Here is a 57,047-nt window from a genome sequence, read left to right as displayed (position 1 = left end):
CGCCGGCGCCGTCACGTTCGAACAGGCCGAGCGCATGTCGACCTACGAGGTGCTGGAGAGCCTGCTCGGCTGGCGCATCACGGATGCCGACATGTCGGTGACGGCCATGGCCGCGCCGGACGATATCGCGGCCCGGCTCAAGGCCGACAGACACGCGCCGCTGCTCGTGCTGCGGCGCACGTCGCGCCTCGCGGACGGCCGCACGTGTGAATCCACGGTGTTTCATATCCGTCCGGAACGGTTCGACCTCGTCGTGCGCAGTGGCGTGGAGGCGAAATTCGTCGGCTGAGCCCGCAATGGCGACGGCAGCGCACACGATCTGAAATGCCTGGCATAGCGTCGATCGGTATATCGCGCGATCAGATATCCATCGAAAAAATAACCATTTGGTACACGCTTGCGCGCGCTTTACAGTCTGGCCTCCTGCCGGCTGCGACGCCGGTCGTTTCGACGTTATTTCAGAAATGCGCCACATGAATCGTTTGATGCGTTCCAGGGTCCGCCGTGCCGCGGCCGCGCTGTTCGTGCTCGGCCTCGTGCCGGCTTCCCATGCAGCCCAGCCGACGTTGCGCGTCGGCATCGACGCCGAGTCGTATCCGCCGTTCTTCTCGAAGGACGCGGCCGGCAAGTGGAAGGGCTGGGAAATCGACCTGCTCGATGCCGCGTGCGGCAAACTGAACGTGCGCTGCGAGCTCACCGACATTGCGTGGGACGGCCTGATTCCGGCATTGCAGAACCGCAAGATCGACGTGATCTGGTCGTCGATGACGATTACCGGCGAACGGCAGAAGGCGATCGATTTCAGCCGTGCCTATTACGAGTCGCCGACGGTGTTCGTCGGCGCGAAAAGCGACCGGCGCCGCGTCGATTGCGCGGTGCCCGCGAGCTTCAAGGGCCGCGTGATCGGCGTCGAGGCGGGCACGAACTTCTCGGCGTTCCTCGACTCCCGCTTCAAGCCGGACGCGCAGATCAAGGCCTTCGACAAGTTCGACAACGCGCTCGCGGATCTGGTGTCCGGCCGGGTCGACTACGTGCAGGAAGGCAAGGGGCTGTTTACGGCATTCCTCGCGTCGCGCGACGGCAAGGACTTCGAGGTCAAGGCGACCTGCGCGGACAATCCGGTGCTGGGCCTCGGCATCGGCGCGGGCGTGCGCCAGGGCGATGCGCTGCGCGGCAAGCTGTCGACCGCGATCGCGCAACTGCAGCAGGACGGCACGTGGGATGCGATCACCGCCCGCTATCCGAACCTGAAGGGCACGATCGAGAAGGGCCGCTGACGCGATGGCCGCGGACGATTCGCTGCTCGCGTTGCTCGCATTCGGCGACGGCGGCTATGGCCGCGTGTTCGCGGGCGCGTTCGCGCTGACGTTCGGCGTCGCGGCAGCGTCGTTCGGCACCGGCGTGCTGCTCGGCATCGCCGGCGCGCTCGGCAAGCTGTCGCGCCACGCGCCGCTCGCGTGGCTCGCGCGGCTCTACACGACGCTGGTGCGCGCGCTGCCCGAGCTGTTGTGCCTGCTGCTCGCGTTCTATGCGCTCGCGCCCGCCGTCGAGGCCGCGCTGCACCGCGGCGGCCTCGCGCCCGACGGCTTCGCGTTCCCGCCGTTCCTCGTCGCGGCGCTGTCGCTCGGGTTCATCCAGGGTGCGTATCTGACCGACATCTTCCGCGCGGCGCTCGTCAACGTGCCGGCCGGGCAGATCGAAGCCGCGCATGCGTACGGGATGACGCCGTGGCAGACGTTCGCGCGCATCCGGCTTCCGGCCGCCGCGCGGCTCGCGTTGCCGGGCACGGGTAACGTGTGGCTCAACGCGACCAAGGATGCGTCGTTCATCAGCGTGCTCGGCTCGTTCACGGATCTGCTGAAGGCGAGCCAGCTCGCGGCCGGCGCGACGCGCCACTACGTATTCTTCTATCTCGTCACGGCCGCGCTGTTCCTGTTGCTGAGCATCGCGTCGACGGGACTCTTCGCGGCGCTCGAGCGCCACGCGAACCGTGGCACGAGGCGCGCAACCGCATGATCTTCTCGCTGCCATTCCTGCTCGACACGGTGATGCCGAAGCTGCTCGCCGCGGTGCCGACGACGCTCGCGCTGACGCTCGTGTCGGGCGCGGCCAGCGTGCTGCTGGGCGTGCCGCTCGCGCTCGCCGCCGGCGCGCGCCATGCGCCGCTGCGCTGGTCCGCGCGCGGCTGGCTCATGCTGATTCGCGGCACGCCGCTGCTCGTCCAGCTCTATTTGCTTTACTACGGATTCGGGCAGATCGTGCCGCGCGAATGGATGCGCGACAGCTGGGCGTCGCCGCTGCTGCGCGACGCGTTCTGGTACGCGATCGTCGCGTTGAGCGTGAACGAGAGCGCGTATGTCGCGACGATCCTGCGCGGCGCGATCGCCGGCGTGCCGGCCGGCGAGATCGAAGCCGGGCACGCGTACGGCATGACGCGCGTGCAGGTGCTGCGCCGCATCGTCGGCCCGCGCGCGTGGCGGCTCGCGCTGCCCGCGCTCACCGGCGAGGCGATCCTGCTGCTGAAATCGACCGTCCTCGCGTCGACCGTGACGGTGTTCGACGTGATGGGAACGGCCAATACGCTGCGCTTCGAGACGTTGCGCGTGTACGAGCCGCTGGTCGGCGCGGCTGTCGTCTATGTCGTGCTGGTCGCGCTGCTCACCATTCCGGCCGCTCGTCTCGAGAGGCATGTCAATCGCCACCTGACGCGCACCCCCGACGCTCGCGTCCCCGTACGCCGCCGCCGCGCGTCGCCGGACGCGTGGGCGGCCCCCAACTGATTCCTGGTAACGAACCTGACGATGTCCGATCCTCGCCCCTTGCTGTTTTCCCTGTATGAACAAGCCAGCGTCGGCTGCGGCGGCGCGCCGAGCCTGTGGACCCATCCCGCCGACGAACGGCTGCGCGCGAATACGCTCCCGTTCTGGTCGAACCTCGCGCGCACGGCCGAGCAGGCCGATCTCGACATGCTGTTCTTCGCGGACGTGCTCGGCCTGTACGACGTCTATGGCGGATCGGCCGACGCAGCGGTCCAGTGGGCGGTCGAGGCGCCCGCGAACGATCCGATGATGCTGATTCCGGCGCTCGTCGCGCAGACCGAGCGGCTCGCGTTCGGCGTGACGGCGAGCACGACCTACGAGCACCCGTTCGCGCTCGCGCGCCGCTTCAGCACGCTCGATCACCTGAGCAACGGCCGGATCGGCTGGAACATCGTGACGTCCTACCTGACGAGCGCGGCGCGCAACTTCGGGCTCGACCGGATGATCGGCCACGACGAACGCTACGCGCGCGCGGAGGAGTTCCTCGACGTCGTGTACAAGCTGTGGGAAGGGAGCTGGGCGGACGATGCGGTGGTCGCCGACAAGCACGCGCCGCGCTATGCGCGCGGCGACCGCGTGCGGCCGATCGCGCACGAAGGCACGCACTACCGCGTGCAGGGGCCGCACGTCTGCGCGCCGTCGCCGCAGCGCTCGCCCGTGCTGATCCAGGCCGGCTGGTCCGGGCGCGGGCGCGAGTTCGCGGCGAAGCACGCGGAGGTGGTGTTCGTCGCGAAGTCGAATCCGCACGAGATTCGTGCGGGCCTCGACGAGATTCGCCGGCTCGCGACGGAGCGCGGCCGCGCGGCGGACGACGTGAAGTCGCTGACCGTGCTGCGGATCGTGACCGCGCTCGTCGAGCGACGCGAAGGAGAAATACCACACGCTGCAGCAGCACTATCACCAGCACGCGCAACTCGTCAGCTATGCGGGCGACACCGGCATCGACATCGACCGCTATGCGGACGACGAACCGCTGACGACGCACACGGAAGGGCTCACGTCCTACGTGGTGCGGCCCGACGGCAGCGGCAAGCCGCTCACCGCCGGCGACGTGCGGCGCAAGTTCGCGAGCGTCACGCGCGGCACCGACCTGATCCTCGTCGGCTCGCCCGACGAGGTCGCCGATCAGCTCGCCGAGCATGCGCGCCAGTCGACGACGAGCGGCTACATGCTCAATCCGCTGATCAGCCCGGGCACGCTCGACGATTTCGCCGAGCTGATCGTGCCGGAACTGAAAAAGCGCGGCCTGTACCGCACGACGGCGCCGGCCGGCACCTTCCGCTCGCGGCTGAGCGGCCGCGACCGCCTGCCGGACACCGCGCACGGCGCGTCGTTCCGGCAATCCGCCATCCGCATCTGACGGACGGTGACGCGCCGGTCGATACGGACGACTATCAGGGGAGGGGCGTGACGTGAACCACGACGTGCTGTTCCGGTTGCAACCGCGCCGTGCCCGACAGGGGAGGCCGGCATGACTACGACGGCGAACGAGGTTGCCGGCGCGATGCACGCAGGTCGATCGGCGTCGCCGCCCGTCCTGAGCGTCGCCGGCATCGCGAAGCGTTTCGACGCGACCGTCGCGCTGTCGGCGTTGAACCTGACGATCGACGCAGGCGAAGTGGTCGCGCTGATGGGCGCGAACGGCGCGGGCAAGTCGACCTTCGTCAAGATCCTGAGCGGCGTGCTGCGGCCGGACGGCGGCACGCTGACACTGCGCGGCCAACCGTATCGGCCGGCGTCGCCGCACGCAGCCAAGCGGCTCGGTGTCGCGACCGTGCACCAGTCGGTCGCCGACGCGGTCGTGCCGACGCTGTCGATCGCCGACAACCTGCTGCTCGACCGGCTGTGCGATCGGGCGTCGCCGTGGCGCGCGACGCCGGCCGCGCGGCGTGTCGCGGCGCGACCGCTCGCCGCGCGGGTCGGGCTCGACGTCGACCTGGCCGCGCCGCTCGCGTCGCTGTCGCTGGCGGACCAGCAACGCGTGACGTTGGCGCGCGCGCTCGGCGCTCAGCCGTCGCTGCTGATACTCGACGAGCCGACCGCCAGCCTGTCCGCCCCGGAGGCCGAGCGGCTCTTCGCGCTGCTGGACGCGCTGCGCCGCGATGGCGTGGCAATCCTGCTGGTGTCGCATCGGCTCGGCGATTTGCGGCGCATGGCCGATCGCGTGGCGATCGTCCGCGACGGCCGCATCGTCGCGGACCTGCCCGCGCCCGTCGATCTGGATGCGGCGGTGCAGACGATGATCGGGCGGCCGTTGCCGAACACGCGTGAGCCGGTGCCGGCCCGCGCCGCGCCGCGCGAACCGGACGCGGCGTTCAGCATGCGGCGCATCCGGCTGACGCCGGCCAGTACGCCGTTCGACCTCGACGTGAGGCACGGCGAGATCGTCGCGATCGCGGGGCCGGTCGGCGGCGGCAAGTCGCGCCTCGCCAATACGATCTTCGGCGCCGCGCGCGCGGTGGCCGGCGAGATGAAGCTCGACGGGCGGCCGTGGCGGCCGCGTTCGCCGGCGGATGCGATTCGCGCCGGCGTCTTCCTGGCCGGCGAGGACCGCTGGCGCACGTCGCTGTTTCCCGACAGCGTGCCGTTCGCATCGATCGCGGGCACGATCGGTTTTCCGTTTCTGGCGCGCTGGTTCGCGCGCGGCCCGGTGGGCAGGGCGCGCGAACGCGCGGCCGCCGCGGCGGCGATCGCGCGGTTCGGCATCCGCTGCACCGGCCCGGACGATCGCGTGGCTCACCTGTCCGGCGGCAACCAGCAGAAAGTCGTGCTCGCACGCTGGCATGCCGAACCCGCGCGGCTGTTGCTGCTCGACGAACCGTTTCAGGGCATCGATGCCGGCGCGCGGGCCGATATCGTCGATACGCTGCGGCGTCATGCGCAGGCGCGCGCGACGATCGTGTTCGTCAGCGATCTCGAGGAAGCTGCCGAGATCGCGGATCGTATCGTGCGGTTCGATCGCGCGACGCTCGACGACCCGCCTCCGACGTCCTCCACCTTGCGTGACTGCTCATGAAAACCGTGACTTCTTCCGCCCGGCACGATGCCGCGCCCGCCGAACGGCCGCGCGCCGCGTCGGCCCGCGTCCGCGACACACTCGAGCGCACGGGCATCCTGCTCGTGCTGATCCTGCTGGTGATCGGGTTTGCGCTCAGGGAGCCCGCGTTCCTGAACGTCGACAATCTGTTCAGCATCCTGCAGTCGGTGTCGATCGTCGCGTTGCTCGGCATCGGCGTGACGATCACGCTCGCCGCCGGCGGTTTCGACCTGTCGGTCGGCAGCGTGGCCGCGACCGCGCAGATGGCCGCCAGCTATGTGCTGGTCGTGTGGCACGGCGGCACGCTGGCGGCGGTGATCGCCTGCGTGACGCTCGGCGTGGCCGCCGGGTGGTTCAACGGCGTGCTGATTACGCGCCTGCGCGTGCCCGACCAGCTCGCGACGCTCGGCACCTTGTTCCTGATGGCCGGCCTGCAATTGATTCCGACCGGCGGCCGTTCGCTCGCGACCGGCTCGGTGCTGCCCGACGGCACGGACGCGACCGGCGTGTTCCCCGACGCCTTTCTCGCGCTCGGCCGGCTGCGCGTGTTCGACGTGGTGCCGCTGCCGGTGCTGCTGCTCGCAGCGGTCACGGCCGTGGCCTGTGTCGCGATGGAGGCCACCCGATGGGGCCGCGTGATCTACGCGATCGGCGGCAACGAAACGGCCGCGCGGCTCGCCGGCGCGCCCGCCGCGCGCTACCGGATCGCCGCGTATGTCGTCTCGGGGGCGATCGCGTCGCTGGGCGGCGTATTGATCGCCGCGCGGGTCGGTCGCGGCGACGTGAGCGCCGGCCACTCGCTGCTGCTCGACGCGGTGGCCGCCGCGCTGATCGGTCACGCGGTATGGGGCGCGAAGCGGCCCAACGTGTTCGGTACGGTCGTCGGCGCGGTGTTCGTCGGCGTGCTGCTCAACGGGCTGACGATGCTGAACGCGCCGTACTACATGCAGGATTTCATCAAGGGCGCGCTGCTCGTGCTCGCGCTCGCGTTTACGTTTGGCATCGGGCGCCGCACGGATGCGCGAGCGTGATGCGCATGCCGCGATGCGCCGCAGCGGCTCGCCTTGATCGGCCGGCTCACCGAACCGGAACGGTTTGTCATCCTAAGTCATATCTATTTCCGAATCGCTCGGTTTGAGTTCGCGTGCGGCGCTGATAGATTGGGCCGATATCGTCCTATCTGGAGACAGGCCCGCCATGCGCTCGTTGCTTCGCCGGAAATCGCGCGTCGATCTGAAGATCGGTGCATGCATGCTGTGGTTCGCGACTGCGCTGGGCGTGCCCGCCGCGCAGGCCGGTCCGCTCAAGGGCGCGCCCGCGCCGTTCGACAAAGGCGGCGTGAAGATCGCGCTGGTCAACTATCTGTCGACCGGCGACTTCTTCCAGGCCTACGAGGCCGGTGCGCAGAAGCAGGCGCGTGCGCTCGGCGTCGATCTGCGCATTTACGAGGGCCGGCAGGATGCGGCCGAGCAGCGCGAGCAGATCCAGCAGGCGATCAGCGTCGGCGTGTCCGCGATCATCGTCAATCACGGCCTGCCGGAATCGCTGAAGGACGTCGTGCAGCGTGCGCTCGACAAAGGCATCAAGGTCGTCGCGTTCGACGTCGACCTCGGCAATCCGAAGGTGCCGCAGATCGAGCAGAACGATCGCGACCTCGCGAACCTGCTGCTCGGGCAGGCCGTCAAGGACAACGGCGACGCGTTCTCGGCCGGGTACGTCTACGTCGCCGGTTTCGCGCCGCTCGACCGGCGCGATGCCGCGTGGCGCGACTTCAAGCGCGCGCACCCGAAGGTGCGGGAGAAGGCGCGCTGGGGCACCGTCGACAATCCGATCGCGCAGTCCGTCGCGAATCAGGCGGCCGCGGCGTATCGCGCGAATCCGGATATCCGTGTCGTCTTTGCGCCTTACGATGAGTTCGCGCGCGGCGCGAAGCTCGCCGCGGACGAAGCGAAGCTGGCGTCGAAGATCCGCATCTACAGTGCCGACATCTCGACGGCCGACATCGAGGCGATCCGCGCGCCGAACAGCGCGTGGGTCGCGACGGCCGCGACCAATCCCGCGGTCGTCGGCGCCGTGTCGGTGCGCGCGGCGGCACTGCTGGTGGCCGGCCAGGACCCGGGCGCGCGCATCGCGGTCAAGCCGACGCTGATCACGCGCGACGATCTCGTGAAAAACGACATTCGCACCGTGGCCGAACTCGGCGCGAAGTTTCCTGCGTTCCGCGCAAGCGACGCGGCGACCGCCGCATGGATTCCGGCGGCCGATTGATGGCCTCGGCACGCGGCGAATCGATCCGTCGCGCGCGTGCAACCTACCCCTGACTCGACCATGACGACACTCAACGACTATCTCGCACAAAAACGCGATGCGTGGCACGCGAAGCAGCAGGCAGCCCGCAACGATCCCGATTTCAAGGCGACGCCGCTGAAGGCGACCGTGCGCGCGCTCGGTCGCAGCGGCGTGCGCGAGATCCGGATTCGCGACTTCCAGGTGATCAGCGACAGTCCGCCCGACTTCGCGGGCTACAACCTCGGGCCCGCGTCGCCGGAGCTGCAGCTTGGCGTGCTCGGCAGTTGCCTCACGCATATCACGTTGATCCAGGCGGCCGAGCGCGGCCTGAAGATCGATTCGATCGCGGTCGAGGTGACCGGCGACCAGCATCCGCTCGCACAGCAGCCGGGGTTCGAGCATGTCCCGGTATTCCCGCACAACATCCGCTATACGCTCGACATCGTGTCACCCGAGCCGTCCGAGGCCATCCGCGCGCTGCATCAGGCGGTCGAGGCGGTCTGCCCGATCTTCAACCTGCTGAGGCTGCCGCAGGAGATCGACGGCGAATTGCGGCATACGCAGGGGTGACGCGCTGGAGCGGCGATGCGTTCATGCAGCTTCGCTGCATGCGCCTGCGGTCGACGGGCGCGCGAGAAGCTGCTGCGTGCATTGCTGCTGTAAGTGTTATTCGGTGCGCAGCGAGCGCATGCTGATGGAGCAGAGGCGCTACAACCTGCTGTTCCGTTGGTTCGTCGGGTTGGCGATCGAAGACGCCGTCTGGGATCACTCGGTGTTCTCGAAGAACCGGGATCGCTTGCTCGAGCACGAAGTGGTCGAAGCGTTTTTTACCGAAGTCGTGAGCTTGGCGGACAAGCAACGGCTGCTGTCCAGAGATCACTTCTCGGTAGATGGCACGCTGATCCAGGCGTGGGCCAGCCACAACAGCTTCTGGCCCAAGGACGGCCCGGACGATCCGCCGGCCGGCGGCGGCCGCAATGTCGACACCGACTGGAAGGGCAAGCGGCCCGAGCCGGCTAAGCTTGGCCGTCGCGCGGCGACGCGCCTGCTGGCCCGCTAGCCGGCAGGGCAGCCGTGACGATTTATCTGCAACTCAGCAGCCAATCGCATACGAAACCCTTTTAAATAGTGCTCCAGCCGTCAAAACGAGGCGCTTTTCAACAGCCTGGTAGGGCCACGCCTGGATAGGACGGGGCGGGGTTGACTGCCGCGCCAGGGATTGAAGCCCGTCAGGGGCGAGATGCGGGACGCGGCTCGACGCGCAAACGCGAAAGCCCGGTCACGGCGCGTGAGCGGCGGGAGGCGCTCGGACGACCCGGCCGGCGCAGGGTCTAACTGCCTACGGCGCAGATCGCAGATGGGCCAGCCGATCATCAACGGCGAACCCTGGATGCTGATCGAACTGTCACTACCTCCCACCAAGCGACAGCGGAAGAAGAGTCCGCTGACGCTTTGTTTCCCGAAGCGCGCTTCGCTGACCAGCCTCCTGTTTCAGCAGCCTGCTAGTCTGCAGCGTATTCAACCGACCACTTTGAATCTATATAGCTGAGAATACTGCCGGCTGCCGTTATGCAAAATCTTGGCGTGCCGCTCGTGTCCGGCAACATGCGCCGGCAGCCATGCGGCGCTTCCGTAAGCGTTTTCCACGAACCGCTCTGACGATCGAATTCCCTTAATTCAATATCCGAGCTAAATGCTCCTGTATTCCAACGCACCGCTCTTCCCTCGCTGAGATTATCAAACCGAATATCCGAGAAAACGTACGGCGGAGTATTGTATTTCAACCAAGTTTCACCATTGTCGCTTGACAAGTACAACTTGGAAAAAGCGCCTTGCGCATGATAAGCGGTCAGCACTCCGGATGCGGATGATGCGTGAAAGCCGGTCATTTCGGTGGGCGGGGTAACTGGGGTCCACGCCATCGTGGACAAATTTAGTCTTAATAGTTGAGACGGGGTGCCAACATAGTAGAAATCGCCGATTGACTCAATCTGCCCGGGAAATGCATTAATTGCCTTGAGTCCTTTTCCGCCGCCAATTTGCTTTATCTTGACCAGATCCCGCAAATCATTCTCGCCGGATTGATAGATTTCGATATTATTTATCTCCTTCCAGACAGGACCATTTACCACGCCTCGTGCCACTGCCACGAACCATCGGTTGGCTTTTCGATCGATATCCACGATTCTGGCATCACTTCCCATGGCGGCAAGAATTTTCCAGTCCCCCCGCCCAACTTCGGTGACACGAATAACACCGTTGTCGAATCCGGCCAGAAGTGCTTTGCCGTCTACCTTGACGGCAGTTACTTCGTGCAGCGAGCCTGTATCCAGCGATCTCCAGTTCCCCTGAGGGCCTCTGATCCGAATTTGACCCATATCTGCACCGTAGTACAGGTTGCCAGATGCGTCGTGTTCAAATTTCCGAGTCAATGGCGGAGCTGCAGTTTTCCATAACTGAAAGAAATCATTCGCCGCCCGCGTGTCGACAAGTTGCTTGCTTATGGCTGGCCTGTTGACGTGCCGTTCATAATCCATCAATAAGTCGGCCAGCAAGCCAAGCCCCGTAAGGGGATATATGGTTTCAATGGGCGCGGGCACTTTCTGAACCTCCCATTCGATCGGATATTTCGACATCAAAACCGATTGATATTCATTTACGATGGAATTTAAGTTTTCAACAAATTCCCTATGCCTAACCGGGAGCACCACAAATTTATATCCCCCAATCGGCAATTGAATCAAGCCACCAAGGTCCGTTATCCGGCCTCGCTGAACTTCTATTTTTGGATAATCTATCAGATTGTAATTTTTCCATTTCGCCAGCCGATACTCGCCAGCCGGAATCCAAAGCCCCGCCCCATACGAATCAATGCCTGGGTGCGGCTGCAGCAAAAAAGTGGAATTGTCTTTCAGAGACTCCAGTTGTACACTATCACTCGCACTCCCTTTTGGGATGGAAACGTATACATAGCCGTGAGTTGCTGCAAGCTGGCTGGGCGATTGAATGACAGGCGCATTGACGCAGCCGAATAAAAAAATCAAAAATAATATAAACGGATGAATTTTTTTCATTTAAATACCCTCCAGGTCGGCGGAAATTATAATCTCAATCCCGCCCCGCTTTCACCAATCTTGCAGTTGTTTTCAAATATGCCGATCGGTACGTCGAAGGGTATTCCAGCAGATCAGGCAGCAACCGAGTTTGAGGAACGCGCCGTGAATGTCGGCACGGCGCTCGAAACGAATACGGAGGCGACGGAAGTGATGCAGCCAAGCATGCGTGCGTTCAACGACCCAGCGATATTTTCCAAGGCCGCTGCCGTGTTCGGTACGACGCTTGGCAATCACCGGTTCGATACCACGATTGCGCAACGCTTTTCGATGTCGCTCGGAGTCGTATCCGCGGTCGGCGTAGACCACACGCGGTCTCTGCAGTGGGGGGCCGCGCAATCCGAGAATCGGTGGAATCGCGTCGATCAGCGGCAGCAATTGCGTGACGTCGTTGACGTTCGCGCCGGTCAGGATCGCGGCAAGCGGCGTGCCGTTGGCATCGGTGACGATGTGGTGCTTCGAACCGGGTCGAGCACGATCGGTAGGGTTTGGCCCAGTTTTTGGCCCGCCCCAACGGCGCGAATCGATGACGAATCGACAGCGGCTCGCGAGAAGTCGATCTGGTCTGCTGCTCGCAGCTTCGCGAGTAGCAGCTCGTGCAAGCGGTCCCACACACCGGCCGCCTGCCAGTCGCGCAGCCTCCGCCAACATGTCACGCCCGAGCCGCAACCCATCTCGGCAGGCAGGTCACGCCAGCGTAGTCCGGTCTTGAGAACGAACAAGATGTCGGTCAGCGCGGCGCGATTCGAAACAGGCAGGCGGCCCGGGTTCTTCTCGCGCCGCGGCTTGGATGGCGGCAGTAACGGCTCGATCAGTGTCCACAATTCGTCGTCGATGATCGGCTTGCCCATCTCTTCGGCCTCGGTTGTTCCGATGTCTGAGGTTAACGCTCGCCGCGAAAGTTAACAGGCCCACGGGCTCTTTTTGAAACCGTCTCTGAGGGTCATCGGTGCGATGCGCCTTGGAAGTCATTCTTGCTTTTTGATTTTCCTTACCATAAAGTAAGGAATCAGGAGGTGTCACTATGACAGCAGCAACTATTACTTCAAAGGGCCAGGTCACGATCCCTGTGGACGTGCGCAATCAGCTTGGCCTGGAGGCCGGGGACCGGATCGAATTCAGCTTCAACGAGGCGACAGGCCGGTACGAGGTCTATCCAGCGACGCGCTCGCTCGTGGCGCTCAAGGGCATTGTGAAGAAGCCTGCGAAACCGGTGTCGATTGACGACATGAATCAGGCCATCGCCGAGCAGGGGGCGTCAGCGCGATGATCGGACTGGATACAAACGTGCTAGTCCGCTACTTCGCGCAAGACGATGAAGTTCAGTCGAAGAAGGCGACGGCACTGATGGAATCCCTGTCGTCCGAGCGGCCGGGATATGTTTCGCAGGTCGCATTAATCGAGGTCGTCTGGGTACTTGGGCGCTGCTACGGTGTCGAACGAGAGCAGATGAAGGACATCGTCGAATCAATGATTGGGACCAAAGAACTGGTCGTCGAAAGTGCTGACACGGTACGTAAGGCACTTCGCGTTTTCGCATCTTCAAAGGCGGATTTCGCGGACTGCCTGATCGAGCGTTCCGGGCATGTAGCCGAGTGCGAGTACACGGCTACTTTCGACGTGTCTGCCTCGAAGGTCGCGGGGATGCAGTTGATCAAGTAATCGTACCGATCACTCATACACGACGAGTAGTTCGGATGCTGCCGAGAACGCTGCCGACTTCCCGCGCTCGCCGGATCTGGGGCTTCGTCGCGGCTGCTTTTTAGTGTTTTTTTAGTGTTCGACTGGGGTAAGGGAGGTTCGATTTTTGGGGGCGGAGCGCAAAGCCTTGCTGGAATTGCCTCGGGACACAGCCACGATCCAAACTTAAACGATTTGTGACCCCTTTCCGCCGCAAAATTTTGCACAATGGCGGCAGCGCGGCATTGCGCCGCGATTCGCCCCGGGCAGGCCGGCTTGCCGGACCTGGCCGGCCGGAACCGCCGTTCGAGACCGAAGACCGCCGCCGCCGTGCCGCCGCCGACCGCCATGGACCACCCCAAACGCATCCTGATCGTCGAAGACGACGCCGACATCGCCGACGTGCTGAGCCTGCACCTGCGCGACGAGCGCTACGAAGTCGTGCACAGCGCGGACGGCACGGAAGGGCTGCGCCTGCTCGAACAGGGCAACTGGGACGCGCTGATCCTCGACCTGATGCTGCCGGGCGTCGACGGCCTGGAAATCTGCCGGCGCGCGCGCGCGATGGCGCGCTACACGCCGATCATCATCACCAGCGCGCGTTCGAGCGAGGTGCACCGGATCCTCGGCCTCGAACTCGGCGCCGACGATTACCTGGCGAAGCCGTTCTCGGTGCTCGAACTCGTCGCGCGGGTCAAGGCGCTGCTGCGGCGCGTCGACGCGCTCGCGCGCGATTCGCGGATCGACGCCGGCACGCTCGACGTGGCCGGGCTGTCGATCGACCCGATCGCGCGCGAAGCCGCCGTCGACGGCACACGCATCGACCTCACGCCGCGCGAGTTCGACCTGCTGTATTTCTTCGCGCGGCATCCGGGCAAGGTGTTCTCGCGGATGGACCTGCTCAATGCCGTGTGGGGCTATCAGCACGAAGGCTACGAACACACGGTGAACACCCACATCAACCGGCTGCGCGCGAAGATCGAGGCCGATCCGGCCGAGCCCGTGCGGATCCTCACCGTGTGGGGGCGCGGCTACAAGCTCGCCGCGCCGGACCAGCGGGACACGTGATGAAGCTGACCCTCACCCAGCGGCTGTCGCTCGTGTTCTCGATCCTGCTGCTCGCGTGCTCGGGCGCGTCGGCGTGGCTGCAGATCCGCGCGAACGACATGCGCGAGAAGGAAGTCGTGCAGGGCCTGTCGCGCGATCTCGCCGCGCACATCGCCGGCAGCACGCCGCTGATGGACGCGAACGGGCTGCGCCCGGACGCCGTGCGCACGCTGTTCGGCCAGTTGATGGGCGTGAACCCGAGCGTCGAGGTGTACCTGCTCGACAACGCGGGGCGCATCAAGGGCGACGACGCGCCGCCCGGCCACGTGAAGCGCGAGCGCGTCGATCTCGCGCCGGTGCAGCGCTTCATCGCGGGCGAGCCGCTGCCGATCCTCGGCGACGATCCGCGCAGCCCCGACACGCGCAAGGTGTTCAGCGCCGCGCCGCTGCAGCGCGCAGGGCAGCCGCCGTCCGGCTATATCTACGTGGTGCTGCTCGGCGAAGCGCACGACCGGCTGGCGGCGCGCGTCGACGCCGGCAACGTGCTGCGCACGACGCTGTGGTCGATGGCGGTCGTCGCGTTGCTCGGCCTGCTCGCGGGCCTGATCGCGTTCAGCTTCATCACGCGCCCGCTGCGCCGGCTGACCGACGCGATGCGCCGCTTCGACGCGAACGCCGCGCCCGATGCGCAGCCGCCGGTGCCGCGCTCGCCGCCGGGGCGACGCGGCGACGAGATCGCGGTGCTCGAATCCGCGTTCGCGCAGATGGCCGACCGGATCGGCGACCAGTGGCGCGCGCTGACGCGCCAGGACCAGCAGCGACGCGAACTGATCACGAACATCTCGCACGACCTGCGCACGCCGCTGATGTCGCTGCACGGCTATCTGGAGACGCTGTCGCTGAAGTCCGACACGCTCGCCGAACCCGAGCGCCGCCGCTACCTGTCGATCGCGCTCGCGCAGAGTTCGAAGGTCGGCCGGCTCGCGCAGGCGCTGTTCGAGCTCGCGCGGCTCGAGTCGGGCGGCGTGCAGGCCGAGCGCGAGCCGTTCTCGCTCGTCGATCTCGTGCAGGACGTATTCCAGAAGTTCGAACTCGCCGCGCAGTCGCGCGGCATCGCGCTGCATGCGCGGATCCCGCCGCGCGTGCCGGTCGTGTCGGCCGATCTCGGGATGATCGAGCGCGTGCTGACCAACCTGCTCGACAACGCATTGCGGCACACGCCCCAGCACGGCGAGGTCGAGGTCGCACTGACGCCGCTCGACGATCGCGTGGTGGTGACCGTGTCGGATACCGGCGAAGGGATTCCGCCGGCGCGGCGCGAAGGGCTGTTCCGGCGGCCGCAGCGGCCGATCAGCGGCGGCGCGGCGACGAGCGGCGGGCTCGGGCTGCTGATCGTGCACCGGATGCTGGCGCTCAACGGCAGCGGCATCCGGCTCGTCGATCGGGACGGGCGCGGCGCGGTGTTCGAGTTTGCACTGGCGGTGGCGAATCCGGCGGCGGGTGAGGCGCGCTGAAGCTGACGGAAGCCAACTGAAGCCGACCCGCGCCGTTGGCGCGATTTCCGCCCGAATGCATGCGCGGAAATCGCGGCGGGCTGCCCCCGGCTCGTCGGTCGTCCGTGGCTTCGGACGATGGGGCGATCAATGCGTTTCGGTCGGACGATGTCGCGATTTCCGCATCAGGATGTCACGCTGAAAGCGCTCGGTGCCGAGCGCTGCCGTGCGAGTCGCCAACGTCAAGGCATCCTGAGCAATCGCTCGAATTCCGCCGGTATGGCCTCGAACTTGTTCACGCCGTCTGGCGGCCACGAATCGGGGCTGCAATCGCCGAGATCCACTTGGGATGGCGTCGCGGCGGGCCGGTAGCCGCGCAGGGTCAACGGCAAGTCGGTGCCGTCGCAGCGCAGGCGTGCAAGCAAGACGCCGGTACGCTTGTTCACCACCGCAGCCTCCCAGCATTCATCGGCACAGCCGCGCGACTGGTAGACGAGCTTCTCGCCTGGATGGGTCCACTTCAGTTCGAACGGCCCGGAAGTCTGCGCATGCGCGGATGCGCAGACGAGCAGCCAGGCAACAGACTTGACGCCACCGAGAAGTGCCAGGCAACGGCTATGCAACGGTTTCATGATTCGCCCTGTTCAACGCGCAAGATCGGCACGGCGGCTGGCGAAAGCGCGCCTTCTTTCGGCTGAAAAAAGGAACACGGTCGGTTTGCGCTGCCTCGGTGACGACTTCACCGATCCTGGTCCACGCCACCGGCGGTGCTCGCCGTCACCCGCCACGCTTGCGCCGCACCTCGCTCGGCGTCGTGCCGGTCCAGCGCTTGAACGCGTGGCGGAACCCCACCGCGTCGCTGAAGCCGAGCGTCAGCGCGATGTCCTCGGTGCTGAGCGTGGTGGTGCTCAGGTAATCGATCGCGAGCGCCTTGCGCACGCTCGTCAGCAGTTCGCTGTACGACGAGCCTTCGGCGTCGAGCTTGCGGCGCAGCGTACGCGACGTCATGCACAGCGTATCGGCGATCGCGTCGATGTCCGGAAACTGCCCGGGCGTGCGCGTGAGTTCCTGGTAGACGCGCCGCGTGACGCCGGCCTGGCTGCGCAACTCGTCGAGCAGGCGCGCGCAGTGCGACGACACCTGCGCGGCGGTGATCGGGTTCGCGAGCTGCGGCGCGCGCGCGAGCCACGCGGCCGGGTAGCTCAACGCATGGTGCGGCTGGTCGAACGCGATCGGGCATTCGAGCGCATCGGCGAGCTGCGCCGCGTGCGCCGGCTCCGGCTGCGCGAACTGCGCGCGGGCCGGCACGCACCACGCGCCCATCACGTCCTTGATGATCGTCACGTGCAGCGCGAACTGCATGTCGATCAGGAAGCGGTACAGCGGCAGGTCCGGCCCGGGCAGCGCGGCTTCGTGCGGATCCGGGAACAGCCACGACGCGGTGTCGCCCTGTTCGACCCAGCGGATCGCGAGCATCCCGTTGGCCAGCTGGTGATATTTGACGGCGGAATCGAACACATGCGCGAGCGATTCCGAGCACAGCATCGCGTAGCCGTACATCCCGTAGCTCGACGCATGCAGCCGGCGGCCGACGCGCACGCCGAGATCGGTGCCGTCGTAGCGGCCGATCGCGTTGCGCGCGGCGGTCAGGAACTGCAGCGACGACGTGAGCGTGAACGGGTCGGCGACGGCGTCCGGCGCCAGGCCGGTGCCGTCGAGCACCGCGGCCGGGTCGAGGCCGAGTTCCTGCGCGACGCCGACGAGCACGGCCAGCTTGGCCGGCGAGAAGCGTTTCTCGCGCGACGCGGGGGCAAGCGGCGCGTCCGGCAGCGGGGCGGCGCCGGCGGCCGTCGGGGTCAAGAGCGCACTGCGCGGCATGGCTGGTTCTGCGTCCGATTTGATACCGTTCCGGGTTCGCGATTCTGCGCCGGAACGCGCGGGCGCGCCATAGGGTTCACCCTGATGCGCACGGGCTTGCACGGTCCGGCAAGGGCAAACCGCCGCGCGAGCGCACGCCGCGGCTGACCGCTCGTCGCGCGTCCGCGTGTCCGTTTCGATCATCTTTTCGACCGCCCGGATCATTTCCAAAGAACGGTTGGCGGGCGATAGTTCCCGCTCAGGCGACGGCCCATGCGCATCCGGTGCGCGGGCCGCCGTGCGAACGGCGCTGCCCGGTGCCGTCCCCCGAGGAGCAGGACAATGACGAAGAGACACTGGATCGGCTCGTACGGCTCGATCCCCGCCGAGATCGACCCCGATCGCTTTCCTTCCGTAACCGCGCTGCTGGACGACGCGATGCGCCGCTTCGCCGAGCGTCCCGCGTTCCGCGCGCTCGGCCGCACGCTGACCTACGCCGACGTCGACCGCCTGTCGGCCGCGCTCGCCGCGTACCTGCAGCAGGTCGTCGGCGTGCGCAAGGGCGACCGCGTGGCCGTGATGTTGCCGAACGTGCTCGCGTTTCCGGTGGCGACCGTCGCGCTCGCGCGGCTCGGCGCGATCCAGGTCAACGTGAACCCGTTCTATACCGCGCACGAACTCGAGCACCAGCTCAACGACGCGGGCGTCGAAGTGGCCGTGGTGTGCGGCGGCTCGATGGGGACGTTCGCCGACGTGGTCGGCAAGACGCGCATCCGGACCGTGCTGGGCGTGGGCCGCGGCGATCTCGGCGTCGTCGATGCGCCGGCCGGCGCGTGCGACGCGTTGCCGCCGGGCTCGATCCCGCTCGCGGATGCACTCGCCGCCGGCGAAGCGCTCGCATTCGAGCCGGTCGCGCTCGGCGGCGCCGATCTGCTGCTGCTGCAATACACGGGCGGCACGACCGGGCTGTCGAAGGGCGCCGCGCTGTCGCACCGCAACCTGGTCGCGAACATCGAGCAGTTCGCGGCGATCGTGTCGGGCGCACGGCAGCCGGGCGAGGAGGTCGTCGTCACGGCGATCCCGCTGTATCACATCTTCGCGCTGACGGTGAACTTCCTGTCCTACTTCGCGATCGGCGCGGAGAACTGGCTCGTCGCGAATCCGCGCGACATGGACGGCTTCATCGACGTGCTGAAGGCCGCGCGGCCGACGGTGTTCGTCGGCGTCAACACGCTGTACGCGGGGCTCGCCGGCCATCCGCGGCTGAAGGAGGTCGACTGGTCGCGGCTGAAGCTATCGGCCGGCGGCGGCGCGGCGGTGATCGACGTGATCTCCGCGCGCTGGAAGGCCGTGACGGGCAACTTCATCCGCGAAGGGTACGGGCTGTCGGAAACGTCGCCGGTGGTCACCTTCAACCCGCAGTCGATCGACGCGTTCACCGGCACGACCGGCCTGCCGCTGCCGTCGACCGACGTGAAGCTGCTCGACGACCAGGATCGCGAGGTCGCGATCGGCGAAGCGGGCGAGATCTGCGTGCAGGGGCCGCAGGTGATGGGCGGCTACTGGCAGAAGCCGGAAGCGAATGCGGCGGCGTTCACCGCGGATGGCTACTTCCGCACCGGCGACATCGGCGTGTTCGACGCGGCCGGCTTCCTGAAGATCGTCGACCGCAAGAAGGACATGATCATCGTGTCGGGCTTCAACGTGTACCCGAACGAGGTGGAAGCGGTTGCCACCGCGCTGCCGGGCGTGGCCGAATGCGCGTGCATCGGCGTGCCGGACGCGCGCACCGGCGAGGCCGTGAAGCTGTTCGTGGTGCTCGCGCCGGACGCGGCCGTGACCGAAGCGGAGCTCGTCGCGCATTGCCGCGCGAACCTCGCGGCCTACAAGGTGCCGAAGCTGATCCGCCTGGTCGAGCGGCTGCCGAAGTCGACGGTCGGCAAGATCCTGCGCCGGGAACTCAGCCGCGCCGACTGATGGCGCCGACGCGTCGCGCGCCCGGCGGCGCGCGGGCCGGCGCGCCGAAAGCCGAGAAAGCCGAGAAAGCCGAGAAAGCCGAGAAAGCCGAGAAAGCCGAGAAAGCCGAGAAAGCCCCGAAAGCCCGGCCCGGGCCGCTCAAGTACAATGCGAGCGGTTCGACCGACGGGGACGCGATGACCGGTTCAGACTCACCTTCCGCCCGGCCCGGGCAGGCGCTGCCGTCGCCGAGCGCGACGGTGCCGATTTCGCTCGTCAACGGCTTTCTGGCGAGCGCGGGCGCGCAGCGCGATGTGGTCGAGCGTTACCTGCGCGGGGCCGGCATCCCGCTCGAGCTGCTCGGCGAGCCGCACGCGCGCGTGACGGAAGAGCAGTTCTCGACGCTGTACCGCACGCTCGCGATCGACCTCGACGACGAGATGCCCGGCATCTTCTCGCGCCCGCTGCGCGGTGGCACGCTGAAGTACCTGTGCCTGAGCCTGCTCGATGCGCGCAACCTCGAAACGGCGCTGCACCGTTTCGGCCAGTTCTTCCATATCCTGCTCGACGACTTCTTCGTCGAATCGAAGCGCGACGGCCTCGTCGCGCAGGTGCTGCTGCGGCCAAACCCGGCCGTCGGCCCGATCGGCGCGCTCGGCCAGGAGCTGATGCTCAAGCTCGTGCACGGCGTGTGTTCCTGGCTGATCGGGCAGAAGATCCCGCTGCTGCAGATCGAGTTCGCGTGCCCGCGGCCGCGCCATGCGGTCGAGCACCTGTACTTCTTCACCGGCTCCGTGCAGTTCGACTGCGAACGCACGCTGATGCGCTTCAGCGCCGACTACCTCGACGCGCCGATCCGGCAGAGCAAGCGCAACCTGCGCAAGTTCCTCGCGCGCGCGCCCGGCGACTGGATCTTCGAATCGTTCAGCGAACAGCTCGTGTGCCATCGCGTGCGGCAATACCTGTCGGCGGCGCTGCCCGACCTGCCGGTGATCGAGCAGGCAGCCGAGCATCTGCATTGCTCGGTGCGCACGCTGAGCCGCCACCTGGCCTCGGAGGGCACGACGTTCCAGGCGCTCAAGGACGAACTGCGGCGCGACATCGCGATCCAGCGGCTCACCGACACGCTCGACACGATCGCGGCGATCGGCGCCGATATCGGCTTCGACGATCCGAGCGCGTTCCATCGCGCATTCCGGCACTGGACAGGGAGTACGCCGGGGACTTACCGGCGGCGCGCGTAGCGCGGGTTGCTCAAACCCGGTTTCGATCCCGCTCCCATAACCGGCATCCTTCGCGCGCTCCCATGGACGGCTCCCCGTCGTCAGGCGTCGGCGTGCGTGCGGCTTGCCGTTTTGCTTTTCGTATCGGCAATAGCGCGTCGCGAAGATCGTCCGCCTCGCGTCGTTCGCCGTCACGAGCGGGCGGCGTCACGTCGTGCGCGACGCGTTCGACGGACAGGGCGAGCGCATCGGCCGCGCGCTTCACACGCAAGCACGGCGGCCCGGTCAGCTGCTCGAACTCGCCGATACGCCGGACTGCCTGCCGACCGACGCTGTGTGGATGATTGTCGGCAGCCACGCAAACGCGATCGTGACCAGCGTCACGCCGACGACGAGCATCGGCACCACCATCGGCCACGCGCCCAGTTGATAGCGCGGATCGGTGAAGACCGCTGCCGTCTGCCCCACGCCGAAAGCGAAGAACATCATGATGAAGCCGGACCACGATACCGCGCGGCCGGCCAGATGGGGCAGGCTGCTGACCGCCCCTGCCTGCCCGCAGGGCTGATGGATGCCGTGGCCGAGGCAATACACGCCATGCCCGAGGAGCAGCGGCCAGATGCTTCCAGGCAGCAGCGCACACCCCAATGCCTGAATCACCGCGCCGGTGAGGCTCAACGTTGCGCCTTGTCGCACCGTTCGCAGCATGCTCTGACGGCGCAGCAACAGGCGGCAGCCATACGTACTCAGCACATAGACGAACGTACCGCTCGCCGGTATCCAGCCATATCGCTGGGGCGACAGGCCGAGATGCCGGATGTAGATTGCGGGCGAGAGCAAGAGAAAGCAGAACATGCCGGTGTACGTCGAGGCGGCCAGCAGCGCCCATACCCTGAACGTGGCATTGCCGAATATCTCGCGCACGTCGCGGATCGAGCCGCCTATCGAGCCGCGGATCGAGCCCCGGCTCGAAGCCACTCTGGTGAAGCTTTCCTCGAAGCCGTACCAGCACATCACGAGCAGCCCGAACGCATACAGGCTCATCCCCGCGAGCACCCATCGCCATCCGGCCTGCTGCGTGACATACGCACCGAGAATCGGCGCGAGGAACGCCATCATCCCCATTCCCATGAAACCGCGCGCCATCACGTACGGGCCTTCGGCTGCCGAATACCGGTCGCGCACCGTCGCGCGCGCGCATACCAGGATCGCGGCCATCGCAAAGCCCTGCATCGCGCGAGCGGCGACCAGCATCGCCGCGCTCGACGCGAGCGCAGCCGCGAGCGCTGCCAGCGTATAGAGCGCAAGGCCGCTCAGCAGCACGGGGCGGCGGCCGTACCGGTCGGCAAGACTGCCCATCGGCAATTGCCCGATCCCGAATATCAATGCGAAAACCGTCAGGCTGACGCTCGCGGACCCCAGCGTTGCGGCGATTTCAGGCAGCGCCGGCAGGTAACTGTCGGTCGCCACCGGCTGGGCCGCCAGCAGAAGCGGCAACATGAGCGCGAAGTTCAGGCGGGCAGGGCGCGTGGTGTCCGGCATGACGGTTTTCGGCACGGTATCAGGCATCGGGTGAAGACAGCGGCAACGCAAGTGCGCTCTGCCGGCGAGGGTGCAGCAGCAAGCCGGAACTGCCCGTCGAGCGCCAGCTAGCTGCCCAGCGATCCCGGCACGTGTTCGTGCACGACGCGATGGCGCGCCATCGCAGCGACGCGCAGCCGGTCGTATTCTGCCTTGTCGACCGGTCGAGCGTTCGCTTGCCCCAGGTCGTTCATATGGACACGGTGGGTCTCGCGTGCGCTCGCGGCTGCGAGCGACGCAATCACGGTGATGCCGAACGCAATCCCGCCGACGATCAGCCACACGTGGTGTGCGCCGGGCGGCGCGACTGCGGTGAACAGCGCGGGCAGCATCGCCGTGGCCGCGGTGCCGAGGTTCTGCGCGATCGCCATCGCGGAGACGCGCGTGCGGGTCGGGAAGAGTTCCGGGTAAAAGCACGGAAATACCGCGTTGTAGCCCTGGTACACGACCCCCCACATGAGCATCGACATCGCGAACGCGAGCGGCACGTTGCGGATGCTGATCGCATACAGGTAGGCGAACGCGAGCAGGCCGGCCGCCAGCGCGCCGACGATGATCGGCGGCCGGCGTCCGACCTTGTCGGACAGGTTGCCGACGAACGGAATCACGATCATCGCAACGATATTGCCCATCACCGTGATCCAGAGATAGATGTCTTTCTGGAAGCCGATGCCATACGCCGGCTGGACCGCATAGGCTGCGCCGAAGATCGTGGCGACGACCGGAATCACGTTCATCATCGACATGCAGGCCACGCGCACCATGTCGGGAAAGTGATGCCGGAAAGCGTCGGCGACGGGCGAGCCGGCTTGCGCCTGGTTGCGTACCGCTTCATCGAAGGCCGGCGATTCGTCGACCTTACGGCGAATGATCAAACCCGCGACGATGACCAGCGCACTCAGCAGGAACGGAATGCGCCAGCCCCAGCTGTCGAATTGCGCGGACGGCATGTAGTAGGCGAGCGGCAGGAACACGGCGGCGGCCAGCACCTGGCCCGCCTGCACGCCTTGCAGCGTGAAGCTGACGAAGTATCCGCGCCGGCCGAACGGCGCGTGTTCCAGGATCATCGAGCTCGCGCCGGTGATCTCGCCGGCCACGGCGAAACCTTGCAGCAGGCGAAGCGTCACCAGCAAGGCCGGCGCGATCAGCCCGGCTTGCTGATAGGTCGGCAGCAGGCCGACGCCGACGGTCGAGATGCCCATCAGGAACATGCAGAACAGCAGGACGGTTTTGCGTCCGCGCGTGTCGCCGAGATGGCCCAGCACGAATGCGCCGATCGGGCGCGACACGTAGCCGACACCGTAAGTGGCCAGCGACGCGATGATGGCGGTCGTGGGGCTGCCGTGCGGAAAGAAGATCTGCGGGAAGATCAGCGCCGATGCCGTGGCGTAGATGAAGAAATCGTAGTATTCGAGCACCGAGCCGATCCAGCCGCTGATGGCGGCTTTTCTCGATTGGTGCCTGCCGCGAGGCTCGTCTCGCAAGGTCGTGGTCATCGTCGTCTCCAGATATTGATATGTGTGCCGGGCAACGCGGGTGATGCGGGGAGTCGTCACTGCCCGATGTGGCGACTCCGTTGTGTGACCTGACCGGGGCCCGTCGATCCGGCGCACGGCGAACCAGCGCGGTGCGCCACGCCGCGCACCCGGGAACGGTTGCGCATGGGCGTCGGTCCCGCATCGGCGGCCGATGCGGGAATCGGCCTATGCGTCGCCGAGCGCCGAGACCGCGGCCCTCAGCGCCAGCAGATAGCTCTGGACTCCGAAACCGCAAATCTGCCCGCTGACGATCTCGGCCAGCACGGAGTGATGCCGGAACGGCTCGCGCGCATGAATGTTGGACATGTGCAGTTCGACGATCGGGCACGTGAGGATGGCGAGGGCATCGCGAATGCCGTAGCTGTAATGCGTCCATGCCCCGGCGTTGATCAGCACCGCATCCTGGCGTTCCTCGAAAGCGCGATGAATGCGCTCGCACATCGCGCCTTCGCTGTTCGTCTGGAACGATTCCACCTGTACACCCAGTTCGCTCGCCAGCCCTTGCAGCCGCGCATCGATCTGCGCGAGCGTGATCGTCCCGTACTGTGCCGGGTCGCGCTTGCCGAACATGTTGTGATTGATGCCATGCAGCATCAGGATCTTCTTCATGCGAATCTCCATCGCGTGTTCAATCAAAGGGCACGGCCAGCCGATCGATCACCGAGCTGGTCTCGGGGCGTACGCCGCGCCACCATGCAAATGCTTCGGCTGCCTGCTCGACCAGCATGCCGACGCCGTCCGCAATGCCGTGTACGCCGGCGTTTTTCGCGAGCCGGAGAAACGGTGTCAGACGCTTGCCGTAGGCGAGTTCGTAGGCTGTGCCGGCCGGACTGAACACGCTCGGCGGAACCGGCGGCAGATCGCCGGTCAGGCTCGCCGACGTCGCGTTGACGACCAGGTCGAAACGCCCCATGCGTGCGAGGTCCGCGTAGCCGCCGGCAACGAGCGGACCGCGTCCGGCGACCTGCGCGACCAATGCGCGCGCCTTGTCGACGTCGCGATTCGCGATGACCAGTTCAGCCGGTCCGGCTTCGAGGAACGGCAATAGCGCGCCGCGTGCCGCGCCGCCCGCACCGAGCACCAGGACACGCTTGCCGGCCATCGGCAGCCTGAGGTTCGCCTCGATATCGCGAACCAGGCCGATGCCGTCGAAGTTGTCGGCCAGGATGCGGCCGCCGTCGAACTTGAGCGCGTTGGCCGCGCCCGCGAGCTGCGCCCGCTCGCTGCGTTCGTCCGACATCGCGAACGCGTCGAGCTTGAACGGCGCAGTGACGTTGATGCCCTTGCCGCCGCCGTCGAAAAACGCACGGACCGTGGCAGCGAAAGCGCCTGCCGGCTCGACGGGCCCCTCGATCGCCGTGTAGCTGAGATCCTGGCGCGTCTGCTGCGCGAAGAGGCCGTGAATCAACGGAGATTTCGTGTGGCCGATCGGATTGCCAATCACCGCGTATTGGTCGGTCATCATTGGCTCGCTTTTGAATAGAGGACGCCGTCGGCCTGCATCGCGTCGATTTCGGCCGGATCGAACCCGAGGGCGCGCGCGACTTCCGCGTTGTGCTGCCCGAGATCGGGCGCGACGTCGCGTATCGTCGTATCGCAATCGGAAAACCGGAACGGCAGGTTGGGCAGGCGCAGCGTCCCGTAGCGCGGATGCTGTTGCTCGACGACCATGCCTCGCGCCTGGATCTGCGGATCGTTCAATACCTCGTCGATGCGCTGCACCTTCGCGCACGGAACGTCGATGCCGTCGAGCAGCTCCAGTACCGACGCGACGGAACGCGCGGCCACCCACGGCTCGACCACCGACAGAATCTCCGCGCGGTGCGCGTTGCGCCCGGTGCTGTCGTGAAACCGCGTGTCGGCGCCGAAATTCGCCGGGCCGCCGTGCGTCGCGATCAGCTCGGCGAAGCGTTTCCACGCGTCGTCGACTTGCGCGGCGATCACGAGATCGCCGTCCGCGGCGCGGAATACGCCGTAGAGCGTCGAGGTCGGCATGTCGTGCCCGGTCTGCTCGGGCAGCACGCCCTGCAGCGTGTAGCACTGCACCGCGTATTCGTGCATCGATACCAGCGTGTCGTACAGCGCCATGTCGATGTGTTGCCCGCGGCCGGTCTTCACGCGCCCCAGCAGCGCGGCGTTGATGGCCGCAACCGCATGAATGCCGGTATACATGTCGCCGAGCGAGATGCGCAGCAGCGGCGGCCGCTCGCCGGGCGTGCCGACCATCTGCATGATGCCGCTCTTGGCTTCCGCGATCAGCCCGAAGCCCGCGCGATGCGCGTCCGGACCGGTGTGCCCGTACGCCGAAATCGAACAGTAGACGAGGCCCGGATTGCGCGCGGACAGTTCGGCATAGCCGAGCCCGAGCTTGTCCAGCGCGCCCGGCCGATAGTTCTCGATGAACACGTCGGCCGAGTCGCACAGCCGCTGCATGAACGCCTTGCCGCGCGCGTCCTTCATGTTGACGCTCACGCCGCGCTTGCCCATGTTGAGCTGCAGGAAGTAGCCGCTTTGCTGGTCGTCGAGCACGGTCGCGTGCTGGCGTCCCGCGTCGCCCGAGCCGGGGCGCTCGACCTTGATGACTTCGGCGCCGAGCGCCGCGAGACAGCGCCCGACGTACGGCCCGGCAAGGAAGTGGCTGTAGTCGACGACGCGAATGCCTTCGAGTGGGCGAGCCTGCATCACTGTGCCTCCGGGCGGCGCGGCACCATCAGGCGATGCTCGCCGCGTTGAACGACCTGACCGTCCTGATTGATCAGCTCCGACGGCAGCACGACGATGCCCCAGTCCGGGCGACTCTTGCTCGCCCGCATCGAGCCGACGCGGAACGTCACGTGCAGCACGTCGCCGACCTTGATCGGCAGCAGGAAATCCCAGCTCCAGCCGAGCGACATGCCCGGCAGAAAGCGATAGTCGCTCTGCGTCTTCAGGCCGTCGGCGATGGACAGGCCGAACAGGCCGTGCGCGACGAGGCAGCCGAAATGGCTCGCGTTCGCGTATTCCTCGTCCACGTGGACGGGCGTATGGTCGCCGGTGAGGTCGGCGTACGCGAGAATGCGCTCCTTGGTCACGGTGTAGCTCGGGCTCGTGCACGTGTCGCCCTCGCGGGCGTCGTCCCAGTATTTTTCGACGATCGTCATGGTCATGCCTCCGCGCGCGGGTTGATCGCCAGCGCCTGCGCAACGCAGGAAGCCGGCCTGGCCTGGATCAGCTCGACGGCGAGCCCGTCGGGCAGGCGAAGCCAGTTGCGCCCTTGCGGCATCTCCGTCACGCCGAAGCGTTGCGCCGCGGCCAGCGCGGCCTCCAGGTCTTCGCACATCACGCCGAGATGCGCGAGCCGGCCTTCCGGGCCATCGTGTTCCGGCGCGTGGATGAACTGCAGGCCGCCGAGCGTCCAGTACTGCCGCGGCGCGTCGAGCGTGCCGTCCACTTCGCGCAGGGTCATGCCGAGCACGTCCTCGAAGAAGCGGATGTGCCAGCGGATGTCCTTGACCCAGATCGCGACGTGTTCGAGATAGGCTTTCGTGGCATTCATGCGGCGGCCTCCTGCCGTTGGCGGTCGGCCATCGCGCGTTCCAGCCCCTTGATGCAGGCGACGAGCGTTGCATTGACCGGGGTCGGCACGCCGTAGCGCTGCCCCCAGCGCACGACCGAACCGTTGATGAAGTCGATTTCGGTGATCGAGCCCTTCTCCAGGCTTTGCAGCATCGACGTCTTGAAGGACGCGGGCAGCCCCTCGGCGGCGAGCGTCCAGGCCTGCTCGGGATCGGTCATCGACAGCTTGACGCCGGCCGCCTGCGCCGCCGCGATCGCCTCGGCCACGGCCGCGAGCGACGTCGCCTTCAGCAGCGGTTCGTCGTAAAGCTGCCCGTAGGTGAGGCCGGTCAGGCCGGTCAGCGCACCCGTCGCGACGTTCACCAGCAGCTTGTCCCACATCGTGCCGACGATGTTGTCGCTGATCGTCGTGGCGAGGCCGGCCGCATCGAACGCGGCGGCGATCGCCTGCACGCGCGGTGTGATGCGGCCGTCTAGTTCGCCGATATAGGTGTATTTGCCGATCACGCCGGATTCGATATGGCCCGCGCCGCGCAGCACGCCACCGACGTAGGTCTTGCCCGCGAGGACGCGCTCGCGGCCGACGACGTCGATCAGGATGTCCTCGTGTCCGAGGCCGTTCTGCAACGACAGCACGGTGGTATCCGGCCCCACCAGCGATTGGGCGCCGCGGATGGCCGCGTCGGTGTGGAACGACTTGACCAGTACCACCACCAGGTCGGCCACGCCGACTTCGGCAGCCTGGGTCGTCGCGTGGACGCGTACGTGGCGGGTGCCGGCCGCGTCGTCGACGCGCAGGCCGTCACGGCGCATCGCATCGACGTGTGCCGGCGAGCGGTCGATCAGCCAGGTCTCGTGGCCGCCTTGGGTGAGGGTGGCGCCGATCGCGCAGCCGAGTGCGCCGGCGCCCAGAATTGCTATTTTCAATGGCTTCTCCTTTGTCGACCAGAGTTGGCGCTTTAGCGCCTTACTCTGGTCCCATGCAAAGCTGACGTATGGCATCACGATAGGAGTCGCCGCTCATGCCGACAATGCAATGGATACAATGTCGTCATTGCCCTGGACAATAACGCCACGATGCCCGCCGACCTGCCCGACCTGAAGCTGCTTCAGCTTTTCGATCTCCTGTACGACGTGCGCAGCGTCACGCGCGTCGCCGAGCAACTGGGCCAGAGCCAGCCGACCGTCAGCATCTGGCTCGGGCACTTGCGGGAACACCTGCACGATCCGCTCTTCATCCGGACACCCGGCGGCATGGCGCCGACCCCGCAAGCCGACGCGCTGATCGGGCCATGCCGGGAAATTCTCGAATCCCTGCGGCGCTTCACCGCATGGGAGATCGCGTTCGATCCGGCGACGGCCCAGCGACGCTTTCGCATCTGCATGACCGACGCGAGCCACATCACGCTGCTTCCGAGGCTGCTGGCCCATGTCCGGGCACAGGCGCCCGGCGTCCGGCTGGAAGCCGCGCGGATCGACGGCAATACGGAACGCGCACTCGAATCCGGCGAAGCCGACCTCGCGATTGGCTATGTGCCGTGGCTGGGCGGCGGCATTTATCAGCAGAAGCTGTACGACCAGGACTGGGTATGTCTGGCCAACCGGCATCATCCGCGGATTCGCGGTCGCCTCGGGGCGAAGCAGTATCGTTCCGAAGGACACGTCGCCATTACCGCGGGAACCGGGGCGCAACTCCTCGAACAGGCGCTGCGGCAGGCGCGTATCGAGCGGGACGTCGTGCTGGAGTTGCCGGGTTTCCTGGGCTTGGGTGCGATCGTCCAGACGACCGACCTGATCACGACGCTACCGCGTCATATCGGCCAGACACTGGCTCAGGCGAGCGATCTGGCGGTTCATGCGTGTCCGATCCCGGTCGACGGGTTTGCGGTACGGCAGCATTGGCATGCGCGATATCACCATGAGGCCGGCAACCGGTGGCTGCGCGGCGTCGTGATTCAACTGTTCGGTGCATCGCATTGACTTGCGGGTTCGGCGGTCGCGATGGACGCCGGACTGGTCGGCGGTTGGTTGGATGCGAAACGTCCAGAAAGCAGGTGCCGCGCAAGTTGATACCACCCGTATGAGTGGGAGTGATTCGCCGCAATCGATCGCTTCGACCGGTTGTCCACGACGAGCGTCGATATCGCGTTGCACGTGAGCGGTGTTCCACGCCATCAAGATGTTCGGGAGCAGGGTCAATGCTGATGACGCTCCGGCGAGCGATTCTTGGCGCCGCGCAAGCTCCATCGGAATGCGGTCGATATGGATTAACGATCCCTCATATGATGTCGCGCTGGCGAGTAACTTGTCGTTGCCTCTCGACATCCGCAGCGGCGCCCAGCGACCGATTCTGATCGGATCGGTGCAATAGAATGCCGGTATTCTCGTTTGCCCACCCGATCTATTGCAACGATTCGCACGATGAAACGACTTCCACCGCTCAATTGGCTACGTGCATTCGAATCGTCAGCCCGGCACCTGAGTTTCACGCACGCGGCGACCGAGTTGAATCTGACCCAGGCCGCAATCAGCCAGCAGGTGAAAGGACTTGAATCCCAACTCGGGACGGCGTTATTCAAGCGCCTGCCGCGGGGCATCGAGTTGACCGAGGCCGGACTCGCCTACCTGCCAGTCGTGCATGAAGCGATAGAGCGGCTTGCTGCCGCCACCGACGAGATTTTCGGGCAAGGGCATCTGAAGGTGCTGACGGTGCGAGTGAGCCTGGTGTTTTTCACGCATTGGCTCGCGTGGCGCATACCGGACTTCCGCAAGCGGTATCCGAACGTCAATCTACGCATTACGAGCAATATCTGGGGAGGCGATAGCAGCGTCACCGATGTCGAAGCCGATCTGGAGATCCGCTACGGGCACGGGAAATGGACGGGGCTGCGTGCTGAGCGACTGACCTGGGACACGCTGCTGCCGGTCTGTGCTCCCGGGTTGCTGTCTCCCAAAGCGCCGCTTTCGGTGCCGAAGGACCTCGCGCATTTCGAACTGCTCCATGTGCTCGGCTATGAGGAAGGTTGGGGATACTGGCTCAAAAAAGCGGGTGCATCGAAGGTCGATTCGTCGAAGGGGATGCAATTCGACACGCTGATTTCGGCCCTGAAGGCGGCTGAACTCGGTCAGGGCGTTGCGCTTGCACGGTCGTCCCTCGTCGAGCACATGCTGATCTCCGGCCAATTGATCGCGCCACTGAAACCACGCCTTCCAACCAGTGAGGCGTTCTACCTCGTCTATTCCCCGCACAACATCGTCAATCCTCATGCGGCTGCGTTCGTCGAATGGCTCGGTGCTCAGGTTCAGGGGGCACACGCGAGATTCTGATCTCGCATGTGGTATGCGAGTCCGGTTGCCGGGACGCGATCTCCGACCTGCCCATCATCTGCTCGAGTCATAAAAAAAACATACCCATCCCCGTTTTTTTTATTGCTTTACCCGCCACGGCTTCTCACCGAAAGTTGCCTCCATCCCGTTTGACCGGCATCCAACCGCGATTCGACGCGGCCGGCCGGCGGTGACGGGGATTGTCCACAACATGATGATCGACGGTCGCGCGATGCGGCCAGTCTGGAGGCGACTCGGCGGATTATGGGAAAGAGCAATCAATTGCCGTTCAGCGGTGTGAAAGTCATCGATTTCGGCCAGTACATTGCGGGGCCAGCCGTCGCGATGATCCTCGCGGATCTTGGTGCGACCGTCATTCACGTCGATCCTCCAGTCGGGCCGCTTTGGGATAGCCCGGCCAATGCGGTGCTCAACCGCGGCAAGCATTGCCTGCAGATCGATCTGAAGACCGACAAAGGCCTGGAAGAAGCCAAGGATCTGATCCGCCGCGCGGACGTTGTCATCGAGAACTTCCGGCCGGGCGTGATGGCGCGGCTGGGTCTTGATTTCGCGAAGTTGCGTGAAGCACGCCCGGAGCTAATCACGCTCTCGATGCCCGGCTTTGCCAGCAACGACCAGTTACGTCGCGAATGGCGCGCGTTCGAGCCGATCATCGCGGCGGCTTCGGGCGTTTTTACGGACATGGGGCAGAACCGCGTGCTGATGGGCATCAACCCGAGTTTCTCGCCGTTGCCGCTCGCGTCTGCCTACGGCACCATGCTGGCCGTCTCGGCTGTCGCGCTTGCGTTGCAGGCACGGCAGCGCACCGGCATGGGAGATGAAATCGAGGTCCCGCTGGCGTCGGCTGTGATGGAGGGGCTCTCCTACAACTCGATCCATATCGAGAACTACCCCGAGCGATACAAGACCCTGCGCGAAAAGGAAATCGAGCGGCGGCGCTCCAACGATCTACCGATGGATCTGTCGTACGAAGCGCTGCAGGAATATCTGGATCCGTTCTACCGGACCTACGAGTGCGCCGACGGCCGCAAGTTTTATACGGTATGCCCGTCACATCGCTCGCACGCACGCCGCTGTCTGCAGGCGATGGGACTGTACGAGGAAATGCTAGAGGCCGGTTTGCCACGGGTCGATGATCCGTACCTGCCGATTTCCGAATGGGAAGGGAACGCGTCGCTAGGGGTTTATCCGTTACCTGAAGAGTGGGCGAAGCGCATTTCCGCACGAATGAAGGAAGTTTTTCGTACGAAAACAGCGGCCGAGTGGGAAAAGATTTTCGGCGAAGGAGGTTTCCCCGGAGCGGCACACCGGACCACGCGGGAGTGGCTGCATGACGACCACGCGAATACTGCCGGCCTGGTCGTGAATGTCGACGATCTCGAATATGGTGTGATGAAACAGCCCGGGCCGGTCGCGTGGCTTGAAGACTGTGCCGAATCCATGCTCTCGCCGGCGTCCCGCCATCCGGTGACCTTCCGGGATGCGTTAGCCATTCTGGATGAGCAGGAGCGTACTGAACTGCCTGCTCCGTCGGGGGCGCCAACACAGGGGTGGCTCGACGGGGTACGTGTGCTCGACCTGACGAACGTGATCGCCGGTCCCCATTCGGCGTCGTTTCTCGGTCGGTTTGGCGCCGATGTCATCAAGCTCGACCCCGTCGTGCCGAATTATGATCCGTGGAATACCGTGGTCTTCGGGATGTCGTCGGCGCGTGGGAAGCGGAGCGTGCTCGTCGATCTGAACCATCCGGATGGACGCGAGGTGTTCGCTCGACTTGCGCGGTCTGTCGATGTGATCGTCATGAATGCCCCGGATCGTCAGCTTGAGCCGCTGGGGCTGGACGAGGCGAGCCTCCGTTCCATCAATCCCGGCGTGATCTTCTGCCAGCTCGACTGCTTCGGCGGTCCTCGACGCGGGCCGCGGACCGAGTACCTTGGCTACGACGATCTGATCCAGGCGTGCACCGGAATCATGGTGCGATTCGGCGGCGGCATGGAGACGCCGGAGGAGCATGCGCATGTCGGAACGATCGATGTCATGTGCGGATTCGCGGCTGCGCTAGGTGTGGCTGCCGCGCTTTACCGCAAGGCGAAAACAGGCGAGGTCGGGCGCACGAGAACCTCCTTGTCGGCACTCGGCAATCTGGTGCAGATTCCGTTTGCGTATGACTATGCGAATCGCCCACCATTCGACGAGCCGTCTGGTCGCGAGGTGAGCGGCTACGGCGCGATGTCTCGATTCTTCCGGGCCGCGGACGACTGGATCTATGTGGACACCAGCGAAAGTGAGTTAAGCGAATTGGATCGAGTAGAAGGTCTGGCCGGAATTGCGGCAGCCAAGGATCCGGCTGCATTCCTCGCGTCCGCGCTTGGTACCGCGTCCGCCGCGTCTTGGCAGATCAGGTTGCAGGCCGCCAATATCGCGGCGGCGGTGCCGGACAACATCGTCAATCTGCGCCGGCACAATAGCCGGCCTTGCGACGATCGTCCCGGTATCGACAACGGCAGCTACTCGTTCAGCGTCTACGCGAATCATCCCAGCGGTCGATGCGTCACGCAGCTCGATCCTTTCGCGATTCGTCCGCGCCATGCTCGGATTCGCGCCTTGGCACCAGCTGAAAAATTCGGCGCATCGACGTACACCGTCCTGCGGGAGTTCGGATACAGCGACGCCGAGATCCAGATACTGATTTCCCGACATGCGATCGGAGATAGCTGGTCCGAAGAGTATTTGCCCAGCTAGTTGGGTGTCCTGTCGAGTCAGGCGACCAGTCGAGCATTCCCGCATGAAGCGCGGTGCAAAGCGAACGTCGCGACGACGAGACAGTCGCGCCGGTGGTTCGCCGGATGACTCAACGCGACACACAGCCGCCGTGCGCAAGGCTACGGCGGGATGTGAATATTCTTATATTGGAGACAGCCATGCACGATCCGACTCAGGCTCTTGTGAGCTTTCGTCACGTAAAAAAAACTTACGACGGCGAGACGCTAGTCGTCAAGGATCTCAACCTTGAAATCCAAAAGGGCGAATTCCTGACTTTACTCGGCCCATCCGGCTCAGGAAAGACGACCTGTCTGATGATGCTCGCAGGATTCGAGTATCCGACCGATGGCGAGATCTGGCTCGATGGCCAGTTGCTGAATCGGATCCCGCCGCATAAACGCAATATCGGGATGGTGTTCCAGAACTACGCGCTCTTTCCTCATCTTACGGTCGCGCAGAATCTGGAATACCCGCTCAAGGTTCGGAAAATGCCGCCCACTGAACGAGAGGCAAGGGTCAAGCGAGCGCTCGACATGGTCGGCATGGACAAGCTGAGCAAACGGATGCCCAGCCAGCTGTCCGGCGGTCAGCAGCAGCGCGTTGCGCTGGCGCGTGCACTCGTATTCAACCCTCGGCTCGTGCTGATGGACGAACCCCTCGGCGCGCTCGACAAACAATTGCGCGAACACATGCAGCTCGAGCTGAAGGCGCTTCACGAGGAGCTCGGGCTGACGTTCGTCTACGTCACGCATGACCAGAGTGAAGCACTCACGATGTCCGATCGTGTTGCCGTGTTCGACCAGGGTGTGATTCAGCAGCTCGATACCGTGGATCGCTTGTACGAATCACCGACGAATCTCTTCGTCGCGAATTTCATCGGCGACAACAATCGGATGAGCGGCACGGTCGTTGCAAGGAACGGCGACCGTTGCCAGCTTCGGCTCGCAGACGGGACGACGGTGCGCGCACTGAATGTGGCGTCCGTTGACGTCGGCAACCAGGCGACGGCGGTTATCCGACCGGAACGGCTCTCTGTCGAATCGACGTTCGCGGTCAACGAGGGCAATGTCATCGACACCGAAACGCTCGACGCAATTTATTTCGGCGACCACGTTCGCCTGCGTTGCCGTGGCCCGGGGCAAGCCGAGTGCTTTGTCAAGGTTCCCCTCGAACACGATTGGCGGTCGCACGTTCGTCAGGGAAACCGGATTGCGCTGTCGTTCCGTGAGGACCACCTGAAGATCTTGAGCTGACTGTTTAGTTTTTATCACTCAGTAGGAGGAGACAATGAAATCGAATTCGAAAATGATTTGCGCCGCGCTGCTCGCGTCCCTGTCGGTAGCGGCTTTCGCCGATGGTCTCACGACCGTCAACTATGGTGGCGCGGCCGGTAATGCCCAAAAGGCGGCGTGGGTGGACCCGTTCGCGAAGGAGAGCGGCATCGCGACGAATGCCATCCAGTACACGGGTGACATGGCCAAGGTCAAAGCGATGGTCGAAGCCAGAAATGTCACCTGGGATGTCCTGGAGGTGGAAGCGGCGGACGTCGGTCGCGGATGCCAGGATGGTCTCTTCGAAAAACTCGACTGGTCCAAGATCGCCAACAAGAGTGACCTGATGGCCGGAGCTGCCACGCCTTGCGCGGCCGGCACGTTCGTGTGGTCGACCGTGCTCGCATACAACCCCACGCTGACCAAGGGCGCGCCGCAAGGCTGGAAGGATTTCTGGGACGTCAAGAAATTCCCGGGAAAGCGGGGATTGAAGAAGGAGGCTCGTTATAACCTCGAGTTCGCACTGATGGCTGACGGGGTGGCGCCGAAAGACGTCTACACGGTGCTCGGCACGTCCGCGGGTGTCGAACGCGCGTTCAAGAAGATGGACGAACTCAAGCCCTACATCCAGTGGTGGGAAGCTGGCGCGCAGCCGCCACAATTCCTGATTGCAGGTGACGTCGCGATGTCGACCGCATATAACGGTCGCATCGACGCGGCAGTGCGTGAAGGAAACAAGAATCTCGGTATTGCGTGGGATCAGAGTATTTACGAACTCGATTTCTTCGTCATTCCGAAGGGCTCGAAGAACAAGGAAGCGGCCGAAAAATACATCTCGTATGTGCTCAAGCCCCAGGCACAAGTCGCGTTCGCGCAGAAGATTCCGTATGGTCCGACCAACAAGGCATCGCTGAAAATGCTCGATGCGGCGACACAGGCAGCGCTTCCCAATTCAGCGAAGAATGGCAAAACCGCCATTCCCAACAGTGTCGAGTTCTGGACGGACCACGGCGACGCACTGGAGCAGCGCTTCACGGCTTGGGCCGCGAAGTAACGACCGGGGGAAGAAGCATGAGCACCATAACTTCTCGGCAACAGAGCTGGAATACACGCCAACTCAAGCGGTCGCTGCGAGCCGTTCAGTTTCGAAAGGAGGTAGTGGCGTTAGGACTGGTGGCGCCCCTCGTTCTGTTCATCCTGCTTGTGTTCGTGATGCCGGTCGCATCGATGATTTCTCGATCGGTCCAAAGTCCCGAGGTGGTCGATGCATTGCCCAAGACGACCTCGGCATTGCGCCACTGGGATGGCAAGTCACCCGTTCCTGCCGAGGCTTACCGTGCACTGGTGCTCGACGTGGAGAGCAACGGTGGAGACAACGATACCGGTACCGCGGCCGGTCGGCTGAACGGCCTGAAGGATGGGTTCCGGTCGTTGTTTTACAAGACGACCAGCGCGCTTCCTTTCACCGACGACGATGCGGCGATATCTGCGCAGGATATGCAAAGGCGCCTTATCGAAGTCGACCCACGCTGGGCCGATACGCGCTACTGGCAGGCGATCGCCAGCGTATCGTCCCGTTACACGAGCCAGTATCTCCTTGCCACGATCGACTATCGTGAGGACTCGGACGGCCACATCGTGCCGGTCGAGAACGGCGCGTCCGCATACCGTGCGGTGTTCATGCGGACCTTCGTGATCAGCGGGCTTGTGACGCTTGCGGCGCTGGTGCTGGGTTACCCGCTCGCTTACTGGATCTCGATTCTGCCAGCTCGAAAGGCGAATCTCGTCATGATCCTGGTGCTTCTGCCGTTCTGGACATCGATTCTCGTGCGGATCTCGGCGTGGATCGTCATTCTCCAGGGGGCGGGCCTCGTCAACAAGGCGTTAATGGCGCTGCAGGTGATTTCGACGCCCCTGTCGCTCCTGTTCAACCGGACGGGGGTGTTGATCGCGATGACGCACATCTTGCTGCCATTCATGATCCTGCCGCTCTACAGCGTGATGAAGTCGATTCCTTCGAGTTACACGAAAGCGGCCATTTCTCTCGGCAGTCATCCTTTCGGGGCATTCTGGAAAGTCTACGTGCCGCAGACGCTTCCCGGTGTCGGCGCGGGCGGGTTGCTGGTATTCATTACCTCGCTGGGCTATTACATCACCCCGGCGCTGCTCGGTGGCGCCGGCGACCAGATGGTCAGTTACTACATCGCGTATTTCACCAACGTGGCCCTGAATTGGGGGATGGCCTGTGCGCTCGGTGCGGTCCTTCTCCTGGTGACGCTGGTGCTCTTCGCGCTCTATCGAAGGATCGTCGGTTCGGAAATCAAGGTGGCTTAGCATCATGAAAACTCACGTGCCGCGTTTCGCGCCCTACATGTCGACGCCGGAAATCGTATGGCATTACGCACTGCGATCGGCAAACGTCGTGGTGCTACTGTTTTTGATTTTGCCGATCCTGGCGATCATTCCGCTTTCGTTCAACGAGAACTCATTTCTCGTCTATCCGATACACGGATTCTCGTTCAGGTGGTATCACAATCTGTTCACGTCCACGGACTGGGCGCGCGCCGGCGCAAACAGCTTCATCGTGACGCCGATCGCGACGGTCGTTGCAACCGTCCTCGGAACGCTGGCGGCATTGGGATTGAACAAGGCATCGTTCAGGGGCAAGGGTTTGCTGGTCGCCGTCCTGATCTCGCCGATGATCGTCCCGGTCATCGTCACCGGCGTCGGGATGTACCTGCTGTTTGCCCGATGGGGACTGGCCGGAACGTATGCCGGACTGATATTCGGGCATACGGTGATCGCCGCGCCGTTCGTCGTGGTCACGGTCAATGCGACGCTTGCCGGCTTCAACCAGAACTATGTGCGAGCCAGCCTGAGCCTGGGGGCATCGCCGGTACGAACATTTTTTGCCGTTACGTTGCCGATCATTGCGCCAGGGGTGATTTCCGGCGCGCTGTTTGCGTTCGCTACGTCGCTGGACGACGTCGTGATCACGATGTTCATCGCCGGTCCGACTCAGGGAACGCTTCCGCTTCAGATGTTCATCGGGATTCGCGAAAACATCACGCCCACGGTCGCCGCGCTCGCGTCCATTTTCATCGTCTTCTCAAGTCTGCTGTTGATCACCATGGAATGGTTGCGTTCCCGATCCGTCGCGAGGCAGGTGATGACCTGACGTTGCGTGCGTCGGCAGATGATCGGATCTGCCCTGGCGGAGGCAAGTGTCCGGAACGACACGCAGGTGTTATGCAAATAATCCAGGAGGCAAGATGTCGGCAGGAGAAATCAACGAAGCCCGCGCGACGCGATCGGTCGGCGAGTTCGACTATATCGTGGTCGGAGCGGGTACGGCTGGCTGCGTGGTCGCGAATCGCTTGAGCGAAGCCGAAGACGTATCCGTGCTGCTGATCGAGGCGGGCGGGAAGGATAACTACCACTGGATTCACATTCCGGTGGGGTATCTCTATTGCATCGGAAACGCACGGACCGACTGGCGTTACAAGACCCGTGACGAGGCGGGATTGAACGGCAGGGCGCTGTCCTATCCGAGAGGCCGGGTTCTGGGTGGGTGCTCATCGATCAACGGCATGATCTACATGCGCGGTCAGCGAGAGGATTACGACGGATGGGCGCGAATGACGGGCGATTCGTCCTGGCAATGGAACTCGGTGCTCGAAACGTTCAAGAAGAGCGAGGACTATCACGGCGGTGCAAGTGATGCTCATGGCGCCGGCGGTCCGTGGCGCGTGGAAAAGCAGCGGCTGAAATGGGACATTCTCGAAACGTTCGCGCAAGCCGCCGAGCAGACCGGCATACCCGCAACCGACGATTTCAATCGCGGCGACAACACCGGCGTCGGATATTTCGACGTCAATCAGAAGCACGGCATTCGCTGGAATGCATCGAAAGGTTATCTTCGACCCGTAGCGAAGCGGGGGAACCTGACGATTCTGACGAACGCGCAGACCCGACGACTCCTGTTCGAGAACAAGCGCTGCGCCGGAGTCGAGTTTCGTCTCGGCGACGAACCGTGCATTGCCGGGGCAAGGCGTGAAGTGATCCTGTGTGCCGGCGCTGTCAATTCTCCGCAATTGCTCGAATTGTCGGGAATCGGGAATGCCGATCGTCTGGCGAAGCTTGGAATCGAGGTGGTGGAAGATCTGCGCGGCGTCGGCGAGAATCTGCAGGATCATCTGCAATTGCGCATGGCATTCAAGGTTGAAGGTGTGCGAACCTTGAACACGCTCAGTGCTCACTGGTGGGGCAAGCTGATGATCGGCCTCGAATACGGGCTGTTCAGAAGCGGGCCGATGGCGATGGCGCCGTCGCAGCTCGGCGTGTTTGCGAAGTCGGACCCGAACGATACGACGCTGACGCGCCCCGACGTCCAGTACCACGTGCAGCCGCTGTCGCTCGAACGGTTCGGCGAACCGCTGCATCCGTTCGACGCATTTACGGCGTCCGTTTGTCAATTGCGGCCGTCGTCGCGGGGTAGCGTGCACATCACGTCGAATGATCCGCTGATGGCACCGAGTATTGCGCCCAACTATCTGTCGACTGAGGAAGACCGCCACGTCGCGGCCAACGCGCTGCGGCTGACCCGGCGCATAGTTGCGGCACCCGCGCTCGAGCGGTTTCGCCCCCAGGAAATACTGCCCGGCATTCAATTCCAGACTGAGGAGGAGTTGCAGTATGCGGCCGGCAACGTCGGAACAACCATCTTTCATCCGGTTGGAACCTGCCGGATGGGAAGGGCGGACGATCCGGGCTCGGTCGTCGATTCCCGGCTTCGCGTGCGCGGCGTGAGCGGCTTGCGGGTCGTGGATGCGTCGGTCATGCCAACGATCACGTCCGGCAATACTAATTCGCCGACGCTGATGATCGCGGAGCGCGCTAGCGAGATGATTCGCGCAGATCGGAAGCGGGAAGGCAGGTCGGCGGAGACAATTCGTGGCGGATTATTGTCGACATGAAGAATAGGCACTGGCGTAGAGAAAATTGACTTTGTCACTCCGGAATCCCCGTAGTCCATGGCATTGGCATTTGAGTTGACGCCTCTTGGCGGCCCGGCATCAAGTGAAGAAATAACATCCGCGACTGGCCAGGCAGCCGCATTCTTCGATTCCGATGTCCGTGAGAGGAAATACTTTGATACCCTCTGTCGACCACCTCCAACCCGAAGGCGGGGCCCATGTTTGCCGTCTCCAGTCCGCTTGCTGACTGGGCGGTCGTTGTAGCGTCCGGCTTGTTGGAAGTCGTCTTCTCCGTGACGATGAAGCTCTCCGAGAGCTACACAAAAGTACTGCCCGGCGGGATATCGATCGTGGCGGCCGTACTGAGCGTATGGCTAATGAGTCTCACATTGACCGTCCTCCCGCTAGGAGACGCTTACGCCGTATGGGCGGGAATTGGGGCAGCGGGAACGGCGTTGGTCGGCATCGCCTGGTTCCATGAGCCCGCCTTCGTCGGGCGACTGATCTGCATTGCTCTCGTCGTCGTGGGCATCGTGGGTCTGCAACTGCAGGAAGGCGTGTAGCTCAGCGTATCGATATAAATCAATGGAATAAGACATCAATTCATCGCCGATGCGCGTGTTCGTTCGATCGCCTACCGTCAGGTTCCGGTCATCGGATACCTGAGCGTGGCAGCCGACGTGAGCCGATATCGGCGACCGAAGCGGGCCCGTCTCCTTCATGATTGCAGGCTTTCTCCGCGATCCGATGCCCAAGCAATCACCATCCTCGGTGGGGTGGCTTCGTGGTGTGAGCCACCCGTGGCCGATAGCAGATTCGCCTCGCGCCATCGGGCGCCCGCGGAGCGTGTTGGCCCGCATCCGGATGTTGTCATCTTCCCGCCAGCACCCGTCACCGGACCTGCGGAGACCCTGGTTGGATGCCAGACGTCCGGTTTCCCTCGTTATTCGACGCTTTACGTCGAAAAGAATGGCTGTTGAGATTTTTTCAGTCGCATCGAGGCGATATGATTTCTCCAGCCCCAACACCGTCGGCCGATCCATGAAGCGCGCCAGCATCGCTGCGACGCGGCCCAGCAAGCACAAGAGAGTCGTATGCCGGACACGCCAATCGTCATCGTCGAACATGCCCGCAGGCGAGCCGCTCAAGTCCGGGCCGGCGACGTCCCCGCCGCCTTGCAGGGTGGTCCCAAATGGGTGTGCAGGATCGTGCCGGACCAGATCGTCCCGGATCACGCACAGAGGTCCTGCGAAGGGCACCGATTCGCCGCAGGCACGGCCGACATGCTCGGCCGACTGAAGCCTGCGAACGTCGCGTTGACGGACCCTGTCCCGAGCGCCGGCGGCTGGCTGGCGCGCTCGTCGACCGACGGAGCCGGCCGGTGTCGCGCGTATGCGCATCTCGGTGCGAACCGGATCCTCGAGATGGTCGGCATGCCGGGCGTCGGCCCGTGGCTCGACGAGCACGACACCTGGTGGCCCGGCGCGTACGAGTTGCCGCTGCTCGAACAGTTGTCCGCGAGCGAGTCGCCTCTGCGCGACCTGCTGGGTGCGACTGCACCCGTCCATCTGCTGATGAGCCTGACCGAAGTCGACGGCACCGCACTCGTGACCGAATCGGACGATGGCATCGAGCGTCCGTTCCGAATTCCCGCGGGTGTGGATACGATCCATTTCGCGCCCGTATGTATCTGCGGGCCGGCGGCGCAGTGGCGCGAAACGCTCGTCACCGCGTTCGACCGTGTCCGGCATCTGGTCGGGCTCAGATCGGCCCGCCCTTTCTATCTTTGACGCAAGCACCCGTTCTCCGGCAGACCACGCGATGACCGACGCACTCGACTCCTTCGACCGCAAGATCCTGAATATCGTCCAGCGCGATTGCAGCGCGACCGCGGACGCCATTGCCGAACGGATCGGCCTGTCCACGTCGGCCGTGCAAAAGCGGCTGAAGCGCATGCGCACCGAAAAGATCATTTCGGCGGAAATCGCGGTGGTCGATCGTGCGGCGGTCGGCAGGCCGATGACGTTCATCGCCGCAATCGAGATCGAACGCGAAAACTACGAGACGGTCGCCAGGTTCCGCGAGTGGTCGAAGGCGCATGACGAGATCCAGCAGATCTACTACGTGACCGGCTCCGCCGACCTGATCGCGATCATCACCGCGCGCGACGTCGAGGCGTACGACCGGCTGTCCGCGCGGATCATGCAGAGCAATCCGATGATCCGCCGGATCAACACGAATGTCGTGCTGAGCGCGGTCAAGGTCGGGCTGTTCGTGCCGGTCGACAAGGACGGCGACGACGAACCGCCGGCCGCCTGACGGACTGGTTTCGCGCGGGACGGGCGATCCGTCCGTCCCGCATGACGAATCGCAACGGGTGGTGGCTTGAATCGGGCGAAACGCATAATTTGAAAATCGATTCGCATAACTAACCTGTGTCGTGTGGTCAATGAACAGGAGATGATCGAGATGGAACTCAAACTGGCACTGGTCGGTTTCGGCGGAGTCAATCAGGGACTGGTCGAACTGCTCAAGAAGAAGCGCGCGATGCTGGGTGCGGCGGGACTCGACGTATCGGTGACGATGGTCGCCGACCTGCGGCTCGGGATCGCGACAAATCCTCGCGGTATCGCGCTGGACGTGCTCGACGAAACCGCCCGGCGGGGCGTCGATGCCGAAGCGCTGCGTCGCGATCCCGGCACGCTGGTGTCGCCGGACGTCGGCCTCGGTGCGGTGCTGAAGGCCATCGCGTCGGAACACGTGGACGTCGTCATCGAGGCGACCTTCACCGATCCGACCACCGGTGAGCCCGCGCTGTCGCATTGCCGTACCGCGCTCGAATGCGGCAAGCACGTGATCACGACCAACAAGGGGCCGATCGCGCTCGCGCAGCCGGCACTGGCGCGGATCGCCGCGCAATCGGGGGCGTGCGTGATGTACGAGGGCACGGTGATGAGCGGCACGCCGGTGCTGCGGCAGCTCGCGACCTCGCTGCGCGGCTGCGACATCCGCGGCTTCGCCGGCATCCTGAACGGCACGTCGAACTACGTGCTCGGCGAGGTCGAGGCCGGCGCGAGCTTCGATGCGGCGATCCGCGATGCGCAGCAGCGCGGCTATGCGGAGGCGAACCCGGCGGCCGACGTCAACGGCTCGGACGTACAGCTGAAGGTCGTCATTCTGGCGAACGCACTGTGGAATGCCGGTCTCGAGCGCGCCGACGTGACGTGCCGCGGCATCGTGGAATTGACCGAGCAAGACGTGCGCGCAGCGGCGGCGGAGCGCATGTCCTGGCGGTTGATCGGATCCGCCACCCGCCATCCGGACGGCACCGTTACCGCGAGCGTCGAACCGCGCAAGCTGCCGGCCGGCCATCCGCTGCTGGCCGCGAGCGGCGTGACGAACGCGATCACGTTCGACACCGACGTGCTCGGTGGCGTGACGATCAGCGGGCCGGGTGCCGGGCGCGAGGAAACGGCGTTCGCGATCCTCTCCGACTTGATCGAACTGGCGGACCGGATTGGCGCGGCCTCGCACGAGGTGGCCGCATGAGCGCGCGCGATGCGGTGATGAGCGACTGCACGGGAGCCGGCGTGGCCGATGTGCGGTCGCCGTATGACGGCTCGACCGTCGGCCAGGTTCGTCTGTCGCGAGCCGATGCGGCGCCGCTCCTCGTCGAGCGCGCGCTCGACGGCGCGCGCGCGGCCGCCACCATGTCGCGCAGCCAGCGGGCCGACCTCCTGTTTCGCGCAGCCTCGAGCGTGGAGGCACAAGCGGAGACATTCGCACGCACGATCGCGCTGGAGGCGGGCAAGCCGCTGCGGCAGGCCCGCAAGGAAGTCGCGCGCTGCGTGAACACGCTGCGCCTGTCGGGCGAGGAAGCGAAACGACTCAACGGCGAGACGATCCCGTTCGACGGGTATCCCGGCTCGGAGGATCGCAGCGGCTACTACACGCTGGAGCCGCTGGGCGTGATTCTCGCGATCACGCCCTTCAACGACCCGCTGAACCTCGTCGCACACAAGCTCGGGCCGGCGCTCGCGACCGGCAATGCGGTCATCCTGAAGCCCTCGTTGCTCGCGCCGCTGTCCGCACAGGCGCTCGTCGAGGTCCTGTGGGAAGCCGGTGCGCCGCGCGCCGCGCTGCAGATCGTGCACGGCGGCGCGGATCTCGCGTCCGCGCTGGTGCGCGACCGGCGGATCCGGATGGTGACCTTTACCGGTGGCCCGCAGACCGGCGAGGCCATTACGCGCGATGCGGGACTCAAGAAGATCGCGATGGACCTGGGCGGCAATGCGCCGGTGATCGTCATGGCCGACTGCGACCTGAAGGATGCCGCCGAATCGTGCGTGTCGGGCGCGTTCTGGGCGGCGGGACAGAACTGCATCGGCACGCAGCGGATCTTCGTCGCCGAGGCCGCGTACGAGCCGTTCGTGCGGTATTTCGTCGAACTGACCGGCAGGATGGTCGTCGGCGATCCGCTGGACGATGCGACCGACATGGGGCCGATGATCGGCGAGGAACAGGCGATCCGCATCGAGCGCTGGGTCGACGAGGCAGTGTCGCGCGGTGCGACGGTGCTGACCGGCCATCGGCGACGCGGGGCGCTGTATGAACCGACGGTGCTCGCGGATGTGCCGCACGACGCGCGTGTCTGGACCGACGAGGTATTCGCGCCGGTCGTGACGATCGAGAAATTCACCGACCTGCAGCAGGCGCTCGACGCGGCCAACGCGTCGGAGAGCTGCCTGCATGCAGGCGTGTTCACCAACCGCCTGGAGGTGGCGCTCGGCGCGGCCGAGCGTCTGCAGGCGGGCGGCGTGATGATCAACGACTCGTCCGATTACCGCTTCGACGGCATGCCGTTCGGCGGATTCAAGCATGGGTCGCTGGGCCGCGAAGGCGTTCGGTTCGCGATGACGGACATGACGCAGCCGAAGGTGGTCTGCTTCAGGCGCAACCGGCGGCTGTCGGGCTGATGCGCGAGCGCGGGCCCCTCGCGGGCCGGCGCGGCGCGAACCGCAGCGGTGTGAGCAACGTATCGAGGAAGGAGTCGAGGATGCCAGCAGCAATTCCTGCATGCAAACCGGCGGCGGACGCGCTGGTGGTCGAGGATATTCACAAGTCGTTCGGCGGTGTCGAGGTGCTCAAGGGCATCTCGTTGACCGCGAAGAATCACGAGGTCGTGTCGATCCTCGGCAGTAGCGGGTCGGGGAAAAGTACCTTCCTCAGGTGCATCAACCTGCTGGAAATGCCCGACCGCGGCCGGATCTGCGTGAACGGCGAAACGCTCGCGCTGAAACAGGCGGGCCGCGACGGCGCGCTCGTCGCGGCCGACGCGCGGCAGGTGATGCACGTGCGCCGCAGGCTCGCGATGGTGTTCCAGCAGTTCAATCTGTGGGCGCACATGACCGTGCTGCAGAACGTGATGTTCGTGCCGGTGCGCGTGCTCGGCGTGCCGAAGCGCGACGCCCGCGACAAGGCGATCGCGATGCTCGAACGGGTCGGGCTCGCCGGCAAGTGCGAACACTATCCGAACCAGCTGTCGGGCGGCCAGCAGCAGCGCGTCGCGATTGCGCGTGCGCTCGCGACCGACCCCGACGTGATGCTGTTCGACGAGCCGACGTCGGCGCTCGATCCGGAACTCGTCGGCGAAGTGTTGAAAGTGATGCGCTCGCTGGCCGACGAGGGACGCACGATGCTCGTCGTCACGCACGAGATGGGGTTCGCGCGCGAAGTCGCGAACCGCGTCGTGTTCGTCCACCAGGGACGAATCGAGGAAGACGGCAGTCCTGACGAAGTGTTCGCGAGCCAGAAATCGCCGCGGTTCCAGAAGTTTCTGTCCAGCATCATTTGATGCGGATTCAATGCCAACCGGAGAGGAAACCATGAAAAAGCTGCTTCAGTCGCTGTGCGTGGGCGCGGCATTGCTCGGATCGGTCGCGCAGGCCGAGCAGGTCGTGCGGGTCGGCACGCTCGCCGATTACGCGCCGTTCGAATACAAGGATGCCTCCGGCAAGCTGCAGGGCATGGAGATCGACATCGGCAAGAAGATGTGTGACACGATGAAGGTCAAGTGCCAGTGGGTGACGATGGATTTCGACGCGCTGATTCCGGCACTCAAGGCGAAGCAGATCGATGCGGTGCTCGCGCAAATGTCGAAGACGCCGGAGCGCGAGCAGTCGGTGGACTTCACGCGCATCGTCACGACGGCGCCCGTGCAGCTCGTCGCGAAGCAGGGCTCCGGCATCACGGACAACGCCGCCACGCTGCGCGGCAAGACGATCGGCGTTCAGACGGCCTCGACGCACGAATCCTATCTGCGCCGCCGCCTGCCGGCGAGCAAGTCGGGGATCGACGTGAAGGTCTATCAGACGCTCGACGAGGCCTGGCTCGATCTCGAGGCCGGGCGCGTCGATGCGGTATTCGCCGACAACACGGTCGCGTACGACTGGCTGACGAAGGCCGGCAGGAAGGCAGGCTTCGACTTCGTCGGCAAGCCGATCGCCGATGCGGAGATCTTCGGCGACGGTACGGCGATCGCGGTGCGCAAGGGCGACGTGCCGCTGAAGGCGCTGTTCGACAAGGGCATCGCGCAGGTGCAGGCGGACGGCACGTTCGCCGCGGCCAACAAGCGCTATTTCCCGTTCAGCATCGCGCCGCAATAACCGCGCATCGGAATCGCGCGGGCGCCGGACGGCGGGCCGCGCGATTCCGGTCTTACACGGAGCGACATTACGATGGATATCCTGGTGAACTACGGCGCGCAGATCGCGGCTGGCGCGCTCGTCACGCTGGAGCTGGCGGTCGCCGCGCTGTGCGTCGGCATGCTGCTCGGCATCGCCGGTGCGTCGGCAAAACTGTCGAGCCTCGGGTGGCTCAGGCATGCGACCTATGCGCTGACCAATTTCCTGCGCGGCATTCCCGAGTTCCTGATCCTGTTGATCTGCTACTTCGGGCTGTCGCATTTTCTCAACGCGCAATTCGATGGCGCCGTTGTCATCAGCCCGTTCTCCGCCGGCGTGATCGCGCTCGCCGTGGTGTTCGGCGCGTACTCGTCGGAGATGTTCCGCGGCGCGTTCAGCGCGGTGCCGGCCGGCCAGATCGAAGCCGCGCGCGCGTACGGGATGACACGCCTGCAGACGCTGTGGTACGTGCGGCTGCCGCAGGCGTGGCGCATCTGCCTGCCGAGCCTGAACAACATGTGGCAGAACCTGCTGAAGGACACGTCGCTGGTGTCGATCGTCGGGCTCGAGGACATGTTGCGCAAGGCCAACATCGCCGCGCAGTTCACCAAGCAGCCGTTCGTTTTCTACGTGGCGGTCGGAGTCGTCTATTTCGGCTTTCTCGCCGCATCAAACCCCGTGTTCGCGTGGCTCGAGCGCATTGCGGGCCGCGGTTACGCAGCACGCACCTGAGGAGGGCCATCTGATGAACGACTTTGTTTCCCTCATCGCGCAGTCCGGCCCGGACGTCGCGCGCGGCATCTGGATCACGCTCGAGCTGCTGGTGCTGTCGTGCACCCTGGCGTTCGCGCTCGCGGTGCCGCTGGCGGTCGCGCGCACGTCGGCGTGCCGCTGGCTGTCGACACCGAGCCGGCTGTTCATGTCGGTGTTTCGCGGCACGCCGCTGCTGGTGCAGATTTTCGTGCTGTATTACGGGCTCGCGCAGTTCTCGATCGTGCGTGCATCGCCTCTGTGGCTGCTGGTCGGCGGATCGTTCTCGTGTGCGTTGTGCGCGCTGACGCTCAATCTCGCGGCCTACATGGCCGAAGACATCCGCGGCGGGATCGCCGGCGTCCCCGCCGGCGAGAAGGAGGCCGCGCTCGCGTTCGGGATGAGCCGCTTCATGCTCACCTGGTTCGTGATCGTGCCGCGCGCGATCGGCATCGTCGCACCGACGCTCGGCAACGAGATCGTGCTGCAGCTGAAATCGACCGCGCTTGCCAGCACGATCACCGTGCTCGACCTCACCGGTGTCGCGCGACGCATCTCCATCGAAACCTATACGACCGACGCGCTGATGCTGGCCGGCATCGTGTACGTCGGTATCACGGCGGTGCTTTCGACCGTGCTCAAGCGCGTCGAAGGTCTGCTGAATCGCCATCTGGGCGGCGTGCGTGCCTGACGGGCGCCGCATGAACGCGACACAACGAAAGATCCGAGGACGACATGGGATACAAGCTTGAAACGCTGGCGCTCGCCGCGGACCGCGACGTGACCGACGAGAAGTCGGTCGCGCCGGCGATCCACTATTCGGCGGTGTTCAAGGCAGCTGGCAGCGAGGAATTCGCGGAGATGTCGAGCGTGCCGCAGCATCCGCGCAACTACACGCGCTACGGCAATCCGGTTCACGAGCGCGTGAAGGCGGTCATGGCGGAGCTCGAGGGCACCGAGACCGCGCTCGTCACGGCATCCGGCATGGGCGCGATCGCGACCGCGATCCTCAGTGTCGTGAAGGCCGGCGATCACGTCGTCGGCCAGACGCGTCATTACATGAGCACCACGAAGCTGCTCGACGACATGCTGCGCCGGTTCGGCGTCGAGGTGACGTTCGTCGACCAGACCGACGTGGTCGCGTTCGATCGCGCGATCCGGCCGAACACACGGCTGATCGTGCTCGAGTCGCCGGTCAACCCGCTGCTGCTCGTGACCGACATCGCCGCGGTGACCGAAATCGCCAGAGCCCGCGGCATCCTCACGCTCGCGGACAACACGTTCGCGTCGCCGATCAACCAGCAGCCGCACCGGCTCGGTGTCGACATCGTCGTGCACAGCGCGACCAAGTATCTGGGCGGCCATCACGACCTGACGGGCGGCGTGATCTGCACGAGCCGCGTGCTCGCCGAGCAGATCTGGCATACGCACATCACGCTCGGGTCGGTGCTGTCGCCGATGGACGCGTGGCTGCTGCTGCGCGGGCTGCGCACGCTGCCGATGCGCGTCGAGCGGATCAATGCGAACGCCCAGGCGCTCGCCGAATTCCTCGAAGCGCACGCGAAGATCGAGCGCGTGTTCTATCCGGGCCTGCGCAGCCATCCGCAGCATGGGCTCGCGTGCCGGCAGATGCGCGGTTTCGGCGGCGTGGTCGCGTTCGGCGTGCGGGGAAGCTACGGCGAAGCGCAGCGCTTCGTCGAGGCGCTGCGCCTGCCGCTGAATGCAGGCAATCTCGGCGGCGTCGATTCGCTCGCGATCCATACGGCATCGATGTGGGCGGGCACGATGTCGGCGGAGCAAATGCGCGCTGCCGACATCCCGCTCAATTTCATCCGCTATTCGGTCGGCATCGAGCACATCGACGACCTGAAAAGCGATATCGCGCAAGCATTGGCGCAGATCTGACACGGACCCGCGCGCACGCTCGGTCGACGCCCCACGCGCGTCGCGCCGACCTTTGAATCGATGCGGGCACGAGCCGCGCGGATTGCAACGACGGAGCACGGACTATGCAAGACATCACAGTACTCGACGGCGGCATGGGGCGCGAACTGGCGCGCATGGGGGCGCCGTTCAGGCAGCCGGAATGGTCGGCACTCGCGCTGATGGAAGCGCCGCATTACGTCAGCCTTGCGCACGACGCGTTCATCGCGGCGGGTGCCGACGTGATCACCGCGAACAGCTATGCGGTCGTGCCGTTCCATATCGGCGAAGCGCGGTTCCGCCGCGACGGTGTCGCGCTCGCGGCACTTGCCGGGCAACTCGCGCGGCAAGCGGCGGACCGCGCAGCGCGGCCCGTGCGCGTCGCGGGATCGCTTCCGCCGACCGGCGGTTCCTACCGACCCGACCTGTTCGACGCGGCGTGCGCGGATGCGATCCTGGCGACGCTCGTCGACGGGCTCGATCCCTACGTCGACCTGTGGCTGGCCGAGACGCAGAGCCTGACCGACGAGATCGGCGCGGTCCGGCGTGCGCTCGGTGCGAATCCGAAGCCGCTCTGGGTCTCGTTCACGCTGCGTGACGACGTCGACGCAGGCGCCACGCCGGTACTGCGATCGGGACAGACGCTCGACGAAGCGATCGACGCCGCCGTGTCCGCGCGCGCGACCGCGCTGCTGTTCAACTGCAGCCAGCCGGAGGTGATGGGTGCGGCGATCGAGACGGTGCAGCGCACGCTCGCGAACACCCGAACGTCGCTCGCGATCGGCGCCTATGCGAACGCGTTTCCGCCTCAGCGCGCCGATGCGCGCGCGAACGAGGAACTCGACGGCCTGCGCTGCGACGTCGATCCGCCCGGCTATGCAAGATGGGCGGAGCAGTGGCTTGGCCTGGGCGCGCGGATCGTCGGCGGGTGTTGCGGAATCGGCCCCGGCCACATCGCGGCATTGCGCGACGCGGTCGATGCACGCGGCGCCGCGCACACCGGGTTCGGCCAATGAAGATCGACGGCCTGGACCAGAAGATCATCGACGCATTGTGTGCCGATGCGCGGATACCGCTCGCGGTATTGGCCGACCGGATCGGTCTGTCCAGGCAGGCGGTCCGCAACCGGATCGACCGGCTCGAAGCGCTGAACATCATCGCAGGCTATACGGTGCGGCTCGCATTGCCCGACGATGTCGTGCCGGTGCGCGCCGTGATGCTCGTGTATCGCCGGGACCGGATGCGCGGCGCGGACGTGCTCGCCGCACTCGAGCGGATCGCCGAGGTGCGCGATTGCGCGGTCCTCAGCGGCGAGGTCGATTTGCTGGTGCAGATCGAGGCGGCCACGCACGAGCGCATCAGCGACATCTGGGCAACGATCAGCGCGCTGGACGGCGTGCAAAACATGACGACCAGTTTCGTGCTCGACTCCGTCGTCCACAAGCGCTGACCAAACCGGTGCAACGGGAAAAGGGCAGGCGGGGGAGGCTGCGCGTCGTCCGGTTCGGCGTCCGCGACGGCGTATCGAAGCCACGCGGCGCTGGAGCGGCTTGCTGCCGCTCCACGCGCGTGGCCGTACTCAGGCTTTCAGTGCGCCGAAGATTTCATTGAGCATCGACTTCGCATCGCCGAACAACATGCGGTTGTTGTCCTTGTAGAACAGCGGATTGTCGACGCCCGCATAGCCGGACGCCATGCTGCGCTTCATCACGATCGACGTCTTCGCCTTCCACACTTCCAGCACCGGCATGCCGGCGATTGGGCTCGACGGGTCGTCCTGCGCGGCCGGGTTCACGATGTCGTTCGCGCCGATCACCATCGACACGTCGGCTTCGGGGAAATCGCCGTTGATCTCGTCCATCTCCAGCACGATGTCGTACGGCACCTTCGCTTCGGCCAGCAGCACGTTCATGTGCCCCGGCATGCGGCCCGCGACCGGGTGGATCGCGAAACGCACGTCGACACCCTTCTCGCGCAGCAGCTTCGTCAGCTCGAACACCGTGTGCTGGGCCTGTGCGACGGCCATCCCGTAGCCGGGCACGATGATCACGCGCTTCGCTTCGCGCAGCAGCTCGGCCGTCTCCACTGCGCTCACCGCGACCGCTTCGCCGGCCGGCTGCGCGGCGCCGCCGCCGGCTGCCGCCGGTGCGCCCGCGCCGCTGCCGAAGCCGCCCGCGATCACGCTGATGAAGTTGCGGTTCATCGCGCGGCACATGATGTACGACAGGATCGCACCCGACGAGCCGACCAGCGCGCCGATCACGATCAGCAGGTCGTTGCCGAGCATGAAGCCGGTGGCGGCTGCCGCCCACCCCGAGTAGCTGTTGAGCATCGACACCACGACCGGCATGTCCGCGCCGCCGATCGCCATCACCATGTGCACGCCGAACAGCAGCGAGATCACGGTCATCACGACGAGCGGCAGCATGCCGTCCTGGATGCTTTCCGCATGCAGGAACGCGCGGCCGTAGTAGATCACGATCAGCAGCGCGGCCAGGTTCAGCCAGTGCCGTGCCGGCAGCAGCAGCGGCTTGCCGCCGATCTTGCCCGACAGCTTGCCGAACGCGATGATCGAGCCCGCGAAGGTGACGGCACCGATCAGGATGCCGACATAAATTTCCACTTCGTGGATCGCCTTCTCGGCGCCGGTGAACTGCAGCGACGTGTCGATGTAGCTCGCGAAGCCGACGAGGCAGGCCGCGAGACCGACCAGGCTGTGCATCAGCGCGACCAGTTCCGGCATCTGCGTCATCTGCACCTTCTTCGCCGCGTACAGGCCGACCGCGCCGCCCACGACGAGCGCGGCGATCACGTACGGAATGCCGGCGGCCGACACGCGCGGCCCGGCCACGGTGGCCAGCACGGCGATCAGCATGCCGATCATGCCGAGCAGGTTGCCGCGGCGCGCGGTTTCGGGGTTCGCGAGGCCGCCGAGGCTCAGGATGAACAGGATCGCGGCGCCGATATAGGAGACGGTAGTCAGGTTGGAAGTCATTATTGTCGTCCCCTTATTTGCGGAACATCGCCAGCATGCGGCGCGTGACCGCGAAGCCGCCGAACATGTTGACGGCCGTGAGCGTGAGCGCGCCGACCGCGAGACCGAGGATCAGCCCGGACGGACGATCGCCGGCGTTGGCCAGCTCACCGAGGGGCGGTGCGACCTGCACGAGCGCGCCGATCGCGATGATCGACGAGATCGCGTTGGTCACGCTCATCAGCGGCGTGTGCAGCGATGGCGTGACGTTCCAGATCACCATGTAGCCGACGAAGCACGCGAGCACGAACACCGTGAAGTGCGACAGGAAGCTCGCCGGCGCGAACTGGCCGACCAGCAGGAACGCCAGCGCGCCGATCGCGAACACGATCGCGAGCGCCTTGGCCGACATCGGCTCGCCGCTGTGGCCATGACCTTTCGACTTCGCCGGCGCCGCGACTGCCGCGGGTGCGGCCGCTGCAGGCTTGGGCGCGACGGCCGCCTGCTTGATCGGCGGCGGCGGCCACGTGACGTTGCCTTCCTTGATGACGGTGAGGCCGCGGATCGCGTCGTCGTCGAAGTCGACGTTGATCGTGCCGTCCTTGGCCTTGCACAGCTCTTCGATCACGCGCAGCAGGTTGGTCGCATAGAGCGTCGACGACTGCCGCGACAGGCGCGACGCGAGATCGGTATAGCCGACGATGGTCACGCCGTGGCGCACCACGGCTTCGCCGGGCACCGTGAGTTCGCAGTTGCCGCCCTGTTCGGCGGCCATGTCGACGATCACGCTGCCGGGCTTCATCGACTGCACCATCTCGGCGGTGATGAGCTTCGGCGCCGGCTTGCCGGGGATCAGCGCGGTCGTGATGATGATGTCGGCGTCCCTGGCCTGCTGCGCATACATCGCGCGCTGCGCCTGCTGGAAGCCCTCGCTCATCACCTTCGCGTAGCCGCCGCCGCCCGAGCCTTCCTCTTCGTAGTCGACCTTGACGAACTCGCCGCCCAGCGACTTGACCTGATCGGCGACCTCGGCGCGCGTGTCGTTCGCGCGCACGATCGCACCGAGGCTCGCGGCCGTGCCGATCGCGGCCAGACCGGCCACCCCGGCGCCGGCGATGAACACCTTCGCCGGCGGGATCTTGCCGGCCGCCGTGACCTGGCCGTTCAGGAAGCGGCCGAACGCATGCGCGGCCTCGATCACCGCGCGATAGCCGCTGATGCCGGCCATCGACGTGAGCGCGTCCATCTTCTGCGCGCGCGACAGCGTGCGCGGCAGCGAGTCGATCGCCAGTACGGTAGCGCGCTTCGCGGCCAGCTGCTGCATCAGCTCGGGATTCTGCGCGGGCCACACGAAGCCGATCAGCGCGCCGCCTTCGCGCATCAGCGCGACTTCGTCGGCGCTCGGCGGGCGCACCTTGAGCACGATGTCGCTGCCGGACCAGAGCTCGGCCGCCGTGGCGGCGATGCTCGCGCCGGCCGCGCGGTACGTGTCGTCGTCAAAGTTCGCGCCGGCACCGGCGCCGCTTTGGACGGCCACCGAAAACCCCAGCTTGATCAGTTTCTCGACCACCTCGGGAACGGTCGCAACGCGCCGTTCGCCGGTGGCTGTCTCCAGAGGAACCCCAATCTGTAATGTCATAGTGTGAAAGATGGGTGATGGCCATCGCGAAGCGCTCGGGCCGGTGCGTCAAGGTAACAGAATCAGGTGTGTGTTTAGTGGCTCGCGCGAGGGTTCGCAGTAAAAATGGAACGACCGTTCGCTGGGCGCGAATAGAGTATGCCCGATAACAACGGCGCCATCGAGGACACAAAATCGTCGAACGCGTCTTCTGCCGTGCTGTTGCGTTTTATCCACGCGCGGGCGATATCGCGTCGACCGAATGGAGGTTGACGAGGCGGTCGGACCGCTGCTTCCGCCGTGCGGCGCGGCTGCGTGAGCCGGCCGCCGCGCTGTGGGCTGCACGGGCCTCCCATGACCGGCGTCCTTCGCCGGTTCCCATGGCCGGCTTCCGGTCGATGGCCTCGCCGCTCGTTGCCCGGTCGGCTCGCCTTCCTTCGGATGATTTCGTCGGCGTACACGGAAGCTGGAGATTCGGGCAGGCGTCGAATCGTTTCGCTTACACGCATACCGGCATGATCGGGCCGATCGCGAAACGCCTGGGTACCGTTCAACAGTGGTTTGAAACAATCCGGACCGACCGGTAGGTCAATGGCCGGGCGCTCACCGTGGGCGGATCCGTCAGCGCATCGTGACGATCGTCGGATCAATTCAGCAGGCACCATATCGCGAGGAACGGCGTATCGCCGGCGCGCATCGCATGCAGCGTGCCGGGCGGGTTGTGGATGCCGCCACCGATACCGGGATCGAACCATTCGCCGTTCTGCTGCCGGAATTTACCGGCGGTCAACAGCACGTACGCTTCCTCCGGCGCGTGACCATGATCCGGATATCTGACGCCGGGCATCATCAGCGAGAAGCCGAGCTGAATGTCGTCGCGGCTCTCCGCGCCGCCGGGCCCGCAGATCATCGCGTTCGCGTGCCCGTCGATGTAGTTGGGGCTGCCGTCCTTGCCCGACGTGCGACGCGACCATCCGACCACGGGTTCGAGCGACCCGATCAGCCGTGCAACCGTGGCGAAGGTCGGGCTGACGTGCGCGACCGACTTGAGCGCCGGGGCGAGCCATGCGCAGGCGGGGTAGCGCTCCGCGAGCCGCGTTCCGTTGTCCGACGGCGTTTGCAGCCGCGCGAATACTTTCGGCGCGAATGCGCGCGCGGCGGGGGGAAGCCGGTCCGACTGGAACAGTTCGCCGGCGATCCGGACGAAATCCGCGATGTGCTTCGGGCGTTCACTCATGCTGGTCTGTGCTCCGGTGCTCGCTGGCTTGATGAGACGAAAGTCTATGCAGAAACGTGCCGGCCCGGGCAGCGAAAAACGGCGGCCGATTTGGCGCCGGCCGCCATGTGCTCGGCGCGGTTGCCGTCGCACGCGCTCAGGCCGGCATCCTTCGGCGATGTCCATGATCGTCTCCCGGTTTTCGGCTTCGCCGGTCGTTCGAGCCGCCGCCCGGCCCGTCCGGCCGGCAGGCCGATTGCGCATCGTTTATGCTGGAAACGGCACCCGAACCGCCCCGCCCGGACGCCCGTTTCCGCCATCGCCCCGCGCATCGTGTGGCCGGTTTTGTCACCATGTGGGCCGGATATGACAATGGAAAACCGCCGGCGCGGCATTACGATGGGCCACGACGTCGCCTGGCGCTGGCCGGTTTTGCCGCAGCCGCCCGGGCCGCGCGCCTCATTCACCGCCTGATTTGGAACATCGACCATGAGCTATAACGCCCCTGTCAAGGACATGCTGTTCGTGCTGAAGGAACTCGCGGGCATCGACACCGTTGCGCAGTTGCCGGGTTTCGAGGACGCCGGCTATGACACGGCGCAGGCCGTACTCGACGAATCCGCGAAATTCTGCGACGAGGTGCTGGCGCCGCTGAACGTCGAGGGCGACCGCAACCCGAGCAGCTGGAAGGACGGCGTCGTGACCGCGACGCCGGGTTTCGGCGCCGCGTTCCGCCAGTTCGTCGAAGGCGGCTGGCAAGGTCTGCAGCATCCGGCCGAATACGACGGCCAGGGGCTGCCGAAGCTGATCGCGACGCCGTGCATCGAGATGCTGAATGCGGCGAACCTGTCGTTCGCGCTGTGCCCGCTGCTCACCGACGGCGCGATCGAGGCGCTGCTGACGGCCGGCACCGACGAACAGAAGCAGCGCTACGTGCCGAAGCTGATCTCGGGTGAATGGACCGGCACGATGAACCTGACCGAGCCGCAGGCCGGTTCGGACCTGGCGCTGGTGCGCTCGCGCGCCGAGCCGGAGGGCGACGGCACGTACAAGGTGTTCGGCACGAAGATCTTCATCACGTGGGGCGAACACGACATGGCGGACAACATCGTCCACCTGGTGCTCGCGCGCACGCCGAACGCGCCGGAGGGCGTGAAGGGTATTTCGCTGTTCATCGTGCCGAAATTCCTGGTCAACGACGACGGCTCGCTCGGCGCGCGCAACGACGTGCACTGCGTGTCGATCGAGCACAAGCTCGGGATCAAGGCGAGCCCGACCGCGGTGCTGCAGTACGGCGACAACGGCGGCGCGATCGGCTACCTCGTCGGCGAGGAGAATCGCGGCCTCGAATACATGTTCATCATGATGAACGCCGCGCGCTTCGGCGTCGGGATGCAGGGGATCGGCGTGGCCGACCGTGCCTACCGGAAGGCCGCGGAATTCGCGAAGGAGCGCGTGCAGAGCCGCCCGGTCGACGGGTCGGCCAAGCAGTCGGTGACGATCATCCATCACCCGGACGTGCGCCGCATGCTCGGCACGATGCGCGCGCTGACCGAGGGCGCGCGGGCGCTCGCGTACGTCGCAGCCGCGCACAGCGACATTGCCCACCGCCATTCGGACGAGGCGACGCGCACGCGTCATCAGGCAATCTACGAATATCTGGTGCCGGTCGTGAAGGGCTGGAGCACGGAGATGGTGAACGACGTGGCGAGCCTCGGCGTGCAGGTGCACGGCGGGATGGGCTTCATCGAGGAAACCGGCGCCGCGCAGTACTACCGCGACGCGCGGATCCTGGCGATCTACGAAGGCACGACCGCGATCCAGGCGAACGACCTGGTCGGCCGCAAGACGATGCGCGATGGCGGCGCGGTGGCGAAGGCGCTGATCGCGGAGATCGGTGACACCGTCGCGGCGCTCGGCAAGGTCGACGGCGCGGCGGCCGCGTCGATGAAGGCGCAGCTGGAGAAGGGTGCGCGCGCGCTGTCGACGGTGGTGGACTACGTGGTCGCGAACGTGAAGCAGGACCCGAACGCGGTGTTCGCGGGCAGCGTGCCGTACCTGAAGCTGGCGGGCGTCGTGCTGTGCGGATGGCAGATGGCGCGCGCGCTGCTGGCGGCGCACGCGAACCGCGCGAGCGACACGGCGTTCTTCGATGCGAAGATCGCGATCGCACAATGCTATGCGGAACACGTCCTCGTGCAGGCAGGCGGGCTCGAAGCGTCGATCGTCGGCGCGAAGGGCAACGAGAGCGTGCTCGCGTTGACGGAAGACCAGTTCTGACCGTAACGGTCGGGGCGCAGGAGGAGACAGGATTTTGACCACACAGGACTTGCTCGC

Annotated in this window: 52 protein-coding genes and 2 pseudogenes (1 of these 54 running past the window's edge); 37 read left to right on the top strand and 17 right to left on the bottom strand. The window is 65.3% G+C overall.

Features of this window, described 5'->3' with window-relative positions:
- From U4Z31_RS29285 to U4Z31_RS29240, 10 genes and pseudogenes are all read left to right on the top strand, one after another.
- Window positions 1–289, top strand: the end of a protein-coding gene (locus U4Z31_RS29285) for a GntR family transcriptional regulator (protein ID WP_321812155.1). The gene continues 452 nt to the left of window position 1, outside the view; the window shows 289 of its 741 coding nt (coding positions 453–741); the start codon falls outside the window, past its left edge; the stop codon is at window positions 287–289.
- A 184-nt stretch (window positions 290–473) separates the two neighbouring features.
- A complete protein-coding gene (locus tag U4Z31_RS29280) occupies window positions 474–1,277 on the top strand; it encodes a transporter substrate-binding domain-containing protein (protein WP_059496937.1) in 804 nt (267 codons plus the stop codon).
- A 4-nt stretch (window positions 1,278–1,281) separates the two neighbouring features.
- The gene (locus tag U4Z31_RS29275; RefSeq protein ID WP_044848615.1) at window positions 1,282–2,016 is read left to right on the top strand and encodes an ABC transporter permease; all 735 of its coding nucleotides are present in this window, start codon (window positions 1,282–1,284) and stop codon (window positions 2,014–2,016) included.
- A complete protein-coding gene (locus U4Z31_RS29270; protein ID WP_044848614.1) occupies window positions 2,013–2,780 on the top strand; it encodes an ABC transporter permease subunit in 768 nt (255 codons plus the stop codon). Before U4Z31_RS29275 ends, U4Z31_RS29270 begins: the two co-directional genes overlap by 4 nt.
- A 21-nt stretch (window positions 2,781–2,801) precedes the next feature.
- Window positions 2,802–4,235: an NtaA/DmoA family FMN-dependent monooxygenase gene (locus U4Z31_RS29265; protein WP_321812154.1), complete on the top strand. Its 1,434-nt coding sequence runs from the start codon at window positions 2,802–2,804 to the stop codon at window positions 4,233–4,235.
- 55 nt (window positions 4,236–4,290) lie between these two features.
- Entirely contained in the window at window positions 4,291–5,835 is a 1,545-nt protein-coding gene (locus U4Z31_RS29260; protein ID WP_321812153.1) for a sugar ABC transporter ATP-binding protein, read from the top strand.
- Complete coding sequence (locus U4Z31_RS29255) at window positions 5,832–6,887, top strand: ABC transporter permease (RefSeq protein WP_321812152.1); 1,056 nt, start codon at window positions 5,832–5,834, stop codon at window positions 6,885–6,887. The genes U4Z31_RS29260 and U4Z31_RS29255 overlap by 4 nt, the downstream gene beginning before the upstream one ends.
- 166 nt (window positions 6,888–7,053) lie before the next feature.
- A complete protein-coding gene (locus U4Z31_RS29250; RefSeq protein WP_044848611.1) occupies window positions 7,054–8,124 on the top strand; it encodes a substrate-binding domain-containing protein in 1,071 nt (356 codons plus the stop codon).
- A 60-nt stretch (window positions 8,125–8,184) separates the two neighbouring features.
- Window positions 8,185–8,715 carry an OsmC family protein gene (locus tag U4Z31_RS29245; RefSeq protein WP_044848610.1) on the top strand — a complete coding sequence of 177 codons (531 nt, stop codon included), beginning with the start codon at window positions 8,185–8,187 and terminating at the stop codon, window positions 8,713–8,715.
- 57 nt (window positions 8,716–8,772) lie between these two features.
- Window positions 8,773–9,151, top strand: a pseudogene (locus U4Z31_RS29240) (transposase); the annotation flags it as partial.
- A 496-nt stretch (window positions 9,152–9,647) separates the two neighbouring features.
- Here the strand turns inward: U4Z31_RS29240 and U4Z31_RS29235 are convergent.
- The gene (locus U4Z31_RS29235; protein ID WP_321812151.1) at window positions 9,648–11,219 is read right to left on the bottom strand and encodes a hypothetical protein; all 1,572 of its coding nucleotides are present in this window, start codon (window positions 11,217–11,219) and stop codon (window positions 9,648–9,650) included.
- A 72-nt stretch (window positions 11,220–11,291) separates the two neighbouring features.
- A protein-coding gene (locus U4Z31_RS29230; protein ID WP_257774840.1) for an IS5 family transposase occupies window positions 11,292–12,109 on the bottom strand; the annotation gives its coding sequence in 2 pieces (ribosomal slippage) (window positions 11,292–11,761 and window positions 11,761–12,109; 819 coding nt in all).
- Window positions 12,110–12,282: 173 nt separating this feature from the next.
- On the opposite strand from U4Z31_RS29230, the gene U4Z31_RS29225 reads away from it, so the two are divergent.
- From U4Z31_RS29225 to U4Z31_RS29210, 4 genes are all read left to right on the top strand, one after another.
- Complete coding sequence (locus tag U4Z31_RS29225; protein WP_044848609.1) at window positions 12,283–12,528, top strand: AbrB/MazE/SpoVT family DNA-binding domain-containing protein; 246 nt, start codon at window positions 12,283–12,285, stop codon at window positions 12,526–12,528.
- Window positions 12,525–12,920: a type II toxin-antitoxin system VapC family toxin gene (locus U4Z31_RS29220; RefSeq protein WP_321812150.1), complete on the top strand. Its 396-nt coding sequence runs from the start codon at window positions 12,525–12,527 to the stop codon at window positions 12,918–12,920. The genes U4Z31_RS29225 and U4Z31_RS29220 overlap by 4 nt, the downstream gene beginning before the upstream one ends.
- Before the next feature lie 366 nt (window positions 12,921–13,286).
- Window positions 13,287–14,006, top strand: coding sequence for a response regulator transcription factor (locus U4Z31_RS29215; RefSeq protein ID WP_044848486.1), 720 nt, complete (start codon window positions 13,287–13,289; stop codon window positions 14,004–14,006).
- The gene (locus U4Z31_RS29210; protein ID WP_321812149.1) at window positions 14,006–15,499 is read left to right on the top strand and encodes a HAMP domain-containing sensor histidine kinase; all 1,494 of its coding nucleotides are present in this window, start codon (window positions 14,006–14,008) and stop codon (window positions 15,497–15,499) included. Before U4Z31_RS29215 ends, U4Z31_RS29210 begins: the two co-directional genes overlap by 1 nt.
- Window positions 15,500–15,720: 221 nt before the next feature.
- Here U4Z31_RS29210 and U4Z31_RS29205 read toward each other — a convergent pair whose 3' ends face one another.
- Both U4Z31_RS29205 and U4Z31_RS29200 read right to left on the bottom strand, forming a co-directional pair.
- Window positions 15,721–16,110: a hypothetical protein gene (locus U4Z31_RS29205; RefSeq protein ID WP_124522777.1), complete on the bottom strand. Its 390-nt coding sequence runs from the start codon at window positions 16,108–16,110 to the stop codon at window positions 15,721–15,723.
- Between the two features lie 145 nt (window positions 16,111–16,255).
- Window positions 16,256–17,356: an AraC family transcriptional regulator gene (locus tag U4Z31_RS29200; RefSeq protein WP_321812148.1), complete on the bottom strand. Its 1,101-nt coding sequence runs from the start codon at window positions 17,354–17,356 to the stop codon at window positions 16,256–16,258.
- A gap of 321 nt (window positions 17,357–17,677) precedes the next feature.
- Between U4Z31_RS29200 and U4Z31_RS29195 the strand changes: the two genes are divergently transcribed.
- Both U4Z31_RS29195 and U4Z31_RS29190 read left to right on the top strand, forming a co-directional pair.
- Entirely contained in the window at window positions 17,678–19,312 is a 1,635-nt protein-coding gene (locus U4Z31_RS29195) for an AMP-binding protein (RefSeq protein ID WP_321804135.1), read from the top strand.
- Window positions 19,312–20,535, top strand: coding sequence for an AraC family transcriptional regulator (locus tag U4Z31_RS29190; RefSeq protein ID WP_415750310.1), 1,224 nt, complete (start codon window positions 19,312–19,314; stop codon window positions 20,533–20,535). Before U4Z31_RS29195 ends, U4Z31_RS29190 begins: the two co-directional genes overlap by 1 nt.
- Before the next feature lie 264 nt (window positions 20,536–20,799).
- Here U4Z31_RS29190 and U4Z31_RS29185 read toward each other — a convergent pair whose 3' ends face one another.
- From U4Z31_RS29185 to U4Z31_RS29150, 8 genes are all read right to left on the bottom strand, one after another.
- On the bottom strand, window positions 20,800–22,056 hold the full coding sequence (locus tag U4Z31_RS29185; protein ID WP_321812146.1) for an MFS transporter: 1,257 nt from the start codon (window positions 22,054–22,056) through the stop codon (window positions 20,800–20,802).
- Window positions 22,057–22,163: 107 nt separating this feature from the next.
- On the bottom strand, window positions 22,164–23,591 hold the full coding sequence (locus U4Z31_RS29180) for an MFS transporter (protein WP_044848446.1): 1,428 nt from the start codon (window positions 23,589–23,591) through the stop codon (window positions 22,164–22,166).
- A 207-nt stretch (window positions 23,592–23,798) separates the two neighbouring features.
- Window positions 23,799–24,242: a type II 3-dehydroquinate dehydratase gene (gene aroQ / locus U4Z31_RS29175; protein ID WP_044848489.1), complete on the bottom strand. Its 444-nt coding sequence runs from the start codon at window positions 24,240–24,242 to the stop codon at window positions 23,799–23,801.
- Between the two features lie 19 nt (window positions 24,243–24,261).
- The gene (gene aroE / locus U4Z31_RS29170; RefSeq protein WP_044848490.1) at window positions 24,262–25,095 is read right to left on the bottom strand and encodes a shikimate dehydrogenase; all 834 of its coding nucleotides are present in this window, start codon (window positions 25,093–25,095) and stop codon (window positions 24,262–24,264) included.
- A complete protein-coding gene (locus U4Z31_RS29165) occupies window positions 25,095–26,315 on the bottom strand; it encodes a CoA transferase (protein WP_321812145.1) in 1,221 nt (406 codons plus the stop codon). The genes aroE and U4Z31_RS29165 overlap by 1 nt, the downstream gene beginning before the upstream one ends.
- Window positions 26,315–26,773 (bottom strand): MaoC family dehydratase, encoded by a 459-nt coding sequence (locus U4Z31_RS29160; protein WP_321812144.1) that lies wholly within the window; start codon window positions 26,771–26,773, stop codon window positions 26,315–26,317. The genes U4Z31_RS29165 and U4Z31_RS29160 overlap by 1 nt, the downstream gene beginning before the upstream one ends.
- A gap of 2 nt (window positions 26,774–26,775) precedes the next feature.
- Window positions 26,776–27,168: a VOC family protein gene (locus U4Z31_RS29155; protein WP_044848449.1), complete on the bottom strand. Its 393-nt coding sequence runs from the start codon at window positions 27,166–27,168 to the stop codon at window positions 26,776–26,778.
- Entirely contained in the window at window positions 27,165–28,115 is a 951-nt protein-coding gene (locus tag U4Z31_RS29150) for a ketopantoate reductase family protein (RefSeq protein WP_044848450.1), read from the bottom strand. The genes U4Z31_RS29155 and U4Z31_RS29150 overlap by 4 nt, the downstream gene beginning before the upstream one ends.
- Window positions 28,116–28,247: 132 nt before the next feature.
- On the opposite strand from U4Z31_RS29150, the gene U4Z31_RS29145 reads away from it, so the two are divergent.
- Window positions 28,248–29,168 (top strand): LysR family transcriptional regulator, encoded by a 921-nt coding sequence (locus tag U4Z31_RS29145; RefSeq protein ID WP_044848491.1) that lies wholly within the window; start codon window positions 28,248–28,250, stop codon window positions 29,166–29,168.
- Window positions 29,169–29,223: 55 nt separating this feature from the next.
- Here the strand turns inward: U4Z31_RS29145 and U4Z31_RS29140 are convergent.
- Window positions 29,224–29,456: pseudogene (locus U4Z31_RS29140) on the bottom strand (Tn3 family transposase); the annotation flags it as partial.
- A 153-nt stretch (window positions 29,457–29,609) separates the two neighbouring features.
- Here U4Z31_RS29140 and gcvA point away from each other — a divergent pair.
- From gcvA to U4Z31_RS29045, 19 genes are all read left to right on the top strand, one after another.
- Window positions 29,610–30,515, top strand: coding sequence for a transcriptional regulator GcvA (gene gcvA, locus U4Z31_RS29135; RefSeq protein WP_321812143.1), 906 nt, complete (start codon window positions 29,610–29,612; stop codon window positions 30,513–30,515).
- Window positions 30,516–30,779: 264 nt separating this feature from the next.
- Window positions 30,780–33,278 carry a CoA transferase gene (locus U4Z31_RS29130; RefSeq protein ID WP_321812142.1) on the top strand — a complete coding sequence of 833 codons (2,499 nt, stop codon included), beginning with the start codon at window positions 30,780–30,782 and terminating at the stop codon, window positions 33,276–33,278.
- A 179-nt stretch (window positions 33,279–33,457) separates the two neighbouring features.
- Window positions 33,458–34,552 (top strand): ABC transporter ATP-binding protein, encoded by a 1,095-nt coding sequence (locus tag U4Z31_RS29125; RefSeq protein ID WP_321812141.1) that lies wholly within the window; start codon window positions 33,458–33,460, stop codon window positions 34,550–34,552.
- A gap of 34 nt (window positions 34,553–34,586) precedes the next feature.
- Window positions 34,587–35,624, top strand: a complete 1,038-nt coding sequence (locus U4Z31_RS29120; protein WP_321812140.1) for a polyamine ABC transporter substrate-binding protein — start codon at window positions 34,587–34,589, stop codon at window positions 35,622–35,624.
- Window positions 35,625–35,641: 17 nt separating this feature from the next.
- Complete coding sequence (locus tag U4Z31_RS29115; protein ID WP_321812139.1) at window positions 35,642–36,904, top strand: ABC transporter permease; 1,263 nt, start codon at window positions 35,642–35,644, stop codon at window positions 36,902–36,904.
- A 4-nt stretch (window positions 36,905–36,908) separates the two neighbouring features.
- The gene (locus tag U4Z31_RS29110) at window positions 36,909–37,748 is read left to right on the top strand and encodes an ABC transporter permease (RefSeq protein ID WP_321812138.1); all 840 of its coding nucleotides are present in this window, start codon (window positions 36,909–36,911) and stop codon (window positions 37,746–37,748) included.
- 94 nt (window positions 37,749–37,842) lie between these two features.
- Window positions 37,843–39,546: a GMC family oxidoreductase gene (locus tag U4Z31_RS29105; RefSeq protein WP_321812137.1), complete on the top strand. Its 1,704-nt coding sequence runs from the start codon at window positions 37,843–37,845 to the stop codon at window positions 39,544–39,546.
- Window positions 39,547–39,764: 218 nt separating this feature from the next.
- Window positions 39,765–40,109, top strand: coding sequence for a multidrug efflux SMR transporter (locus tag U4Z31_RS29100; RefSeq protein ID WP_321812136.1), 345 nt, complete (start codon window positions 39,765–39,767; stop codon window positions 40,107–40,109).
- A gap of 720 nt (window positions 40,110–40,829) precedes the next feature.
- Complete coding sequence (locus tag U4Z31_RS29095) at window positions 40,830–41,336, top strand: hypothetical protein (protein WP_321812135.1); 507 nt, start codon at window positions 40,830–40,832, stop codon at window positions 41,334–41,336.
- A 31-nt stretch (window positions 41,337–41,367) separates the two neighbouring features.
- Window positions 41,368–41,865 carry an Lrp/AsnC family transcriptional regulator gene (locus U4Z31_RS29090; protein WP_044848452.1) on the top strand — a complete coding sequence of 166 codons (498 nt, stop codon included), beginning with the start codon at window positions 41,368–41,370 and terminating at the stop codon, window positions 41,863–41,865.
- A gap of 150 nt (window positions 41,866–42,015) precedes the next feature.
- Window positions 42,016–43,095 (top strand): homoserine dehydrogenase, encoded by a 1,080-nt coding sequence (locus U4Z31_RS29085; protein WP_321812134.1) that lies wholly within the window; start codon window positions 42,016–42,018, stop codon window positions 43,093–43,095.
- The gene (locus U4Z31_RS29080) at window positions 43,092–44,522 is read left to right on the top strand and encodes an aldehyde dehydrogenase family protein (protein ID WP_321812133.1); all 1,431 of its coding nucleotides are present in this window, start codon (window positions 43,092–43,094) and stop codon (window positions 44,520–44,522) included. The genes U4Z31_RS29085 and U4Z31_RS29080 overlap by 4 nt, the downstream gene beginning before the upstream one ends.
- A gap of 80 nt (window positions 44,523–44,602) precedes the next feature.
- The gene (locus U4Z31_RS29075) at window positions 44,603–45,400 is read left to right on the top strand and encodes an ABC transporter ATP-binding protein (protein ID WP_321812132.1); all 798 of its coding nucleotides are present in this window, start codon (window positions 44,603–44,605) and stop codon (window positions 45,398–45,400) included.
- A gap of 31 nt (window positions 45,401–45,431) precedes the next feature.
- Window positions 45,432–46,211: a transporter substrate-binding domain-containing protein gene (locus tag U4Z31_RS29070; RefSeq protein ID WP_321812131.1), complete on the top strand. Its 780-nt coding sequence runs from the start codon at window positions 45,432–45,434 to the stop codon at window positions 46,209–46,211.
- 72 nt (window positions 46,212–46,283) lie between these two features.
- Window positions 46,284–46,961, top strand: coding sequence for an ABC transporter permease (locus U4Z31_RS29065; protein ID WP_124572153.1), 678 nt, complete (start codon window positions 46,284–46,286; stop codon window positions 46,959–46,961).
- Window positions 46,962–46,974: 13 nt separating this feature from the next.
- Window positions 46,975–47,670, top strand: coding sequence for an ABC transporter permease (locus U4Z31_RS29060; RefSeq protein WP_124489176.1), 696 nt, complete (start codon window positions 46,975–46,977; stop codon window positions 47,668–47,670).
- 44 nt (window positions 47,671–47,714) lie between these two features.
- Window positions 47,715–48,884, top strand: coding sequence for a trans-sulfuration enzyme family protein (locus tag U4Z31_RS29055; protein WP_124523939.1), 1,170 nt, complete (start codon window positions 47,715–47,717; stop codon window positions 48,882–48,884).
- A 104-nt stretch (window positions 48,885–48,988) separates the two neighbouring features.
- A complete protein-coding gene (locus U4Z31_RS29050) occupies window positions 48,989–49,918 on the top strand; it encodes a homocysteine S-methyltransferase family protein (RefSeq protein WP_321812130.1) in 930 nt (309 codons plus the stop codon).
- Window positions 49,915–50,352 (top strand): Lrp/AsnC family transcriptional regulator, encoded by a 438-nt coding sequence (locus U4Z31_RS29045; RefSeq protein ID WP_044848460.1) that lies wholly within the window; start codon window positions 49,915–49,917, stop codon window positions 50,350–50,352. Before U4Z31_RS29050 ends, U4Z31_RS29045 begins: the two co-directional genes overlap by 4 nt.
- Window positions 50,353–50,481: 129 nt before the next feature.
- Here the strand turns inward: U4Z31_RS29045 and pntB are convergent, their stop codons facing one another.
- The 4 genes from pntB to U4Z31_RS29025 form a co-directional block, all read right to left on the bottom strand.
- Window positions 50,482–51,897: a Re/Si-specific NAD(P)(+) transhydrogenase subunit beta gene (pntB, locus tag U4Z31_RS29040; RefSeq protein WP_321804160.1), complete on the bottom strand. Its 1,416-nt coding sequence runs from the start codon at window positions 51,895–51,897 to the stop codon at window positions 50,482–50,484.
- Window positions 51,898–51,910: 13 nt separating this feature from the next.
- Entirely contained in the window at window positions 51,911–53,515 is a 1,605-nt protein-coding gene (locus U4Z31_RS29035) for a Re/Si-specific NAD(P)(+) transhydrogenase subunit alpha (protein ID WP_321812129.1), read from the bottom strand.
- Window positions 53,516–54,140: 625 nt separating this feature from the next.
- The gene (locus tag U4Z31_RS29030; protein ID WP_321812128.1) at window positions 54,141–54,731 is read right to left on the bottom strand and encodes a dimethylsulfonioproprionate lyase family protein; all 591 of its coding nucleotides are present in this window, start codon (window positions 54,729–54,731) and stop codon (window positions 54,141–54,143) included.
- A 44-nt stretch (window positions 54,732–54,775) separates the two neighbouring features.
- Window positions 54,776–55,201 (bottom strand): hypothetical protein, encoded by a 426-nt coding sequence (locus U4Z31_RS29025; RefSeq protein WP_321812127.1) that lies wholly within the window; start codon window positions 55,199–55,201, stop codon window positions 54,776–54,778.
- Here U4Z31_RS29025 and U4Z31_RS29020 point away from each other — a divergent pair.
- Window positions 55,200–56,990: an acyl-CoA dehydrogenase gene (locus tag U4Z31_RS29020; RefSeq protein WP_321812126.1), complete on the top strand. Its 1,791-nt coding sequence runs from the start codon at window positions 55,200–55,202 to the stop codon at window positions 56,988–56,990. The two genes, U4Z31_RS29025 and U4Z31_RS29020, sit on opposite strands and share 2 nt — an antisense overlap.
- Window positions 56,991–57,047 lie beyond the last annotated feature (57 nt).

This window comes from Burkholderia sp. BCC1985 (assembly GCF_905339915.1).
Classification (GTDB): Bacteria; Pseudomonadota; Gammaproteobacteria; order Burkholderiales; family Burkholderiaceae; genus Burkholderia.
Note: the sequence above shows the minus strand (reverse complement) of the source record. Positions and strands in the feature narration are given on the sequence as shown.

Bases quoted from the DNA above. Each gene is read 5' to 3' on its own strand.
- aroQ (WP_044848489.1), bottom strand. From the start codon at position 24,242: ATGAAGAAGATCCTGATGCTGCATGGCATCAATCACAACATGTTCGGC.
- U4Z31_RS29225 (WP_044848609.1), top strand. From the start codon at position 12,283: ATGACAGCAGCAACTATTACTTCAAAGGGCCAGGTCACGATCCCTGTG.
- U4Z31_RS29270 (WP_044848614.1), top strand. From the start codon at position 2,013: ATGATCTTCTCGCTGCCATTCCTGCTCGACACGGTGATGCCGAAGCTG.
- U4Z31_RS29185 (WP_321812146.1), bottom strand. From the start codon at position 22,056: ATGCCGGACACCACGCGCCCTGCCCGCCTGAACTTCGCGCTCATGTTG.
- U4Z31_RS29045 (WP_044848460.1), top strand. From the start codon at position 49,915: ATGAAGATCGACGGCCTGGACCAGAAGATCATCGACGCATTGTGTGCC.
- U4Z31_RS29095 (WP_321812135.1), top strand. From the start codon at position 40,830: ATGCTCGGCCGACTGAAGCCTGCGAACGTCGCGTTGACGGACCCTGTC.
- U4Z31_RS29205 (WP_124522777.1), bottom strand. From the start codon at position 16,110: ATGAAACCGTTGCATAGCCGTTGCCTGGCACTTCTCGGTGGCGTCAAG.
- U4Z31_RS29055 (WP_124523939.1), top strand. From the start codon at position 47,715: ATGGGATACAAGCTTGAAACGCTGGCGCTCGCCGCGGACCGCGACGTG.
- U4Z31_RS29065 (WP_124572153.1), top strand. From the start codon at position 46,284: ATGGATATCCTGGTGAACTACGGCGCGCAGATCGCGGCTGGCGCGCTC.
- U4Z31_RS29025 (WP_321812127.1), bottom strand. From the start codon at position 55,201: ATGGTCGATGTTCCAAATCAGGCGGTGAATGAGGCGCGCGGCCCGGGC.
- U4Z31_RS29265 (WP_321812154.1), top strand. From the start codon at position 2,802: ATGTCCGATCCTCGCCCCTTGCTGTTTTCCCTGTATGAACAAGCCAGC.
- U4Z31_RS29070 (WP_321812131.1), top strand. From the start codon at position 45,432: ATGAAAAAGCTGCTTCAGTCGCTGTGCGTGGGCGCGGCATTGCTCGGA.
- U4Z31_RS29075 (WP_321812132.1), top strand. From the start codon at position 44,603: ATGCCAGCAGCAATTCCTGCATGCAAACCGGCGGCGGACGCGCTGGTG.
- U4Z31_RS29245 (WP_044848610.1), top strand. From the start codon at position 8,185: ATGACGACACTCAACGACTATCTCGCACAAAAACGCGATGCGTGGCAC.
- U4Z31_RS29030 (WP_321812128.1), bottom strand. From the start codon at position 54,731: ATGAGTGAACGCCCGAAGCACATCGCGGATTTCGTCCGGATCGCCGGC.
- U4Z31_RS29085 (WP_321812134.1), top strand. From the start codon at position 42,016: ATGGAACTCAAACTGGCACTGGTCGGTTTCGGCGGAGTCAATCAGGGA.
- U4Z31_RS29020 (WP_321812126.1), top strand. From the start codon at position 55,200: ATGAGCTATAACGCCCCTGTCAAGGACATGCTGTTCGTGCTGAAGGAA.
- U4Z31_RS29255 (WP_321812152.1), top strand. From the start codon at position 5,832: ATGAAAACCGTGACTTCTTCCGCCCGGCACGATGCCGCGCCCGCCGAA.
- U4Z31_RS29130 (WP_321812142.1), top strand. From the start codon at position 30,780: ATGGGAAAGAGCAATCAATTGCCGTTCAGCGGTGTGAAAGTCATCGAT.
- U4Z31_RS29100 (WP_321812136.1), top strand. From the start codon at position 39,765: ATGTTTGCCGTCTCCAGTCCGCTTGCTGACTGGGCGGTCGTTGTAGCG.
- U4Z31_RS29220 (WP_321812150.1), top strand. From the start codon at position 12,525: ATGATCGGACTGGATACAAACGTGCTAGTCCGCTACTTCGCGCAAGAC.
- U4Z31_RS29120 (WP_321812140.1), top strand. From the start codon at position 34,587: ATGAAATCGAATTCGAAAATGATTTGCGCCGCGCTGCTCGCGTCCCTG.
- U4Z31_RS29155 (WP_044848449.1), bottom strand. From the start codon at position 27,168: ATGAATGCCACGAAAGCCTATCTCGAACACGTCGCGATCTGGGTCAAG.
- U4Z31_RS29200 (WP_321812148.1), bottom strand. From the start codon at position 17,356: ATGCCGCGCAGTGCGCTCTTGACCCCGACGGCCGCCGGCGCCGCCCCG.
- U4Z31_RS29160 (WP_321812144.1), bottom strand. From the start codon at position 26,773: ATGACGATCGTCGAAAAATACTGGGACGACGCCCGCGAGGGCGACACG.
- U4Z31_RS29165 (WP_321812145.1), bottom strand. From the start codon at position 26,315: ATGCAGGCTCGCCCACTCGAAGGCATTCGCGTCGTCGACTACAGCCAC.
- U4Z31_RS29080 (WP_321812133.1), top strand. From the start codon at position 43,092: ATGAGCGCGCGCGATGCGGTGATGAGCGACTGCACGGGAGCCGGCGTG.
- aroE (WP_044848490.1), bottom strand. From the start codon at position 25,095: ATGACCGACCAATACGCGGTGATTGGCAATCCGATCGGCCACACGAAA.
- U4Z31_RS29180 (WP_044848446.1), bottom strand. From the start codon at position 23,591: ATGACCACGACCTTGCGAGACGAGCCTCGCGGCAGGCACCAATCGAGA.
- U4Z31_RS29125 (WP_321812141.1), top strand. From the start codon at position 33,458: ATGCACGATCCGACTCAGGCTCTTGTGAGCTTTCGTCACGTAAAAAAA.
- U4Z31_RS29235 (WP_321812151.1), bottom strand. From the start codon at position 11,219: ATGAAAAAAATTCATCCGTTTATATTATTTTTGATTTTTTTATTCGGC.
- U4Z31_RS29060 (WP_124489176.1), top strand. From the start codon at position 46,975: ATGAACGACTTTGTTTCCCTCATCGCGCAGTCCGGCCCGGACGTCGCG.
- U4Z31_RS29090 (WP_044848452.1), top strand. From the start codon at position 41,368: ATGACCGACGCACTCGACTCCTTCGACCGCAAGATCCTGAATATCGTC.
- U4Z31_RS29250 (WP_044848611.1), top strand. From the start codon at position 7,054: ATGCGCTCGTTGCTTCGCCGGAAATCGCGCGTCGATCTGAAGATCGGT.
- U4Z31_RS29105 (WP_321812137.1), top strand. From the start codon at position 37,843: ATGTCGGCAGGAGAAATCAACGAAGCCCGCGCGACGCGATCGGTCGGC.
- U4Z31_RS29260 (WP_321812153.1), top strand. From the start codon at position 4,291: ATGACTACGACGGCGAACGAGGTTGCCGGCGCGATGCACGCAGGTCGA.
- U4Z31_RS29215 (WP_044848486.1), top strand. From the start codon at position 13,287: ATGGACCACCCCAAACGCATCCTGATCGTCGAAGACGACGCCGACATC.
- U4Z31_RS29115 (WP_321812139.1), top strand. From the start codon at position 35,642: ATGAGCACCATAACTTCTCGGCAACAGAGCTGGAATACACGCCAACTC.
- U4Z31_RS29190 (WP_415750310.1), top strand. From the start codon at position 19,312: ATGGCGCCGACGCGTCGCGCGCCCGGCGGCGCGCGGGCCGGCGCGCCG.
- gcvA (WP_321812143.1), top strand. From the start codon at position 29,610: ATGAAACGACTTCCACCGCTCAATTGGCTACGTGCATTCGAATCGTCA.
- pntB (WP_321804160.1), bottom strand. From the start codon at position 51,897: ATGACTTCCAACCTGACTACCGTCTCCTATATCGGCGCCGCGATCCTG.
- U4Z31_RS29035 (WP_321812129.1), bottom strand. From the start codon at position 53,515: ATGACATTACAGATTGGGGTTCCTCTGGAGACAGCCACCGGCGAACGG.
- U4Z31_RS29275 (WP_044848615.1), top strand. From the start codon at position 1,282: ATGGCCGCGGACGATTCGCTGCTCGCGTTGCTCGCATTCGGCGACGGC.
- U4Z31_RS29210 (WP_321812149.1), top strand. From the start codon at position 14,006: ATGAAGCTGACCCTCACCCAGCGGCTGTCGCTCGTGTTCTCGATCCTG.
- U4Z31_RS29050 (WP_321812130.1), top strand. From the start codon at position 48,989: ATGCAAGACATCACAGTACTCGACGGCGGCATGGGGCGCGAACTGGCG.
- U4Z31_RS29110 (WP_321812138.1), top strand. From the start codon at position 36,909: ATGAAAACTCACGTGCCGCGTTTCGCGCCCTACATGTCGACGCCGGAA.
- U4Z31_RS29280 (WP_059496937.1), top strand. From the start codon at position 474: ATGAATCGTTTGATGCGTTCCAGGGTCCGCCGTGCCGCGGCCGCGCTG.
- U4Z31_RS29195 (WP_321804135.1), top strand. From the start codon at position 17,678: ATGACGAAGAGACACTGGATCGGCTCGTACGGCTCGATCCCCGCCGAG.